The 57521-nt window shown below is 57.1% G+C and carries 51 protein-coding genes and 1 tRNA gene (2 of these 52 cut by a window edge); 30 read left to right on the forward strand and 22 right to left on the reverse strand.

What is annotated here, in order from left to right:
• The 15 genes from G5533_RS11760 to G5533_RS11830 all read left to right on the forward strand — a co-directional run.
• A protein-coding gene (locus tag G5533_RS11760; protein WP_201996467.1) for a hypothetical protein crosses the window boundary here: on the forward strand, window positions 1-275 show its 3' portion. It extends 100 nt beyond the left edge of the window; the window shows 275 of its 375 coding nt (coding positions 101-375); its start codon lies off the left edge, out of view; it ends in the stop codon at window positions 273-275.
• A complete protein-coding gene (locus G5533_RS11765) occupies window positions 262-2070 on the forward strand; it encodes a polysaccharide biosynthesis/export family protein (protein WP_254204258.1) in 1809 nt (602 codons plus the stop codon). The genes G5533_RS11760 and G5533_RS11765 overlap by 14 nt, the downstream gene beginning before the upstream one ends.
• Window positions 2071-2135: 65 nt before the next feature.
• Window positions 2136-2936 (forward strand): ABC transporter permease, encoded by an 801-nt coding sequence (locus G5533_RS11770; RefSeq protein ID WP_421173013.1) that lies wholly within the window; start codon window positions 2136-2138, stop codon window positions 2934-2936.
• 10 nt (window positions 2937-2946) lie between these two features.
• The gene (locus G5533_RS11775; protein ID WP_421259286.1) at window positions 2947-3597 is read left to right on the forward strand and encodes an ABC transporter ATP-binding protein; all 651 of its coding nucleotides are present in this window, start codon (window positions 2947-2949) and stop codon (window positions 3595-3597) included.
• Between the two features lie 15 nt (window positions 3598-3612).
• Entirely contained in the window at window positions 3613-4839 is a 1227-nt protein-coding gene (locus G5533_RS11780; protein ID WP_421221617.1) for a sugar transporter, read from the forward strand.
• 228 nt (window positions 4840-5067) lie between these two features.
• On the forward strand, window positions 5068-6060 hold the full coding sequence (locus G5533_RS11785; RefSeq protein WP_421309674.1) for a CgeB family protein: 993 nt from the start codon (window positions 5068-5070) through the stop codon (window positions 6058-6060).
• A 48-nt stretch (window positions 6061-6108) separates the two neighbouring features.
• Window positions 6109-7284 carry a non-hydrolyzing UDP-N-acetylglucosamine 2-epimerase gene (gene wecB, locus G5533_RS11790; RefSeq protein ID WP_227342487.1) on the forward strand — a complete coding sequence of 392 codons (1176 nt, stop codon included), beginning with the start codon at window positions 6109-6111 and terminating at the stop codon, window positions 7282-7284.
• Window positions 7285-7351: 67 nt separating this feature from the next.
• Window positions 7352-8608, forward strand: coding sequence for a UDP-N-acetyl-D-mannosamine dehydrogenase (gene wecC, locus G5533_RS11795; protein ID WP_421309672.1), 1257 nt, complete (start codon window positions 7352-7354; stop codon window positions 8606-8608).
• 59 nt (window positions 8609-8667) lie between these two features.
• On the forward strand, window positions 8668-11433 hold the full coding sequence (locus tag G5533_RS11800; protein WP_421221609.1) for a glycosyltransferase family protein: 2766 nt from the start codon (window positions 8668-8670) through the stop codon (window positions 11431-11433).
• Complete coding sequence (locus tag G5533_RS11805) at window positions 11434-12240, forward strand: YqiA/YcfP family alpha/beta fold hydrolase (RefSeq protein ID WP_421221607.1); 807 nt, start codon at window positions 11434-11436, stop codon at window positions 12238-12240.
• Between the two features lie 13 nt (window positions 12241-12253).
• Entirely contained in the window at window positions 12254-13123 is an 870-nt protein-coding gene (gene galU / locus G5533_RS11810) for a UTP--glucose-1-phosphate uridylyltransferase GalU (RefSeq protein ID WP_323929499.1), read from the forward strand.
• A gap of 12 nt (window positions 13124-13135) precedes the next feature.
• Complete coding sequence (locus G5533_RS11815; protein WP_421309671.1) at window positions 13136-14206, forward strand: galactosyltransferase-related protein; 1071 nt, start codon at window positions 13136-13138, stop codon at window positions 14204-14206.
• Window positions 14207-14228: 22 nt separating this feature from the next.
• Complete coding sequence (locus G5533_RS11820; RefSeq protein WP_421206578.1) at window positions 14229-16319, forward strand: capsular polysaccharide biosynthesis protein; 2091 nt, start codon at window positions 14229-14231, stop codon at window positions 16317-16319.
• A gap of 7 nt (window positions 16320-16326) precedes the next feature.
• Window positions 16327-17661, forward strand: coding sequence for a capsule biosynthesis protein (locus G5533_RS11825; RefSeq protein ID WP_216953368.1), 1335 nt, complete (start codon window positions 16327-16329; stop codon window positions 17659-17661).
• A 60-nt stretch (window positions 17662-17721) separates the two neighbouring features.
• Window positions 17722-18228 (forward strand): hypothetical protein, encoded by a 507-nt coding sequence (locus tag G5533_RS11830; RefSeq protein ID WP_421206576.1) that lies wholly within the window; start codon window positions 17722-17724, stop codon window positions 18226-18228.
• A gap of 317 nt (window positions 18229-18545) precedes the next feature.
• Here G5533_RS11830 and asnB read toward each other — a convergent pair whose 3' ends face one another.
• The 4 genes from asnB to G5533_RS11850 form a co-directional block, all read right to left on the reverse strand.
• A complete protein-coding gene (asnB, locus tag G5533_RS11835) occupies window positions 18546-20210 on the reverse strand; it encodes an asparagine synthase B (RefSeq protein ID WP_139463991.1) in 1665 nt (554 codons plus the stop codon).
• Window positions 20211-20402: 192 nt separating this feature from the next.
• On the reverse strand, window positions 20403-20771 hold the full coding sequence (locus tag G5533_RS11840) for a cupin domain-containing protein (RefSeq protein WP_441254835.1): 369 nt from the start codon (window positions 20769-20771) through the stop codon (window positions 20403-20405).
• Window positions 20772-20901: 130 nt separating this feature from the next.
• On the reverse strand, window positions 20902-22476 hold the full coding sequence (locus G5533_RS11845) for a cation:proton antiporter family protein (RefSeq protein ID WP_069555033.1): 1575 nt from the start codon (window positions 22474-22476) through the stop codon (window positions 20902-20904).
• A gap of 54 nt (window positions 22477-22530) precedes the next feature.
• A complete protein-coding gene (locus tag G5533_RS11850; RefSeq protein ID WP_005337281.1) occupies window positions 22531-23280 on the reverse strand; it encodes an HAD-IIA family hydrolase in 750 nt (249 codons plus the stop codon).
• Between the two features lie 197 nt (window positions 23281-23477).
• On the opposite strand from G5533_RS11850, the gene G5533_RS11855 reads away from it, so the two are divergent.
• The gene (locus G5533_RS11855) at window positions 23478-24542 is read left to right on the forward strand and encodes an adenosine deaminase (RefSeq protein WP_441254836.1); all 1065 of its coding nucleotides are present in this window, start codon (window positions 23478-23480) and stop codon (window positions 24540-24542) included.
• Between the two features lie 111 nt (window positions 24543-24653).
• Here G5533_RS11855 and G5533_RS11860 read toward each other — a convergent pair whose 3' ends face one another.
• From G5533_RS11860 to G5533_RS11875, 4 genes are all read right to left on the reverse strand, one after another.
• Window positions 24654-25640, reverse strand: coding sequence for an alcohol dehydrogenase catalytic domain-containing protein (locus G5533_RS11860; protein ID WP_441254837.1), 987 nt, complete (start codon window positions 25638-25640; stop codon window positions 24654-24656).
• 146 nt (window positions 25641-25786) lie between these two features.
• Complete coding sequence (locus G5533_RS11865; RefSeq protein WP_441254838.1) at window positions 25787-26908, reverse strand: alkene reductase; 1122 nt, start codon at window positions 26906-26908, stop codon at window positions 25787-25789.
• A 196-nt stretch (window positions 26909-27104) separates the two neighbouring features.
• Window positions 27105-28640, reverse strand: coding sequence for a TerC family protein (locus tag G5533_RS11870; RefSeq protein ID WP_266135625.1), 1536 nt, complete (start codon window positions 28638-28640; stop codon window positions 27105-27107).
• A gap of 301 nt (window positions 28641-28941) precedes the next feature.
• Window positions 28942-29868, reverse strand: coding sequence for a cation diffusion facilitator family transporter (locus tag G5533_RS11875; RefSeq protein WP_266135624.1), 927 nt, complete (start codon window positions 29866-29868; stop codon window positions 28942-28944).
• A 166-nt stretch (window positions 29869-30034) separates the two neighbouring features.
• Between G5533_RS11875 and ydiJ the strand changes: the two genes are divergently transcribed.
• From ydiJ to G5533_RS11895, 4 genes are all read left to right on the forward strand, one after another.
• Window positions 30035-33106, forward strand: coding sequence for a D-2-hydroxyglutarate dehydrogenase YdiJ (gene ydiJ, locus G5533_RS11880; protein ID WP_441254839.1), 3072 nt, complete (start codon window positions 30035-30037; stop codon window positions 33104-33106).
• Window positions 33106-33594, forward strand: a complete 489-nt coding sequence (locus G5533_RS11885) for a hypothetical protein (protein WP_421255215.1) — start codon at window positions 33106-33108, stop codon at window positions 33592-33594. Before ydiJ ends, G5533_RS11885 begins: the two co-directional genes overlap by 1 nt.
• A 168-nt stretch (window positions 33595-33762) precedes the next feature.
• Window positions 33763-34224 (forward strand): hotdog fold thioesterase, encoded by a 462-nt coding sequence (locus tag G5533_RS11890; protein ID WP_227342547.1) that lies wholly within the window; start codon window positions 33763-33765, stop codon window positions 34222-34224.
• A 180-nt stretch (window positions 34225-34404) separates the two neighbouring features.
• Window positions 34405-36300, forward strand: coding sequence for a DEAD/DEAH box helicase (locus tag G5533_RS11895; RefSeq protein ID WP_199258754.1), 1896 nt, complete (start codon window positions 34405-34407; stop codon window positions 36298-36300).
• A 448-nt stretch (window positions 36301-36748) separates the two neighbouring features.
• Here G5533_RS11895 and G5533_RS11900 read toward each other — a convergent pair.
• The 9 genes from G5533_RS11900 to G5533_RS11940 form a co-directional block, all read right to left on the reverse strand.
• Window positions 36749-36836, reverse strand: a tRNA-Ser gene (locus tag G5533_RS11900).
• A 145-nt stretch (window positions 36837-36981) separates the two neighbouring features.
• The gene (locus G5533_RS11905; protein ID WP_005337196.1) at window positions 36982-37599 is read right to left on the reverse strand and encodes a TPM domain-containing protein; all 618 of its coding nucleotides are present in this window, start codon (window positions 37597-37599) and stop codon (window positions 36982-36984) included.
• Between the two features lie 20 nt (window positions 37600-37619).
• A complete protein-coding gene (locus tag G5533_RS11910) occupies window positions 37620-38345 on the reverse strand; it encodes a TPM domain-containing protein (RefSeq protein ID WP_005337195.1) in 726 nt (241 codons plus the stop codon).
• Window positions 38342-38932, reverse strand: coding sequence for a LemA family protein (locus G5533_RS11915; RefSeq protein ID WP_005346564.1), 591 nt, complete (start codon window positions 38930-38932; stop codon window positions 38342-38344). The genes G5533_RS11910 and G5533_RS11915 overlap by 4 nt, the downstream gene beginning before the upstream one ends.
• 85 nt (window positions 38933-39017) lie before the next feature.
• Window positions 39018-39755 (reverse strand): penicillin-insensitive murein endopeptidase, encoded by a 738-nt coding sequence (gene mepA, locus G5533_RS11920; RefSeq protein WP_103251755.1) that lies wholly within the window; start codon window positions 39753-39755, stop codon window positions 39018-39020.
• A complete protein-coding gene (locus tag G5533_RS11925) occupies window positions 39749-40654 on the reverse strand; it encodes an amino acid ABC transporter permease (protein WP_441254840.1) in 906 nt (301 codons plus the stop codon). Before G5533_RS11925 ends, mepA begins: the two co-directional genes overlap by 7 nt.
• Complete coding sequence (locus G5533_RS11930; protein WP_441254841.1) at window positions 40654-41475, reverse strand: transporter substrate-binding domain-containing protein; 822 nt, start codon at window positions 41473-41475, stop codon at window positions 40654-40656. The genes G5533_RS11925 and G5533_RS11930 overlap by 1 nt, the downstream gene beginning before the upstream one ends.
• A 2-nt stretch (window positions 41476-41477) precedes the next feature.
• The gene (locus G5533_RS11935; protein ID WP_139442151.1) at window positions 41478-42275 is read right to left on the reverse strand and encodes an amino acid ABC transporter permease; all 798 of its coding nucleotides are present in this window, start codon (window positions 42273-42275) and stop codon (window positions 41478-41480) included.
• Window positions 42268-43038 carry an amino acid ABC transporter ATP-binding protein gene (locus G5533_RS11940; protein ID WP_441254842.1) on the reverse strand — a complete coding sequence of 257 codons (771 nt, stop codon included), beginning with the start codon at window positions 43036-43038 and terminating at the stop codon, window positions 42268-42270. The genes G5533_RS11935 and G5533_RS11940 overlap by 8 nt, the downstream gene beginning before the upstream one ends.
• A 106-nt stretch (window positions 43039-43144) precedes the next feature.
• Between G5533_RS11940 and G5533_RS11945 the strand changes: the two genes are divergently transcribed.
• Together G5533_RS11945 and G5533_RS11950 are read left to right on the forward strand one after the other, a co-directional pair.
• On the forward strand, window positions 43145-43687 hold the full coding sequence (locus G5533_RS11945; protein WP_058057416.1) for a hypothetical protein: 543 nt from the start codon (window positions 43145-43147) through the stop codon (window positions 43685-43687).
• A 216-nt stretch (window positions 43688-43903) separates the two neighbouring features.
• Window positions 43904-44185, forward strand: a complete 282-nt coding sequence (locus G5533_RS11950) for an RNA recognition motif domain-containing protein (RefSeq protein ID WP_005337180.1) — start codon at window positions 43904-43906, stop codon at window positions 44183-44185.
• A 71-nt stretch (window positions 44186-44256) separates the two neighbouring features.
• Here G5533_RS11950 and G5533_RS11955 read toward each other — a convergent pair whose 3' ends face one another.
• A complete protein-coding gene (locus G5533_RS11955) occupies window positions 44257-45156 on the reverse strand; it encodes an aldo/keto reductase (RefSeq protein WP_202002274.1) in 900 nt (299 codons plus the stop codon).
• Between the two features lie 149 nt (window positions 45157-45305).
• On the opposite strand from G5533_RS11955, the gene G5533_RS11960 reads away from it, so the two are divergent.
• The 3 genes from G5533_RS11960 (at window position 45306) to ltaE (ending at window position 47634) form a co-directional block, all read left to right on the forward strand.
• On the forward strand, window positions 45306-45713 hold the full coding sequence (locus G5533_RS11960; RefSeq protein ID WP_441254843.1) for a helix-turn-helix domain-containing protein: 408 nt from the start codon (window positions 45306-45308) through the stop codon (window positions 45711-45713).
• Window positions 45714-45800: 87 nt separating this feature from the next.
• Entirely contained in the window at window positions 45801-46502 is a 702-nt protein-coding gene (locus tag G5533_RS11965) for a short-chain dehydrogenase (protein WP_421323482.1), read from the forward strand.
• Between the two features lie 112 nt (window positions 46503-46614).
• A complete protein-coding gene (gene ltaE, locus G5533_RS11970) occupies window positions 46615-47634 on the forward strand; it encodes a low-specificity L-threonine aldolase (protein ID WP_441254844.1) in 1020 nt (339 codons plus the stop codon).
• An 89-nt stretch (window positions 47635-47723) separates the two neighbouring features.
• On the opposite strand, the gene G5533_RS11975 is transcribed toward ltaE, so the two are convergent.
• The 3 genes from G5533_RS11975 to G5533_RS11985 are packed head-to-tail and all read right to left on the reverse strand — an operon-like array spanning window position 47724 to window position 50179.
• Window positions 47724-48155 carry a PAS domain-containing protein gene (locus G5533_RS11975; protein WP_005337175.1) on the reverse strand — a complete coding sequence of 144 codons (432 nt, stop codon included), beginning with the start codon at window positions 48153-48155 and terminating at the stop codon, window positions 47724-47726.
• An 8-nt stretch (window positions 48156-48163) separates the two neighbouring features.
• Window positions 48164-49186, reverse strand: a complete 1023-nt coding sequence (locus G5533_RS11980; RefSeq protein ID WP_043823589.1) for a response regulator — start codon at window positions 49184-49186, stop codon at window positions 48164-48166.
• A gap of 54 nt (window positions 49187-49240) precedes the next feature.
• Entirely contained in the window at window positions 49241-50179 is a 939-nt protein-coding gene (locus tag G5533_RS11985) for a LysR family transcriptional regulator (protein ID WP_216978986.1), read from the reverse strand.
• Window positions 50180-51012: 833 nt separating this feature from the next.
• On the opposite strand from G5533_RS11985, the gene G5533_RS11990 reads away from it, so the two are divergent.
• The 5 genes from G5533_RS11990 to G5533_RS12010 all read left to right on the forward strand — a co-directional run bounded on the left by G5533_RS11990 (window position 51013) and on the right by G5533_RS12010 (window position 56976).
• Entirely contained in the window at window positions 51013-52965 is a 1953-nt protein-coding gene (locus G5533_RS11990) for a putative bifunctional diguanylate cyclase/phosphodiesterase (RefSeq protein WP_216978985.1), read from the forward strand.
• A gap of 143 nt (window positions 52966-53108) precedes the next feature.
• Window positions 53109-54674, forward strand: a complete 1566-nt coding sequence (locus tag G5533_RS11995) for an AbgT family transporter (protein WP_216978984.1) — start codon at window positions 53109-53111, stop codon at window positions 54672-54674.
• A gap of 71 nt (window positions 54675-54745) precedes the next feature.
• Entirely contained in the window at window positions 54746-55471 is a 726-nt protein-coding gene (nfsA, locus tag G5533_RS12000; protein WP_216978983.1) for an oxygen-insensitive NADPH nitroreductase, read from the forward strand.
• Window positions 55472-55663: 192 nt separating this feature from the next.
• Window positions 55664-56428 (forward strand): DNA repair protein, encoded by a 765-nt coding sequence (locus tag G5533_RS12005; RefSeq protein WP_216953387.1) that lies wholly within the window; start codon window positions 55664-55666, stop codon window positions 56426-56428.
• The gene (locus tag G5533_RS12010; RefSeq protein WP_031227877.1) at window positions 56422-56976 is read left to right on the forward strand and encodes a VOC family protein; all 555 of its coding nucleotides are present in this window, start codon (window positions 56422-56424) and stop codon (window positions 56974-56976) included. Before G5533_RS12005 ends, G5533_RS12010 begins: the two co-directional genes overlap by 7 nt.
• A gap of 145 nt (window positions 56977-57121) precedes the next feature.
• Here the strand turns inward: G5533_RS12010 and G5533_RS12015 are convergent, their stop codons facing one another.
• On the reverse strand, window positions 57122-57521 hold the 3' end of the coding sequence (locus tag G5533_RS12015; protein ID WP_441254845.1) for an MFS transporter. Its footprint extends 824 nt past the window's final position; 400 of the gene's 1224 nt are visible here — the last part of the coding sequence; the start codon falls outside the window, past its right edge — the gene reads right to left on this strand; it ends in the stop codon at window positions 57122-57124.

Below are 57521 nucleotides of genomic sequence, written 5' to 3' on the forward strand. Positions count from 1 at the left end.
ACCCGTCAGTTGCTACTGAATTGTATGCCATGCCTCCCGATCTGCAGCAGGCGCTGAATACACTGCCACAAGGCGCTGCATTCAGTAGAAACAATGTTACCTATACCCTGGGGCAACGCTATGTTTCGGCTCTGGGTCTTGAGTGCGTTGAGTTGTTGTTTAACAGCATGCAAGGCCATTCGCAAAGGCGCGCGGCATGCAAGACTGAAGAACAATGGTATCTGATACCTCAACTGGAACAGACCTCTGTCAGCAACCTTCTTGCTGAGCAATAAAATGAAGGCACATGTTTTGAACAAAATGAAAATTTATCAGCTCGGCACACTTCTGTTTCTCATCAGTACATCCTGCGCAACCATGGCCATTGCCGCCCCGGATTTAGCGCAAGCAAATGGATCATCATTTGGTTACACCCTTTCAGGAAAGGCTGCTGAAAACACCGGCACCCAGCTTGGTGGTCAAGCAGCACTGAGTGGGCAGGCCAACACAAGTTCAACGACCGGGAGTTTTACCCAACAGAATCGTCAAGGGATGTTGTTACCCGGTGAGGCAGATGTACGTAAATTACTGCCCCTGGCAGAGGCTGGATTACCTCCTCCCTATGGCGCCAATCTGTTTGCCGGTGGCTATGAGACCGAACGCAGCGATGGCTTGAATGACAATTATCTGATAGCGCCAGGGGACAAGCTTAATATCTGGATCTGGGGTGCCGTCAATTTTTCAAATGTAGTGACGGTAGATAATCAGGGCAATATTTTCATCCCTGATGTCGGCCCGATAAATGTCAAGAATGTACCTGCCAGCCAGGTCAATAATCTGGTGACCAGCAGGATTGGCGATGTTTTTACAAATAATGTCAATATCTACGTCAATCTGCTGACAACAACTCCCGTGAGTGTGTTTGTCACTGGCCCGGTAATACGGCCAGGCCAGTATGCGGGTCAATCCTCTGACAGTGTGCTCTATTTTCTAAAGCGGGCTGGGGGGATCGACTCGGAGCGCGGCAGCTATCGCCAAATAAAGGTATTACGCCAGAACCAGGTCATCCAAAAAATCGATCTGTATGAATTCATGCAGCAGGGCAAAATGCCCAAGCTCTCTTTTAAAGATCAGGATGTCATCCTGGTAGAGCCACAGGGCCCGATGATAAATGTCGCGGGCAAGGTTCGTAATCCCTTCCGTTTCGAATTGACTCAGCGTAATACGCTAGGCTCGGAGCTGGTTAACTACGCACTGCCGCTTGCCAAGGTGAGTCATGTCGGGGTGATAGGTGACCGTCCAAGTGGTCCATTCTCCATCTATTTACCTTACAAGGATTTTGCCAGCCTCCAGCTTAAGGATGGTGACAAAGTCTTGTTCAATGATGACATGCATGCACAGGTTTATGATGTGCAGGTCGCAGGTAGCTATATGGGGCCCTCATATTTCACTGTGCGCAAGCAGACCAAGCTGCATGAGCTGCTCAACCATATTCCCATTGACCCACAGCTTGCCGATTACCAATCCATCTACCTGATGCGCAAGAGTGTCGCTGCGCGGCAAAAAGAGATGTTGGAAGAGTCGCTCAACCGGTTGGAGCGCAGTGTGTTTACTGCTCCTGCCAGCTCGGATGGTGAAGCGTCGATCCGTGCCAAAGAGGCAGAACTGGTGATGCGCTTTGTCGAAAAGGCCAGAAAAATCCAGCCTCTTGGCAAGGTTGTGGTCGCAGACAAGGGGATTGTTGCGAACATTCAGCTGGAACAGGGTGACCAGATTGTCATACCGAACAGAACGGACCTGATTCAGGTCGGTGGGGAAGTCTTGATGCCACAGGCTGTGGTCTATAACGCCAATGCGACTCTCGATGACTATGTGGCCTGGGCGGGTGGATTTACCGAGCGTGCGAATGACCAGCGGATTGCCGTGGTTCATGCCAACGGATTGGTGGAGTTTAAAGATAAGGGGAGTGTCCAGCCCGGTGATCAGATTTTGGTGTTGCCCAAGGTTGACAGCAAAACCATGCAATCGGTCAAGGATATTACCCAAATCATTTATCAGATCGCCGTGGCTGCTAACGTAGCAATTAACTAAGCCGCTTCTTGCTGTAAAAAAGCAGACTCGCCAATGGGCGAGTCTGCTATGGGTAAAGCGAACTAATGAATAAACCGATTCTTAATCAAACGCCGCGCACATCCTTGCAGGTGTTGCGAGATGTTGTCTTTGGCCTGCTTATTCGTGAGCTTAAAACCCGCTTTGGTAGTTACCGGTTGGGTTATGCCTGGGCTCTGCTGGATCCGCTGCTAATGATTGGTTTTTTCAGCCTGATTTTTGGCCTGCGGAACCACAGTGGCTTTGGCGGCGCGCCAGCACCACTCTTTATCACCGCCGGGTATTTGCCCTTTATCTTTTTTAAAAATGTGGTGAGTAAACTGCAAACGGCAGTTAGCTCCAATATGGGGCTGTTTTGCTACCGTCAGGTCACCCCATTCTCAACCTTCATCGCGCGCTTTATGCTCGAAACCATGGTGGGGATGATGGTGGGGGGGGTATTGATATTGGGGCTAATCTGGTTTGGTTTTGATGCCATCCCCGCCGACCCGCTGCAGGTGCTCCTTATTTATCTGCTGCTGATGGTATTCTCGTTTTCCCTCGGTATTGTTTTTTGTGTTATCTGCAATTTGGTGCAAGAGGCCGACAAATTCCTCAACCTGCTGATGATGCCATTGATGTTTATCTCTTGTGTCATGTTCCCGCTGGCCACCATTCCGGCTCAATATCGGCACTGGTTTTTATGGAATCCGCTGGTGCATGCCCTCGAGCTTATTCGTAGTGGCTGGATTGCCGGCTATAGCAGCCCATATGTTAGTTGGGAGTATCTGGCTGCTGTCACCCTGATACTGCTCACCTTCGCCATGAGTTGCTATCGGTTAAGCCATCGTCGCTTGATTGCAAGTTAAAGTGATCCACATGATTGTTCTTGATTCTGTTACCAAGTATTACCCGACCAAATTTGGCCGTAACTATGTGCTGCGCGATGTCTCGCTCACCCTGCCTCGGGATCGCAATATCGGCATTCTGGGGGTCAACGGGGCGGGCAAATCGACCCTGCTACGGCTGCTTGGGGGCATGGATATGCCCAACCGAGGCAAAGTGAGCCGGCATTGCCGGGTCTCCTGGCCACTGGCATTGGGGGGAGGTTTTCAGGGCAGCATGACGGGGCGTGAAAATACCCGTTTTGTTTGCCGCATTCATGGGGTGAGCGAGACGGCTGCTGTTGAGGAATGGGTCAAGGAGTTCTCGGAAATAGGTCAGCATTTCGAGCTGCCAATCAAGGGATACTCCAGTGGTATGCGTTCCAAATTTTCCTTTGCGGTTAGCATGGCGTTTGATTTCGATATCTATCTGACTGACGAGATCACCTCGGTGGGGGATGCGCGTTTTAAGCAGAAGTGTATCGATGTATTTAACAAAAAGCGTGAGACAGCCAGCCTGATTATGGTGTCGCACGATATGAAAAACCTTCGTCAGCAGTGTGATATGGGTATTTTATTACGAAATAGCAGATTGGAGGTATTTGACAATATCGACGATGCCATCCGTATTTATCAAAATCTATAATAAGCACAATTAAACATGACACAACCTATCAGAACAGAAAAGCCATCACGCTTCGTGCGGAAGCTTCGCAAACTTGGCAAAGAGCCGAAGCGTTTCTTCATTGATTCCAACGGTTATAAAATTGCCCACAGGTCTTGGCAACAGAGTCTGAAACTGGGCAGCTTTTTGTGGGTTGTAGCCTGCTTTACCATGGCATCGATCTATTTTGGTGGGATTGCTTCAGACCGTTATGTCAGCCGAAGTGACATCATTATCAAGCAGGCAGATCAAATCAAAATGTTGCCCGATGCCCTGTCTATGCTGGGGCTGGGTGGTAGCAATCATCAGGACGTATTGCTGGTACAAGAGTACCTGCGCTCCTGGGATCTGCTGGCCAAGCTGGATCGCGAATTGGCGCTCAAAGCGCACTACCAAAGCCATGATGCCGACTTCTTCTCCCGTTTATCGGGGGAGGCGACCCGCGAAGAGTTTCTTGAATATTACCGTGATCACCTGACCCTGCGTCTTGATGAACTCTCCGGGGTATTAACTATCGAATTGCAGGCTTTTGATCCCGTCTATGGCCAGCAGGTAGTTAACATGATGCTGAAAGAGGCGGAAGGTTTTATCAACAAGCTGGGCCACCAGGTCGCCATGGATCAGCTCGCATTTGTCGAGCAAGAGGTTAACCGGTCCCATCAACGCTTGCAGGCAGAGAAAGCCAAGGTACTGGCGTTTCAAAATAGCCATCAGCTAATCAGTCCGGAATCGACCAGCACTGCACGCCTTGGTGTGGTCAGTGAAATTGAAGCCGAACTGGTGCGCCAGCAGGCAGAACTGAAGCAATTGCGCAGTTATATGAAAGAGAGCGCACCAGGGGTGGTATCGGTGCAAAGTCGTGTTGATGCGTTAAGCAAGCAACTGAAACAGGAAAAGGCGAAATTGACCACCAATGACGCCGGTGCTGGCACTCAGGTGGCACCTGAGGCAATGAACGAAATCACTGCCCAATATATGGATCTGAAAACCCAGGCCACTCTGGCTGCTGATCTCTACAAGACGGGCCTTATCAGTCTGGAGCAAGCCCGCGTTGAGGCATATCGCAAGCTGAAACACCTGCTGGTCGTGACGAAGCCAACCTTGGCGGAAGAAGCCGAATACCCACGCCGCTTGTATAACCTGGTCACAATTGGTGTTCTGCTTTGCCTCTTCTATGGCCTGATTGTTATGGGGCTGGCTACCTTGCGTGAACACCAGGATTGATAAGGTGATGCAAGATAGGTCAGAACTGTATTCTTGGCAGATGAGAATATCATCTGCCAAAGAGATAACGTTGAGGAATGAGGTCTGCCTGTCAGAATATAGCCAAGCGACTATTGTATATAAATTTATTGGTTTTTTGATAAAAACCAGCATGCTATTCATATTCCACGCTATATAGATAATAGGTGGCTATGATTTTCACTTTATTATATGTGTGGATCAATTTCTTTGGGCAATAATAAACGACCATGTATTGCTTTAGTGGCCGACCAGTTTACTACATTCAGTTTGGCTCCAGACGCAGATTTAATTCAAATAACACCGATAGATTGGCAATGGAAGTTAAGATTTTACAAACCTGACTTTTTATTTGTCGAATCAGCCTGGCGTGGTTATAAGGATAGCTGGAAAGGGAAAATAGCCAGTTATGCCAATAGTTCGCCCAATAAACCAGAGCTGCGGAGGGTGCTGGAATTCTGCCACAAGCGGAAAATTACAACAATTTTCTGGAACAAAGAGGATCCGTTTCACTTCGAACGCTTTGCTGATGCTGCCGCGTTGTTTGATGTGGTCTACACCACGGATTCCGGCTCACTGGAGCGCTATCATGCGCTCCCCCATCAGCGTTTTCAGCATGTCGGTGTGCTGATGTTTGCTGCCCAGCCACGCTGGTATCACCCTGCAGAGAAGGGAGTGCGGGGTCAGGAGGTCGCATTTCTGGGGGGCTATTATGGTAACGAGCTGGCTGAGCGAAGCAGGGTTCAGGAGGATATTCTTCTGGCATTGCGAGATAAAAATCTGATTATTTTTGACCGGTTTTGGCAGAAGGGAAATGGCTGCAGCTATCCTGAGCAACTACAACCTTACTGTAAACCTGCGATCACCCAAATGTCAGTTGCCAAGGCATATCAGCAATATCAAATATATTTGAACTTCAATACGATTAGTCAATCTTCAACAATGCTATCCCGTCGGGTGTTTGAATTGGCCGCTGCTGGCTGCCCTATTATCAGCACCCCTTCGATCGCCATGGGTAACATTTTTGGCAAGAGCATTGTCGCAGTGCAGGATGGTGCTGCGGCGCGCGAATGGTGTGAACAATTACAAAATAATGTTCGACTAAGAGACGAATTGGGTCAAAACGCGATGGAAATCGTGCTGGCCCAACACACCTGGCAACACAGGCTGACACAGCTCAACAGTGAACTCAGTCTTTATTAGTTAATTTCGGATAGATAAAACCAATTAGCTCACACGGGAGTGATTATTATGCCAATTAAGGCGCAGCGAGTATTGATCGTTTTTGGTACCAGACCGGAAGCCATCAAGATGGCCCCTATCGTCAAGGCTTTCCAGGCCAATCGCAAGGTTGACGTCAGGGTCTGCGTGACCGGGCAACACCGGGAGATGCTGGATCAGGTTCTCAACCTGTTCGAGATTGAGCCGGAATATGATCTCAACATCATGAAGCCGGGCCAGGATCTGACAGATGTCACGACCGCCATCTTGCAGGGGCTCAAACCCGTTTTTGCCGAGTTCAAACCGGACCGCATTCTGGTGCACGGTGACACGGCTACGTCGTTTGCGGCGACACTGGCTGCCTACTACCACCGTATCGCGGTTGGCCATGTTGAAGCAGGGCTACGCACCGGCAACATCTACTCTCCCTGGCCGGAAGAGGGGATGCGTCGTTTGACTGGTGGCATCGCCGATCAACACTACACCCCGACGATCAGCTCGCTGAAAAACCTCATCATGGAGAACATCGCTCCGGAGACCATCTTCGTCACCGGTAACTCGGTGATCGACGCCCTGATTGAGGTTTCCCAACGCATTGATAAAAACCTTGGCATGAAGGCTGAACTGGCCGCGCGCTTCCCTTTCCTCGACAAGAGCAAGAAGCTGATCCTGGTCACCGGCCATCGCCGCGAAAACCATGGCGATGGCTTTGAGCGGATCTGCAAGGCGCTCTCCGTGCTGGCCCAGCGGGATGATGTGCAAATCGTCTATCCGGTTCATCTCAACCCCAACGTACAAGAGCCGGTCAACCGCAACCTCAAGGGGCTCGACAATGTGCATCTGATCGAGCCGCAAGATTACCTGCCGTTCGTCTATCTGATGAAGCAGAGCTACCTGATCCTGACCGACTCGGGCGGTATTCAGGAAGAGGCGCCCACCCTGGGCAAACCGGTGCTGTGCATGCGAGACACCACAGAGCGTCCTGCTGCAGTCAAGGCCGGAACAGTTCGTCTGGTGGGGACCTGTGACGAGACTATCGTTGCAGAAACCGTTCGCCTGCTGGATGACGAGCTGGCCTACCAGGTGATGAGCCATGCCAACAACCCCTATGGGGATGGCAGAACTAGTCAGCGCATCGTTGAGGCCGTCATCGGCTTGAGCGGCGCCCTCGGCCAGCAGATCGATAGCAGCCTGCAAGTGGCCTGATTTACAGATTACATAACTGTCCTTGGGGGCATATTGCCCCCAGTTTTCCTTTTGAGAGCACAAAATAATGAAATTCGAAACCATCTCCGTCGTTGGTCTGGGTTATATCGGTTTGCCAACAGCAGCAGTCATTGCCAGTAACGGCATTCGGGTTATCGGTGTCGATGTCAACCAGCATGCGGTAGACACCATCAATCAGGGCAAGATCCATATCGTGGAACCGGGCCTGGAAGATCTGGTCAAGCAAGCGGTGCAGGATGGCCACTTGAGCGCACACACCAGCCCGCAGAAGGCGGATGCCTTCCTGATTGCCGTACCGACTCCGTTCAAGGGTGAAGATCACGAACCGGATCTGAAATATATCGAGAGTGCTTCCCGTGCCCTGGCGCCCATGCTGGAGAGAGGCAATCTGGTGGTACTGGAGTCCACTTCTCCGGTGGGGGCCACCGAACAGATGGCCAAATGGCTGGCCGAAGAGCGCAGCGATCTGACCTTCCCGCACACTGTGGCAGAAGGCCAGACCCCTGACATCTTTGTTGCCCACTGCCCGGAGCGTGTGTTGCCCGGTCAGGTGATCCGCGAGCTGGTGGAGAACGATCGCATCATCGGTGGCATGGACAAGGCTAGTACCGAAGCCGCCACTCAGGTCTACAAGATGTTTGTCAAGAAGGGTGAGTGCATCGCCACCGAAGCGCGCACCGCCGAGATGAGCAAGCTGACCGAGAACGCCTTCCGCGACGTCAATATCGCCTTTGCCAACGAGTTGTCACTGATCTGTGACCAGCAGGGCATCAATGTGTGGGAGCTGATCTCCCTTGCCAACCGTCACCCGCGAGTCAATATCTTGCAGCCGGGTTGCGGCGTGGGTGGCCACTGCATCGCAGTCGATCCCTGGTTTATCGTCAACCAGAATCCTGAGACTGCCAAAATCATCCACCAGGCTCGCCTGGTCAACGACTACAAGCCGCACTATGTGGTGGAGCAGGTAGAAAAAGCGGTTGCCGGTCTGAGCAACCCGAAAATTGCCTGTCTGGGTCTGGCTTTCAAACCGGATATCGACGATCTGCGTGAGAGCCCGGCACTGGATATCACCAAGACCCTGGCGAACAACCCGGCATATCAGATCCTGGCAGTTGAGCCCAATATCGAAGCATTGCCGCCGGTACTGGAGAACCGCAATAATGTTAAGCTGGCCTCTTTGTCTGATGCGTTGCAACATGCCGATATGATTGTGATATTGGTAAAACACAAAGAATTCCTTGGTCTCAACCGTAGCGATGCTGCCAAGAACCAATTGCTTGACTTCGTTAACGCAGCTCAATAATCCACTCGTAAACAGTGGCTGGCTTAGTCCGGCCACTGTGTGAAAAAAAGAACTCTGATATGTCAACCCGTCTTGCTAAAAAAAATTCTCGTAAAAATAAGCACTCACCCCATCCGGAAAATAATCAGCTCAATACAGTATTCTCTATCTATGATGAGCACCTTGATTATCTTTATCGACAGTTGGCTCGTAAAACTGACAAGATTGAATGGGTTGAGCAGTCCTATCCCCTGTTATCTTTCAAAAACATCAGTAATATAGAAAGTGCTGATGCATGGCTACTCCCTGCTGATAATGATCGTAACAAGTCAATCTCGGTTGATAAAAATGGCGTAGCAACTCTGACCATGGATCTGGTTGATGGCGACTCATTTTATTTGCAGACAGGCAGTATGAATATTAATGGGTTGCCACTGAACAAAGAGGTATGGCGCATCAGTGGTAGTCATAAATATCAAGTGTTTATTGATGCCCAGTATGGTGAGCTGCGTCCTGATTGTGCCATGTTCCTCATTCAATACGATGAAGAAAAACGTATCGCGCATAAATTCCAGCAAGTCTATAACGGCCTTAATCGGATAGAGTTTGAAACGGTTCCTGACGCACGCTATTTCAGTATTGCCTTGCGTTTCAAAGGTCAAGGAACTCTCAGCATCAAACCACTCAAGATCATTGCGGAAGAGATGCTGCCGGTTAATGCGATTACACTCGAAAATTGCCAATCTCCAGAAGAGATAGCCCGTATATTTGAGCTCAAAGCCAAAGCGTTGACATCTGCCTTTGAGAAACGTATACATGCGCTGCCAGATTCTCCAATGGTTCAAAAAACCAATCTGGAAGCATTAAAAGATAAGCTGGCTACGGCACTTTATGAAAAACAGCAAGTGGAGAAATCTCTGTATTATCGTCTTGGCAAAACATTGGCAGAAGCCAAGCGCAACAAGCTATCAGGGCTTTTGTCACTGCCGCAAAAGCTCATCAAAATTCGGGCGGCCAAGCGCAAGGGGAAATTTGAACATTCGCCCATGGACAGTACCATCAGGCAGCAGTTGCTGGAACAGGTCGGCATCTTCAACGAAGCTCGTCCCAATGACGAGATAACCTGGCCCGCATTCGAACCTCGTGCCCGTCTGCGCAACCAGCATATCAATGTCGTTTCGATCAGCGACAAGTTCACTTACGAGTGTTTCCGCTACGAAGCCAACTTCATTCCGCTGACCAAGAAGAACTGGAAAGCCGAGATCGATGCAGCCAACCCCGTGCTGTTCTTCGTCGAGTCAGCCTGGAATGGTAATGATGGCGAGTGGACCTACACCATGGCCAGCTACAAGAAGCACCTGGGCGATCCGCTGCGCGAAGCCATCAAGTATTGCCAGTCCAAGAACATTCCCGTAGTGTTCTGGAACAAGGAAGATCCGACCAACTACGACGTCTTTATCGATGTGGCAGCTGATTGTGACTACATCTTTACCACCGATGGCGGGATCGTGGACAAGTACAAGGCCCGTGTCGGCCACGATAGGGTTTACCCGTTAGCCTTTGCGGCGCAGCCGGCGATTCACAACCCGATCCGTGACAAGCGCAAGAAGCTGCCTACCTATGAAGCCTGCTTCGCCGGTAGCTGGTACAACAATGGCCATGATACCCGCCGTATTCAGACCGAGATCGTGCTCGATGGGGCCATGCATCGTGAGTTGCACGTCTACGATCGCATGTTGCACGCCACCAAGCATCGCGAGTCTCGTATCTTCCCGGCCAAATATCAGCCGTTTATTGTGGGTTCTCTGAGCTACGACCAGATGGTCACCGCTTATCGCCAGTACAAGTTGTTCCTGAATATCAACACGGTACAAGACTCACCAACCATGTTCTCTCGTCGGGTCTTCGAAATCCTGGCATGTGGGACGCCAGTGGTGTCGACCCACTCCGATGGCATGAAGGCGATGTTGGGCGAACATGTTCACATCGTAAACAACAAGGATGAGGCAAAGAACATTGTTCAGCAGTTGCTGGAATCCGATCTCGACCGTGAACGTCTGGGTCATCAAGCCGCCCGTCACTGCCTGCAGCATCACTCTTATCAGCAACGTTTCGAACAGATCCTGAAGACAATTGGAGTTGAAAGCTCTGTCGATCAGGGCGACAAGGTATCCATCATCATGTGTACCAACCGTCCCAAGAACATCGACATGATGATTGACAACTATCAGCGTCAGACCCATGCCAACAAAGAGCTGTTAATTATCCTCAACAACGATGATTTCGACATCGAAACCGTGAAGAGCAAAGTCCAGGGACTGGCGAATGTTCAGGTACATCAGTTGCCGCAAGACATGACGCTAGGTGATTGCCTCAATCACGGTGTTGCCAATGCATCGGGTGACTATATTGCCAAGATGGATGATGACGATATCTACGGAGCAAACTATCTGGTGGATGCCCTGCTGGCCTTCAACTTCAGCGGTGCCGACGTAGTAGGTAAAGACTCCTATTTCTGCTATGTGGAATCCAAGAACATCATGGCAATCAAACAGCCCGGAAAGGATAATCGCTATTCCGATTTTATTTCGGGCGGCACGCTGGTGATTCGTAGACAGGTCTTTGACAAGGTTAAATTCCATAGCCGCAATCGCGGTGAAGACACCAACTTCCTTAAGGACTGCAAGGAAAATGGCTTCACCATATACTCATCGGATAAATACAATTTTATCCAGATGCGTTATGCCAATACCAGTGCCCATACTTGGACCATCCAAGATGAGGAATACCTGAAGAATTGCCAAGTAATTTGTTCTGAGTTGAAACGAGACTTATCGGGCATCTAAATGGAAATTTTTGAGTTTCACGGCGTCAGTAACTTCACATATGTTGAAGATGGGCATTATGTTATTCATGATACCCACATCACTCATAATGTGTTTATTAAAAAATCGAAGACCAACAGCACACAACTTTATATTTTTGGTCAAGGCGCTGTGGACAAGTCAAAACCCCAGCCAAACTTCCAACGAGTCAGTTGGGTGGATGAGTTAGAAGACAATATAATTATTGCTACTGACCCAACTCTTACTGACAACCAGTTAAGTATTGGCTGGTTTCAATGTTCTATGGAAACGAATTATTTTTACCGCTTCTCCGAACTGGTTAAATTTATCGCAGTAAAGATGAGTCTCGATATTTCGAAGCCGATTCTTTATGGCTCGTCAGCAGGAGGGTTTGCATCATTGATGCTCTCTCCATATTTCAATAGCCCTGTTGTAGTTGTAAACAACCCTCAAACGGATTGGACATTATTTTACGAATCAAAGGTAAAAGATGTACTAGACACAATTTACAATGGAATGAACGTTGATGAGTATCGAAAAAAATTCCCAATGAAATTTAATGCAATTGATGTTTTCAAAGCCACATCAAAAGTGCCAAGCATTATATTCATGCAGAACCTTGATGACATCTTCCATTATGAACGACATTGTGCACCATTTATGCAATGGATGCGCGACCAATATAAAAACAGCAAGCTCACGGAGAGGGGGCTGATTACGTACTTATATCGTAACCCCTCCGAAGGCCACAATCCATGTAGTAAAGAGATAACTTTAAGATACTTGGAGTTAGCCAAGAGTTTATAAATACGGGATTAATATGATTAAGAAAGCCGTTTTTCCTGTCGCGGGTATGGGTACCCGCTTCCTTCCCGCCACCAAGGCATGCCCGAAAGAGATGTTGCCAGTGGTCGACAAGCCGTTGATCCAGTATGCGGTTGAGGAGGCCATTGCCGCCGGTATTACCGACCTGATCTTTGTTACATCCTGGACCAAACGTGCCATCGAAGATCACTTCGATAGCAACTTCGAGCTTGAGTACAAGCTCGAACAAGCAGGTAAGAAGGCGTTGCTCGATACCGTCAAGAACATCATCCCCGCCGGCGTCAACTGCTTCTATGTTCGTCAAACTGAAGCCCTTGGACTGGGCCACGCCGTACTGTGTGCCAAGCAGATCGTTGGTAACGAGCCGTTTGCTGTATTGCTGGCTGACGACATGATCCACTGCGACAAGACTCCCTGCCTCGACACCATGATTGCCCTCGCTGGCGAGAGCCATTGCTCGGTCGTGGCTGTAGAAGCCGTGCCGATGGAAAAAGTCAGCCAGTATGGTGTCATTGCACCACAAGCGGTGAGCGAACGCCTGTATAAACTCAATGGCGTCGTGGAGAAACCGCCCCGTGAGGAGGCGCCATCCAACCTCTCCATCGTTGGCCGATATGTACTGCAGCCACGCATTTTTGAGCTACTTGAGCAGACCCAGCGCGGGGCCGGTGGCGAGATCCAGTTGACCGATGCCATTGCCGATTTGCTCAAGGAGCAAGAGGTCATGGCTTACGAGTTTGACGGTATCCGCTATGACTGCGGCAGCAAACTGGGCCATATGAAAGCCAACATTGAATATGGCCTGCGCCATCCCGAGTTGTCGGACACGCTGCGAGCCTATCTCGAAGAATTGCTGGCACACTGAGCGTAGGACACCATGTCGCGAGATCTCAGTGTTATTACACCGTTCCACTTTCAGCAAAGTGGGCGGGGTAGTCTGGATTCTGCGGTGAAGAGACTGGAGGCATGCCTCCAGTCTCTTCATATCGCAGGCGATCTGGATATTTTGATTCCGACTAACCAGCGCAATCTGCTAGCAGGGCAGCTTGATGCCCGGATCTTGGAAGACTCACAGCCTTTTCCTATCTACTCGCCTGGACTGGCGCGTAGCCATGGTATTGAGCACAGTACCGCACGCACGCTCTTTATCATGGATGCAGACCTCCTTTGCTCACCGCAACTGGCCAAGCAACTTCCTGACCGCTGCCAGCTGTATGCTCATTCAGGGCAACCCTCTTTTGAGATGTACCCCTGCCTCTATCTGACCAAGGAAGAAACGGAGCGCTTTGACGGGGATTTTCAGGGCTGCCTGGAATCCTTTCTGCGCGGGGAGAATCACCGGGTGGAGGGAATCGCCCTGGCCAGTAGTTGCTTGCTGATGAATCGCGAGTGGTTTTTGCAACTGGGGGGCTTTGACGAGCAGTTTGTCGGCCATGGCGGCGAAGATCTCGAACTGATTGACCGGCTCACCCGTCATTATCCCATCGGGCCGAGACCGGATGACTATGCCCTGAATATCAAGGCACAGCATCCGGGGGATTATCAGGGGTTTCGGCGCTATTTCAGTTATTATGCGCTGCCCCATCTGTTTGCCGGCCGGTTTCTGGTTCACCAGTGGCATCCGCGCCCCCTGACTCACCCTTACCACAAACGGCGGGCTAACAATGATCAGTTGCTTGAGCAGATGCTGGCTCGCAGTGAAGCAGAGCGAGGCCCGTTGAAAGGGCCCGTGGTGCCCTGTAACGACCTTGGCGGGGAGCTGCCGGATTTTCGCGAGTGGATGATCCGTTTGCAGGAGGAGGCGGGCTATCCGGTGAGCGAATATCCGGGGCTGTTGCGCTGGCAAGAGGGGGTGCAGCGCAAGCGGCCACTGTGGCGCAAGCTGCGCAAGCTCTACCTCAACCCTCGGGCCTTTTTCAGAGATATGTTTAAGCCCACATCTCGCTGAACTTTTTATCTGAGCAATTTGCATGACTCTATGGACACAATCCAGCGGCATACTGGCCCGCAGCACTCAAATCAGCGCCTGTCTGGGACAACCCTTGGCGCGCTTTGCTTCCCCTGATGCCGTACAGCCGGGGGATGTGCTGGTCGGCTGGGGCCAGAAGGCTAATACCCACCAGATCAAGGAGCAGGCCAAGACCCTGAGTTTGCCCTATTGGCAGCTGGAAGACGGCTTTATCGGTTATATCGGCCACCCCGCCAGGGGGGGCAAGGCGGTCTCATTGATCGCCGATCCGGTGGGGATCTATTACGATGCCCGCCAGCCCAGCCAGCTTGAACAATTGATTGCCACCCCGTGCGAGCCACAGATGTTGGCACGGGCCGAGCGACTGATCGATGAGCTGGTACGCCTCGGGGTCACCAAATACAACTGTTATGCCACTGCCCCCGATCAGTCGATTGCCAGCGGCAGCGTGACCGCCCTCTCTGCCGTCGGGGACTATGGCGGCTTGCCATCAGGGCTTGCCACTCGTCTGCAGCAGAGCGCCAAACCCAGGATCCTGCTGGTCGATCAGGTGGCGGGGGATCTCTCCATTCCGGGGGCGCTGGCCAGTGAAGCTGATTTTGTGGCGATGGTGGAGGCGGCGCGCCGCAATCATCCCGATGCGCGCCTGTTGCTGCGCACCCATCCCGATACTCGCCTTGGCAAGAAGCGCGGGGTGTTGGCCCGTCTGAACCTGGATGATGTGGAGATTGTGGCCGATCACTGCCATCCCCATGCGCTGCTCAATGTGGTGGATGCGGTCTATACGGTGTCATCCCAGCTTGGTTTTGAAGGCCTGTTGCTTGGCAAGCCGGTCTATTGCTTCGGTATGCCGTTTTATGCGGGTTGGGGGCTGACCCATGACAGCAAGCAGTGTGAACGGCGCAACGTAAAAGTGTCGCTCGCCCAGCTGGTCGCGGCAGCCTTGATCCGCTATCCCCGCTATCTCGACCCTGTGCTGGGCCAGCGTTGCGAGGTAGAGGAGGTGGTCGCCATTATTGCCAATCAGCGCCGTCCCGCGCCGCGCTGGCGCAGGCTTTATCTGGTCGGTTTCTCGCTGTGGAAGCGGGCATTTATGCAGGCGTTTTGCCAGCATTTGGCCGATGAGTTGCGCTTTGTGCGCAAGCCACCCAAGCGGTTGACCGGTGACGAGCAGATATTGGTGTGGGGTAGCCGCCACCCCGATCTCGCCTCTGCAATCCGGGTCGAGGATGGTTTTATTCGCTCGAGGGGGCTGGGCTCCAATCTCTGTCGTCCCTCCTCCTTGTCACTGGACCCGGTCGGGATCTATTTCGACAGTCGCACTCCCAGCGGGCTGGAACAGTTGCTCAACTATCAGGAGTTGACAGAGGCGGAGGTCAAGCGCGGGGATGCGCTGCTCGCCTTGCTACGGGAACACAGGGTCAGCAAATACAATGTGGGCGAGCCACAGCACTACACCAGGCCCGATGATGGTCGTGAGCTGGTGCTGGTGGTGGGTCAGGTGGATGGCGATGCCTCCATCCTGACCGGGAGCCCCCATATTCGCAGCAATGAGCAGTTGCTGTGGGCGGTGCGAGCGGCCAAACCCGATGCTCATATTCTCTACAAGCCACACCCTGATGTGGTGGCGGGCAATCGTGGTGGGGCGATTTCTGCGGCTTGTCTGGCGGAGTGTGTCGATAGCCAGGTGCTGGATATTGGGCTCACCAGCCTCTATCCCCATGTGGATGAGCTGCATACCATGACCTCGCTCAGTGGCTTCGAGGCGCTGGTGCAGGGGGTCAAGGTGACGACCTGGGGCCAACCCTTCTACAGTGGCTGGGGGTTGACCACGGATGCCAATCCGCCTGCTCGTCGTCGACGTAGTCTGCCGCTGGCGGCGCTGGTCTATCTGACGCTGGTTGCCTATCCGCTCTATCTCGATTGGCAGACCGGGCTCTGGATAAGTCCGGAGCAGTTGATCCACCAACTGGCGAAGCAGGGACACTCATCGGCCCAAAAAGCGAGCCGCTGGCAACGCTGGCAGCTCAAGCTCGGTTACTTGTTCCAGACGCTCATGCAGCGCCCCTCTCTCTCCCCGTTTTTGAGATAAGTCGTCAATGAAGATTTTGTTACTGCAAGGCCCGCTTGGCCCTTTCTTTCAGACCCTGAGTCGCCAGTTGACCGAGGCGGGACATCAGGTGGTGAAGATCCATTTCAATGGCGGGGATGAGTGCTGGCCCTGTGCCGGAAAAAATCTGCGTTTTCGCGGGAAACCGGAAAGCTGGAACGCCTTTTTCCGCCGGGTGCTCAAGCAGCAGGGTATCGATACGGTGATCTGTTACGGGGACTGCCGTTATTACCATCTGGAGGCTGGCCGTATCTGCAAGTTGAAGCGAGTGCCATTCTGGGCGATGGAGGAGGGCTATCTCAGACCCGATTTCGTCACGCTGGAGCAGGGGGGGGTCAATGCCTTCAGCCCCTGGTATGAGCGGCGCGATCAACTTGCCCAATTGGATTGGCCTGTGCCTTATGACAGCTCGCTCAAGGTGGGCAAGACCTTTGCGGTGCGCGCCTGGTATGCCAGTCGCTACCACATCAACAAGTCGCTGTTCCGTTGGCGTTATCCCCACTTTGTGAATCACCGTCCCTGGAGTCTGGTGCAGGAGGCGATGGGGTGGGTCTGTGGCGCCATGGTGAAATACGGCAACTTGCGCCAGGATCGCGCCCTGCTCAAGGCGTTGCCGCAGCACGCCGGGCGGATCTTCTTTGTGCCACTGCAAGTGACCGAGGATTTTCAGATCCGGGAGCACTCTGACCTGAGCGGGGTGGAGGAGATGGTTGCGCAGGTGATCAACTCCTTTGCGGAGCATGCCAAACCCGAAGATGTGTTGCTGTTCAAGCACCACCCCATGGATCGGGGCTATGTCAGTTATCGTGCCCAGATAAACAGACTCATTGCGGTGCTTGGCCTGGAGGGGAGGGTCTTTTACGGTTATGAACTGCCGCTGCCAACCCTGTATCCCTTGCTCAAAGGGGTGATCACCATCAACAGCACGGTCGGTCTCTCTGCTTTGCTCCATGATGTACCCACCTTCTGCATGGGGCGGGCACTCTATGATATTGACGGTCTGACCACCAAAGGTTCGCTGGCCTCCTTCTGGCACTCGCAGAGCCCGGTATGTGCCGAGACATTCAAACGGGTGCGCCACTCCTTGCTCCATCTGACCCAGCTCAATGCCAGTTTTTACCGTCATCTGAAAATGAGTGCGCTGGCGGTCATGGAAAAAATGAAGCTTTCAGCGCCGAATATGCGTGATGAGCTTGTATCGCCGGAACGCCGTATGAGGGTGAATAATACCATGTGCCTTACATTACCCTGGCTGGCCACTCTCGATGGTATTAGCGACCCGTTTACATCTATCGGTTCAACCGCTCTGATGTTACTCGTTTGATGTCTGCCTATTTTTGATTTAGTGTGTTAGTGAGAGGTAAATAAAACCAGGAAGGTTAACATGAACATTCACGGTTGCTTGTTATCCATTGGACTCTTGGGGTTGCCGACTTTTTCCATGGCAGCTGAACATGATCTTTCACTTATTATTCACGGGGCATCAATACACAGTGATTGTTCGCAGGGATCAGGAAAAAAAAGCAAAACCTGTGACTTTAATGGTTTTAACCCGGGATTGGGATTGGCGTGGGTGTTCTTGGGTGACAACGACACGGGAAAACTTGCGCTGCGCGGCGGGCTTTATCGGGATTCTCTAGAAAATACAGCTGGTTATGCGGGTTTCTCTTATCGGAAAGAGTGGTATCTCACCGAACATGTTTTTGCTGGGGTAGGGGCGCAGGCTGGTTATCTCAACGGTTCGGGTATTGATGGTTTTGCCGCTTTGCCGATAGTGATACTGGGTTACAAGTCAGTTGCATTGGAAGTCGGTTATGCACCCAAGGTTGATTGGGTACCTGGGGGAGACCATGTCGCGGTCACCACCTTCTCATTGCGATGGACGCTGTAATATTAGCGAAATATGATCGCCATTACGCATTGTACTTTGTCATTTTGTCACGTTTTTTTAATACACATTTGTGGTGGATATAATCTGGCAAGCTGTGTGAAATATATTTCAGGCCAGATTTTGACTTGTGAGTCATAAAATGGTGCCCCATTTTATCTGAGCAACAATTATTGTGGATTTATTTCAAGATGAGCTAAGTGGCATATTCATTTATCAATATTGATTGCATCTGGAACATTTAAAAATAAAAAGCCCTTCACCATGGTGAAGGGCTTTTTGCTATCTGGCGTTAGCCGATGGGGTCGCCCCGCTCTGGCTTAGTAGCCCTGCTGGTGCACGTCCATCACGGCGCGGCCTGACGGGTCGGCCATCTCCTTGAACTTGGCATCCCACTCCAGCGCGGTAGGAGTGGAGCAGGCGACCGACTTGCCGTAGGGCACGGTGCGGGCGGCGGCTTCCAGCGGGAAGTGCTCGTCGAAGATGGCGCGGTAGAAGTAGGCCTCCTTGGTGAGCGGGGTGTTGATGGGGAAGCGGAATGCGGCCGCCTCGAACATCTGATCCGTCACTTCCTGCTCCACCATGGCTTTCAGGCTGTCGATCCACGAATAACCCACGCCGTCGGAGAACTGCTCCTTCTGGCGCCACGCCACTTCGTGGGGCAGCAGATCTTCGAACGCTTCGCGCAGGATGTGCTTCTCGATCTTGCCCTTGCCGCACATCTTGTCGGCAGGCTGCAGGCGCATCGCCACGTCCATGAACTCCTTGTCGAGGAAGGGCACGCGACCTTCCACACCCCAGGCGGCCATCGACTTGTTGGCACGCAGGCAGTCATAGAGGTGCAAAGAGGCAAGCTTGCGCACGTTCTCTTCGTGGAACTCTTTGGCATTGGGCGCCTTGTGGAAGTAGAGGTAGCCACCAAACAACTCGTCGGAGCCTTCACCGGAGAGCACCATCTTGATCCCCATCGCTTTGATGTAGCGGGCCATCAGATACATGGGCGTGGAGGCGCGGATGGTGGTGACGTCATAGGTCTCGAGGTGATAGATGACGTCGCGCAGGGCATCCAGACCCTCCTGCACGGTGAAGTGGATCTGGTGGTGGATGGTGCCCAGATGGTCGGCCACCTTGCGGGCGGCGGCGAGATCCGGAGACCCTTCCAGACCGACGGCGAAGGAGTGCAGTTGCGGCCACCAGGCTTCGCTCTTGCCATCGTCCTCGATGCGGCGCGCCGCATAGAGCTTGGTGATGGCGGAGATGACGGAGGAGTCCAGCCCGCCGGAGAGCAGCACGCCATAGGGCACGTCGCACATCAGCTGGCGTTTGACCGCCGCTTCCAGCGCCGCTTTCAGCTCCGCTTTGTCGCTGACGTTATGCTCGACCGCGGCGTACTCCATCCAGTCGCGCTTGTACCACTGTTTGAGCTCGCCATCCTTGCTCCACAGGTAGTGTCCCGGCGGGAAGGTTTCGACGCTCTTGCAGACCGGCACCAGCGCCTTCATCTCGGAGGCGACATAGAAGTTGCCGTGCTCGTCACGGCCGGTATAGAGGGGGATGATCCCCATGTGGTCGCGACCAATCAGGTAGGCATCCTGTTCGGCGTCATAAAGAATGAAGGCAAAGATGCCGTTGAGATCGTCGAGAAACGCCGGGCCCTTCTCCTTGTAAAGGGCCAGCAGCACTTCACAGTCGGATTTGGTCTGGAACTGGAAGTCGACCTTGAGGGTTTTCTCCAGCTCCTTGTGGTTGTAAATCTCGCCGTTGACCGCCAGCACATGGGTGCGCTCGGGGTTGTAGAGCGGCTGGGCGCCATTGCCCGGGTCGACGATGGCCAGACGCTCGTGCACCAGGATGGCTTTGTCGGAGCTGTAGACGCCGGACCAGTCAGGCCCGCGGTGACGCAGTCGCTTGGACATCTCCAGCGCCGATTTGCGCAGGGCTACTGCATCGGACTTGATATCCAGAATGCCGAAAATTGAACACATTGGCGGTAATCCTCTTGATTTTTATATGAGCCCCCCACGTTTGGGCTCGAAATTCCATTTACATTCCTCGTCAGACACAATGCCTAGCGGAAAAACCTTTTGCAAGCGGGAAAACCGCAGAAAATCATGCCGTAAGCGTCAAGCAGATCAACAGGATAAGGGTTGCTGCAACGGGGCCGGGTGACGTGAACGTCAAGCCGAGGTGGGTTCGAAGATGACGTAGACCTTGCGACAGGGGGTAAGGGTCTCCCACTCGCCGACAAAACCTGCCGGAATCACGAATTGATCGCCGGGTTTGAGGGCCAGCTGGCCGCCCAGATTGTCGTGGATCACCACATCCCCCTCCAGCAGTTGGCAATATTCGTGCTCGGTGTAGTGGATGGCCCAGCAGCCAGGCTCGCAAGCCCAGAAGCCGATGTGAAACTGCTGGCTGGGATCGGAGTAGTGGTTCCACACCGTCTGACTCGGGTTGCCCGCTTTAATGCGTTCGGGGGCGGGCATCAGTGGGGTGGGGGTCGCATCGTGGCGATCGAGCAAAATCCAGTCGTTGAGGGTCTTCATGGTGCCTCCTTGGCTTCGGCAGATAGGAACGCGGGGCCATCCCGGCCCCGCGTTTGTTCGTTTTATTAAACGAGGTTGTGCATAACTTAAACGATGCATCCTCACTTGCCAAGGGCCGCAGGCCGACGACTCAGAGCGGCTGCAAGCGGCGGATCACATGGCGGGCAAAGCCGCTGCCCGCCTCGTTGTAGACGTTGAACACCGCATCCACCCCCTGCTCCTGCAGGGAGGCGATATCATCCTCGAAGCGGACGATGGCGGCGATCTTGCCGTTGAATCCATGGCTGCGCAGCTTCTCGATGGCGTAGAGGTTACCCGAGTGATGGGGCATCGCCAGCAGCACCAGATTGACTTGATTGGAGAGCAGCACCTTGTCCCAGAAGTCGGTATCGGTGGCATCCCCCTCGATGACGTTCATCCCCTGGGCTCGCAGGGTGGGTAGCTTCTCGCTGTCGTTCTCCACTCCGAGGATGACGTTGCCGTATTTGTTCTCCAGCTCGAAGTAGGCTCCCTGACCGATCCGCCCCATGCCGAGGATGATCACCTCGGCATCGCCAAGCTCGATGGGCCTGTCTTCCGGATGGAGGTTGCTCGCCTGCAATCCTCGCAGCCAGTGGCCGATGCGATGGTAGATGCGCTCACTCTGAGCATTGAGCGGGGCAGAGATCATAAAGCTGGCCGCCAGCGCCAGCGAGACCGCCACCAGCCACTCGTGGGAGAGCCAGCCCGCCTTGGCGGCGATGGCGGCGACGATCAGGCCAAACTCCGAGAAGTTGGTGAGCGCCAGGGTCGAGAGCAGGGCGGTACGCACCCGCAGGTGTGCGCCGCTGTAGACCAGATAGTAGAGCGCGCTTTTGAGCGGCAGGGCCAGCACCAGCGCCAGCGCCAGCAACATGGTGTCGTGGGTCGGCAGGCCGTTGAGGCCGATGGTGAGAAAGAAGCAGACCAGAAAGAGGTCTTTGAGGTTGAAGAGCGCCTTGGCCAATCCCGCCGCCGCCGGATGAGAGGCGAGCAGCATGCCGATGATGAGGGCCCCGAGATCCGGTTTGAGGCCGACCACTTCAAAACCGGCTGCCCCGACCACCAGCGCCAGAAACACGCCGAACAGCACCTGCAACTCGCCGTGCCCGGCACGCTCCAGCAGCTTGAACAGCAGCGGGCGCAGCAGCGGCAGCCCCAGTACCCAGAGCGCCCAGATGCTGGGCCATTTGCCGCTGGAGAAGGCCAGAAAGGCCACGGCGAACACATCCTGCATCACCAGCACCCCGATGGCGATACGGGCGTAGAGGGCATTCATGTCGCTGCGATCTTCCAGCACCTTGACTGCGAAGACGGTGCTGGAGAAGGAGAGGGCAAAGCCCAGCAGCAGCGCCAGCTTCCAGTCCAGCGACAGGGCAAGCTCGAGCCCCAGTCCCTTGCAGACCAGCAGCACCACGGTAAAGAGCAGGGTGGAGAGCAGCAGATGCAGGCTGGTGGTGCCCCACACATCGCGCCGCATCAGGGTCTTGATATTGAGCTTGAGACCGATGGTGAACAGCAGCAGGGTGACGCCGAGATCGGCTACCTCGCTCAGGGCGGGAGTATTTTCATATCCCATGCCGTTGAGGATAAAACCGGCGGCCAGAAAGCCGAGCAGGGGGGGCAGGCCAATCAGATTGACTACCATGCCGCAGCCAAAGGCCACGGCGATCAGAATGGGTTCCATAACAGATCCTGCAAGGGCAGGAGAGACCTGCCCTGTTTAACGCTTGGGTGGTGATTAGACGATATCGATGTCGACCACGGAGTCGAAGATGTGGTTCGGTCTGAACGGCATGCGGTCGATATCGGCGACCTTGCTCACCCCGGAGAGCACCAGCACCGTCTCGAGACCGGCCTGAAAGCCCGCCAGAATGTCGGTGCGCAGGTTATCGCCGATGATGATGGTGTCGTCGGAGTGGGCCTCCATCCGGTTGAGCGCCGCACGGATGATCCAGGCGCTCGGCTTGCCGACATAGAACGGCTTCTTGCCGGTCATCCGCTCGATGGGGGCGCACAGGGCGCCGCAGGCCGGGTGCATCATGGGGCCGTGGGTATCGGGGTTGGTGGCGATAAAGCGGGCCCCCTGATCGACGAACTTGGCCCCCTGTTGCATCATGGTCCAGTTGTAGTTGCGGGTCTCGCCCACCACCACGAAGTCCGGGTCGATATCGGTGATGGTGAAACCGGCCTTGTAGAGCTCGTGGGTCAGCGCCCCTTCACCGATCACATAGGCCTTCTTGCCATCCTGTCGCTTGAGAAAGTCGGCGGTGCCCATGGCGGAGGTATAGAAGCACTCCTCCGGCACTTCGATCCCGGCGGAGCGGAAGCGGTTTTGCAGATCTTTCTGGGTCTGGGCCGGGTAGTTGGTAAGGAACAGAAGCTTGCTGCCCTGCTCCAGCAGGCGATGGACGAAACGGTCGGCACCGGGGATGAGATCGTTGTTGTGCAGGATGACACCGTCGATATCGCAGATGACGTTCTTCTTCATGAAAACTCCTTGTCAGGGCGCAGGCGAGCCGCCAATCGTTAAGATGTTCAATCATTTATGATTTTTGTGACGCCATTATAAGTCTGTTTGATGACAAGTCTCCCCTGTCTTGCCACTTCGGTGCACAATAAAGCTGTCGTCGGGTCAGTCTGGTGGAGGGGCTGACGCCGGATCACTTTGCTGATGGAGCCGTCGCTATGGACACCCCGATTCCCAAGCCAGTCACAACCGAACACCTCACCGCCGCGCAATTTATCGCCGGACTGCCGAAACTGGAGCTGCACCTGCATATCGAGGGCAGCCTCGAACCCGAGTTGATGTTTGAGCTGGGCCGCCGCAACGGTGTGCCACTGCCCTGGCCCAATGTCGCCAGCGTGCGCGCCGCCTATGACTTTGACTGCCTGCAATCTTTTCTCGACCTCTACTATCGCGGCGCCAGCGTGCTGGTGACCGAGCAGGATTTTTTCGACCTCACCTGGGCCTATCTTGAACGTTGTGCTGCCGACAAGGTGGTGCATGTGGAGATCTTCTTTGACCCGCAGACCCACACCGCCCGCGGTGTCCCTTTTGCTACTGTGCTGGGCGGCATCGAGCGGGCGCTGCAGATCGGAGAGCAGGAGTTTGGCATCAGCTGGCGCCTTATCATGAGCTTTTTGCGCCACCTGAGCGAGGAGGAGGCCTTTGCGACGTTGGAAGAGGCTATGCCCTTCCTGTCACGTATTCACGGCATCGGCCTCGACTCGGGGGAGAGGGGCAATCCGCCGACCAAGTTTGCCCGGGTCTTTGCCAAATGCCGCGAGCTGGGGCTGCCGGTGGTGGCCCATGCCGGTGAAGAGGGGCCTGCCGACTACATCTGGCAGGCGATCAACGAGCTGCAGGTATGCCGCATCGATCACGGGGTGCGCTCGGCCGATGATCCCGAGTTGCTGCGCTATCTGGCGGATACCCGGCTGCCGCTCACCGTCTGTCCCCTCTCCAACACCCGGCTCAAGGTGTTCGGCAATATGGCCCAGCACAATGTGTTGCGACTGCTGGAGCAGGGGCTCTGCGTCACCATCAACTCGGACGATCCCGCCTACTTTGGCGGCTATATGAATGCCAACTTTGCGGCGCTGGCCGATGGCCTTGGCGCGACCATGAGCCAGCTCTGCCGCTTGTCGCTCAATGCGGTGGAGGCGAGCTGGCTCTCTTTGGCCGACAAGGCGCGCCTGACCCGGGAGATCCGCAGTTATGCCGCGACTCACGGGGTGATCCTGCATTGAGTCAGGCGCCAATGAAGTCGAGATGACATGCACTATATAAAGAGAGGCCCGCTATCACTGGCGGGCCTCTTTCGTTTCAATGGTCGGTGTGGTTATCAGGGAAAGTCAGCGTTAAGCCACTCGCACCAGAAACTTCTCGCCCTGTCCTTCGCGCTTGAAACGCTCGAGTAGGGTCGGCAGTGCCTCAAAGTCGCCGACCACCAGTGGCGGCAGGGTCAGCTCGCCACTCGCCATCTGCGCCATCATGGCGACACCGGCGGCCACCAGTCGGCTCCACTGCTTGTCGGTGCCAAAGGCGTGCTGGGCGCCCAGCGCAATCTCGTGCAATGAGTGGCAATGGCTAAAGGCGGGTAGCGGATTGTGCGGGATGCGCCCGAGCACAGTCACCATGTGACCGTAGTAGCCAAGGGCGGGCAGCAGGCTCTCGGCCTGTTGGCTGGAGACCAGATCGATGATCCCCTCAAACGGCTCGTTGCCGTTGGCAGTCTGCAAGGTGGCCAGCCACTCGGGATCCCGATAATCGGCCACCCCCTGCACACCTATCTGTTTGAGCCACTGATGGTGGCGTGGACTGGCGCTGGCAAAGACCCGCGCTCCTTGCTGGATGGCGAGCTGCACCACAAAGCGGCCGACGCTGCTGCCAGCACCGGTGATGAGTAGCGCTTCCCCGTGCAGGCGCGGCAACTTGGCCAGCGCCTGCCAGGCGGTGAGGCCGGGACAGGGCAGGGCGGCGGCCGCCTCGTCACTTAGGGCATCGGGCACCGGCAGCAGGGCGCGGGCCGGTACTCTAGTGTGGCGGGCAAAGCTGCCGTGGTGGCGCAGGTCGGTGTGATAGGCGACCCGGGTGCCGAGACGCAGATGGCTGACGTTGGCGCCGAGGGCCACGATAGTGCCCATGCCATCGACGCCGGGCACCTGACCATCCTGCCAGTTGGAGTGGCCATATTCGATCAGCTTCCAGTCCACCGGATTGAAGGCGATGACCCGGTTTGCGACCAGCACCTCGTCAGGGGCGAGCGGTGCCAGGGGCAGAGCGGCGAGGGTAAGCTGGGTCGGTTCACCGGGGGCATGCCAGCACCAGGCTTGGGTGTGATTCATGATGACTCCTTGTGAAAGCGAGGGGAGAGAACAACGAGATCATTGCAACAGCAAGACAGAGAAACTGCCACTGCTGCGAATGGGCAACAATACGGCAGGCCCCAACCTGTGGAGCCTGCGTTACATAGCCGGTTGGCCATCGGCAATCAGCGGCTGGTGGTTGCGTCCTCGGCCTGATAGACGGGGTAGTCTGTCAGCCCTTTTTCGCCGCCGCCAAACAGGGTGGCCGGATCGTGGGGGGCCAGTGGATAGCCGTGACGCAGACGGTTCGGCAGATCCGGGTTGGCGACGAAGGGGCGGCCAAAGCCAATCATGTCGGCCCAGCCGGCTTCGAGGGCGGCGCGAGCCCGCTCGCCATCATATTTGCCGGCATAGATCAGGGTGTTGGGGAAGGCATCCCGCAGACCCTGCTTGAAGTGCTCCGGCATCAGGGGGGCATCGTCCCAGTCCGCCTCGGCAATGTGCAGGTAGACCACGTTGAGCTGGCCCAGCAGACGAGCGGCCGCCAGATAGGTCTCCTGCGGATTGGCATCGACTGTGCCGTTGAGGGTGGTGAGTGGCGCAAGACGCACCCCGACACGTTCGGCCCCGATTTCGCTACTGACCGCCTCGGTCACCTCTTTGAGGAAACGCAGCCGGTTCTCCAGCGATCCGCCATAACTGTCGGTGCGGGCGTTGGATTCGGAGTCGAGGAACTGGTTGATCAGATAACCGTTGGCGGCGTGCAGCTCGATGCCGTCAAAACCGGCGCTGATGGCGTTGCGGGCCGCCTGACGGAACTGGCCCACCACCGCATCGATATCGGCCTGGGTCATGGCGCGCGGAGTGACGGTCTCGACAAAGCCCGGCGCATCGCTGCCGTTATCGACAAACACCTTGACGCCCACTGCGGGCAGGGCTGAAGCGGAGATGGGCTGGGCGCCGCCGATGTTGTCGGGATGGGTGACCCGGCCCACGTGCCAGAGCTGGGCGAAGATGGTGCCCCCCTTGGCATGCACGGCATCGGTCACCAGTTTCCAGCCAGCGACCTGCTCGGCGCTGTAGATCCCCGGCGTCCAGGCATAGCCCTTGCCCATGGGGTCGATTTGGGTGCCTTCGCTGATGATCAGGCCCGCCTCGGCGCGCTGGGCGTAGTAGCTCGCCATCATGGCGTTGGCCACATCACCGGGCTGACTGGCACGGGAGCGGGTCATGGGGGGCATGACGATGCGGTTGGCAAGGTGCAGCTGGCCGAGGCGCAGCGGGCAGAACAGGTGATCGTGGCTCATCTTGAGTTCCTCATGGTGGAAGTGAGGCCACTTTATGCCGCCATCTTGTTGTGAAAAAGAGGGGTAATTGCACAAGAGAATTGTGCTTGATGCAGCAATCAGTGCAACCCGCCAGGAAAGGAGGCGTTGAGGCATAAAGTTGAAGCATAAAAAAGAGGACCGTCTGGCCCTCTTCTGTTTTCTGCCGGTGGCTGGCTCAAGCCGCGGCGGGCATCACTTTCACCCGCTCGATGCGCCGCTCGCTCACCTCGATCACCTCGAAGTTGAGCTGCTGCAGTTGCAACTGCTGACCCGGGGTGGGCAGGGTGCCGAAGTGGGAGAGCAGCATGCCGGCCAGGGTCACGTACTCGTCGCTTTCGCTCACCAGCCCCTCGTGCTCCAGCACCTGTTCCACATGGTGGATGTTGGTGCTGCCGTTGATCAGCCACCCTTCGCCATCGCGCACGATATCCGGGGTTTCGTCCTCGTCCGGCAACTCGCCGACGATGGCCTCCAGCAGATCGTGGGTGGTGACCAGCCCCTGGATCACGCCAAACTCGTCGGAGACCAGAATAAGGCTCCCCTTGGCTTTGCGCAGCTCCGCCAGCAGCTTAATCACGTTGATGGTCTGCGGCACGATAATGGGGTCGTTCTGCTTGGCCAGTTCGCTCAAGGATTGCCCTTCGTTCAAGGCAAACAGCAGGTCGCGCGCCTTGACCACCCCGATCACCTCGTCCAGATCCCCGTCACAGATAGGGAACAGGCTGTGGGGCTCGCGCTGCAGCAGGGCACGGATTTCGTCGCTGGAGTCGTTGATATCGATCCAGGCCATCTCGGAGCGCGGGGTCATGATGGTGCGAATGGAGCGCTCGGCCAGCGACAGCACGCCGGTCACCATATAGCGCTCCTCCTCGCCAAAGCTGAGCGGTTCGGCAGGTGCGGCATCCAGATCGTCATCCGGTCTGTCCTGATACGCCTTGCTCCCCATCAATTTGAAGATGGCGGCGGTGGTGCGCTCACGCAGGGGCAGCTTGGATTCGTGACGCATGGCGCTGCGCTGGGCCAGCTGGTTGAAAAACTCGATCAGCACCGAGAAGCCGATGGCTGCGTAGAGGTAGCCCTTCGGAATATGGAAGCCAAAGCCCTCCGCCACCAGGCTGAAACCGATCATCAGTAGGAAGCTCAGGCAGAGCACCACCACGGTCGGGTGGGCGTTGACGAAGCGGGTCAGCGGCTTGGAGGCGAGCACCATCACCACCATGGCGATGGTCACGGCGGCCATCATGACGCCAAGGTGTTCCACCATGCCGACGGCGGTGATGATGGAGTCGAGCGAGAAGACCGCATCGAGCACCAGAATTTGGGCGATCACCACGCCGAAGCTGGCGTAGGCGCCGACAGGGCCGTCATCCTGGGGTTTGGCTTCCAGCCGCTCATGCAGCTCGGAGGTAGCCTTGAACAGCAGGAACAGGCCGCCTCCCATCAGGATCAGGTCCCGACCGGAGAAGGGGTGATCCCACAGGTGCAAAATCGGGGTGGTCAGGGTGACCAGCCATGACATGACGCTCAAGAGTCCAAGTCGCATCAGCAGGGCCAGCGACAGGCCGATGATGCGTGCCTTGTCCCGTTGGGCGGGGGGCAGTTTTTTCACCAGGATGGCGATAAAGACCAGGTTGTCGATCCCCAGCACGATTTCCAGAATGATCAGGGTAAACAGACCGATCCAGATATGGGGATCCAGCAGCAATTCCATTGTATGACCTCAATAAAAACAGACAGAGCAGAGAGTGATCACGGCGCACGATGGCCGCAGTAACAGCAAGGCAAAGGTGTTATTCAGAGGCGCTGATGAAGCAGAAAAAGATAGGCTTTGACAGAGAGAGACGAAGGGCAACTTCGGGGATTGTCCATGATGGGCAATAAAACCTCGGGTGAAAAATGAGCCCTGATGATAGCGGCTGGCGCCGATTTGGCAAGAGCCGCGTCAGTGGGCGTAATCGGGGGTTGTGATGCGACAGGGGGAGGCGGCGGTGCCGCGCTCCCCCGTGCGGTCGTTACAACCAGCGCTTTTCGCGGGTGAAACAGACCGACAGCCAGGCATCCCCAAGGCTATCGCCGAGGCGGGACCAGAGCTCCTGGCGCAGGGCATCCTGCCGTTCGACCGGCCACTCCTGGCCCGGTGCCACCAGAATGTTCAATTCCAGATCGAAGCGGCGCCCGCTCTTGGCCAGATGGCTGTAGCACTCGACGCCATGGCGCTGGCGCAGCGCCTCGACTTCGCTCTCGACCAGTTGGGAGACATCCCCTCTGGGGGCAATTTTCAGCACTTCCCGCAGGTTGCGACCGAGCACCTTGATGGGAATGAGGGTGGCACAGAGGGCCAGCAGCGAGACCAGCACCGGGTCTATGTAGCGGTTGTATTGGCCGTAGCCGATGGCATCAAGGCCAATGGCGACCACGAAACCGATAAGCAGGGTGGCGCTGAGCAGGGTATCCACCAGCCACTCCTTGGAGTCGACCCGCACCAGCTCGGAGTCTACCTGTTCGGCAACCTGGGCTTCGATGCGATAGATGATGGCGCAGAAGAAGGTGGAGACGGCGGCATAGATAAGGGCGTGGCCGAGATCGATCTCTCGTCCGCCATCCAGCAGGGTGGTGATGCCGCTATAGAGAGCGCCAAGGCAGAGCAGCAGAATAATGGAGCCGTTGATAACGTTGGTGATGGGCTCGAAGTGGGCGTAGCCATACTGGAAGCGCGCATCGGAAGGACGGGTAACGAGATAGGCGGTAACAAGACCGAGGCCTGTCATGCCCATGCTGAACAGGGTGAAGATACCATCGAGCATGATGGCGTTGGAACCGACGAAGAGGCCGTAGCCGATGCCGAAGATGGCAAAGGTGATACAACCGAACAGCGACAGGGTAAGCGCCTGTTTTTCGGTGGTGACCAGCGTACTGATAACATGGCTGTGGTGAGCCATAAAAGTCCTCCTTTCAAATGGTGAATATTGCCAAGCGCAAGCGGTTTTCTAGCTGATATACTGCCCGCTCACATGTGAGCGGACTGGCCTGACTGCCATTGACAGGCGGCTGGCCAGTCGTTGTCGCCGGCGTGCCGGCATCAAGCAAATAAGGGAACAAGGATTCATGATCCCGAGACTCGATTACCAGGACAGTTTGTCACCCACAACCCTGTCGTTCCTAGAGTTGCTAGGGCGCAGCGCCTTTCGTGGTGATATCGAAAAGTCTTATGCAAGCCGATTAGCGATGGCGACGGATAACAGCGTCTATCAGGTAGTACCTCAGGCGGTTCTCTATCCGCGCAGTGCGGATGACATAGCAGTGATGCTCAAGCTGGTGGCTGAGCCGGCGTTCGCCTCCCTGAGTTTTTTCCCTCGCGGTGGCGGTACCGGCACCAATGGCCAGTCATTGGGCGGCGGCATTATCGTCGATCTCTCCCGTTATATGAACCAGATCATGGAAATTAATCTGGAAGAGGGGTGGGTGCGTGCCCAGGCCGGGGTGGTGAAAGACCAGCTCAACGCCTATCTCAAGCCCCATGGCTACTTCTTCTCGCCGGATCTTTCCACCTCCAACCGCGCCACCTTAGGGGGCATGATCAACACCGACGCCTCGGGGCAGGGGTCCCTCGTTTACGGTAAAACCTCGGATCACGTGCTGGGTCTCAAGGCGGTGCTGGAGAACGGTGACATCATGGCCACCGAGCCGCTGACCGGTGAGCGACTGGCCGACAAGCTGGCGCTGGAGAATCGGGAAGGGGAGATCTATCGCACCCTCTATCGCATCGGCAAGGAGCGTCGCGCCGACATCGAGGCGACCTTCCCCAAGCTCAATCGCTTTCTGACCGGTTACGATCTCAAGCACCTCTATCAACCCGATACCGACACGCTGGATGTGAGTCGGGTGCTGTGCGGCTCGGAAGGATCCTTGGGCTTTATCACCGAGGCCAAACTAAATATCACCCCCATCCCGCGCTACCGTACGCTCGTGAACGTCAAGTACGACAGCTTTCCTTCGGCTCTGCGCAACGCCCCCTTTATGGTGCAGGCGCAAGCGCTGTCGGTGGAGACGGTGGACTCCCGGGTGCTTGGGCTGGCCCGTGCCGACATCATCTGGCATTCGGTGAAAGAACTTATTCAGGATGTGCCCGGCAAGGATCTGCAGGGGCTCAACATCGTCGAGTTTGCCGATACCGACGAGGCAGAACACAAGGCCAAGGTGGCGGAGCTCTGCCGCCGTATCGACGACCTGCTGGCCAAGGGGGAGGCGGGGATCATCGGCTATCAGGTGTGTGACCACCTGCCGAGCATCGAGACCATCTACACCATGCGCAAGAAGTCGGTGGGGCTGCTGGGCAACGCTGAAGGACGCAAGAAGCCGGTCGCCTTCACCGAAGATACCGCCGTGCCGCCAGAGTCACTGGCCGATTTCATCATGGAGTTTCGTGCCCTGCTCGACGCCCACGGCCTCGACTACGGCATGTTTGGCCACGTCGATGCCGGTGTGCTGCACGTGCGCCCGGCGCTCGATTTGTGCGATCCCGAGCAGGAGGTGCTGCTGCGCCGCATCTCCGATCAGGTGGTGGCGCTCACCGCCAAATATGGCGGCCTGATGTGGGGCGAGCACGGCAAGGGCTTTCGCTCCGAATACAGCCCCGCCTTCTTTGGCGAACTGTGGGAAGAGCTGCAGCGGGTCAAGGGGGTATTCGACCCGGGCAACCGCATCAACCCGGGCAAGATCTGTATCCCCTATGGTAGCGGCGCCGAGCTGGTGTCGGTGGATGGCCCCAAACGCGGCAAGTATGATCGCCAGATCCCGCTCGCGGTGCGCACCAGCTACACCCGCGCCATGGATTGCAACGGCAACGGTCTCTGCTTCACCTTCGAGACCGACTCCCCCATGTGCCCCTCGGTCAAGATCAGCCGTGATCGTCGCCACTCCCCCAAGGGGCGGGCGGGCCTGATGCGTGAATGGTTGCGTCAGCTGGCAGAGCAGGGCTTCGACCCGTTGGCGGAAGAGGTGGCGCTGCAATCCGGTGGTGTGCGCTTTAAACAGCTGGTGGACAAGGTGCGCAACAGCTGGGCCAAACAGCGCGGCGAGTATGATTTCTCCCACGAGGTGATGGAGGCGATGGCTGGCTGTCTGGCCTGCAAGGCGTGCACCAGCCAGTGCCCGATCAAGGTGGATGTGCCAGATTTTCGCGCCCGCTTTATGCAGCTTTATCATGGCCGCTACCTGCGCGCCCCCAAGGATTACTTCGTCGGCACGGTGGAGAGCTATGCGCCGTTGCTTGCCAAGGCGCCGAAGCTGGTCAACTTTTTCCTCGAAAAAGAGTGGGCCCAGAAGGCGACCGAGAAGAGCATCGGCATGGTGGATGTGCCGCTGCTCTCAGTGCCGACCCTTGCCGAGAGCCTGCACGATAACCGTGCCCGCTATTTTGATCTGCCGGGACTGGAGCGGATGAGCGTCGAGCAGCGCAAGCAGGTGGTGCTCATCGTGCAGGATCCCTTCACCAGTTATTACGACGCCCCTGTGGTGCGCGACCTGGTGAAACTCGCCAGCAAGCTCGGCTTCCAGCCCTACTTGCTGCCCTTTAAACCCAACGGTAAACCCCAGCATATCAAGGGGTTCCTGCGCGCCTTTGCCCGTACAGCGGCCAACAGCGCCCAGTTCCTCAACAAGGTGGCGGCGCTTGGCATTCCCATGGTGGGGGTGGATCCGGCCATGGTGCTCTGCTATCGCGACGAGTATGCCAAGGCGCTGGGGTCGGCCCGCGGTGATTTTCAGGTGTTGTTGCCGCAGGAGTGGCTGCTCTCGCTGCCAGCAGATCAACTGCCTGCTCGCACTGACAAGACCAAGAGCGAGGAGGGGGGCGAGCCCTGGTATCTCTTTGCCCACTGCACCGAGAAGACCGCCAAGCCCTCCACTCACGGCGACTGGAGCACCCTGTTTGGCCGCTTCGGGGCCAGCTTGCAGCCAGTCTCTGTGGGTTGCTGCGGTATGGCGGGCACCTATGGTCACGACGTCAAACAGGTGGAGAACTCCAAGGGCATTTATGGGTTGAGCTGGGCTGACCCGCTAGCCCGTCTACCCAAAGCGCGCTGTCTGGCGACCGGCTATTCGTGCCGCAGTCAGGTCAAGCGGATGGAGGGGGAAAAGCTCAAACATCCATTGCAAGCCCTGCTGGAGCTGCTCTGATGCTGACGTTTCCCAAGCGGTTTCGGGTGCCGAAGGCCTATCGGCACCCGCGTTTCTTGCTATTACCCGCCACCCCCGCTCAGGCGGTGGTGGAGTTTGTCGCCATGTTGCGCGAGCGTGAGCAGCTCCATCAGCTGTTTCGCCCGAATGATATCTGGCCCTCCGCCAACTTCAGCCTGAGCCAGCACGAAGGGGATCTGGAGTTGCAGCAGTCGGAGTTTCTGGCCAAGCGCTCCTTTGCCTATGGCCTCTGGAGCCCGGATCGGGAGCCGCAATTTTGGGGCGGGGTTTATCTCTACCCCTCGGTGTTGCCTGAGGTAGCGGTGGAGCTCTTCTTCTGGAAGGTGGCCGAGGCGCCAATCACGGATGAGGAGCTGGAGATTCAGCTGCGCGACTGGCTCGCCAACGTTTGGCAGTGGCCAGACCCCCGCTTGCCGGGGCGAGAAGTGCCCTGGGCTGAGTGGCCCGGCGTTACCTACCCCTGGTGACATCCCGCTTAAGGGCATGATTGTGTAACACGCAGTTCCGAGTCGGGGCTGCGTTGTTAACATGTCACCCGGTAACCAACAACTCATATAACCGAACCATTTTGTCGATGGAGGGCGTTTCACTCATATCGGTACGCATTCATCGCTTACATAAGGAGTCTGCTCGCAATGAGCCACGATATTGCGCCCATCTGGCGTAAACCCATGAGTCTGGAGGGGCTCAACGCCACCTCTCGCAACACCCTGATGGCCCATCTCGATATCGTCTACACGGCTTTTGGCTCCGATTGGCTGGAAGCGATCATGCCGGTGGATCACCGTACGCACCAGCCCCTTGGCATGCTGCATGGCGGCGCATCCGTGGTGCTGGCGGAAACCTTGGGATCGATTGCCGCCAATATGGCTGTCGGGCCAGATAGCTACTGTGTGGGGCTGGAGGTGAATGCCAACCATCTGCGAGCCAAGCGGGAAGGGGTGGTGACCGGGCGTTGCACGCCGCTCCATCTGGGAGCAACGACCCAGGTGTGGCAGATTGAAATTCGGGACGAACGTGAGCGTTTATTGTGCACCAGCCGACTGACCATGGCGGTGCTCAAACACAAGCGGGGCAAGGACTCCAGAGAGGAGTGATCTGCAATAACGCACTATGAGTGCAAAATAAGCAAGCCATACTCGCCAGATCCCTCTATAATTGCCAACGTCTTGAGAGGCTTATCACATTTTTCAAGACAGCAGAACAAAGTGGCGCTATAATCGCCGCCTTTTTGCTATTCCGCGGTGTTAGCCGCCTGCCTTAATCTGGAAGAATCTATGTCTGATACCGAACAACTGCCCCTTTTTAGTGAGCTTGGACTGGCCGCGCCTGTATTGAAAGCGCTGCAGGACGTGGGCTATGAGCGCCCGTCACCGATCCAGGCCGCAGCAATTCCCCACCTGATGGCGGGACACGATCTGCTGGGGCAGGCGCAAACCGGTACAGGGAAGACCGCTGCTTTTGCCTTGCCTCTGTTGTCTCGTCTGGAAGCTGGTAACCGCAACACCCAGATCCTGGTGCTGGCGCCTACCCGCGAACTGGCGCTGCAGGTGGCTGAAGCGTGCCAACGCTATGCACACCACATGCCTGATTTCCACGTGCTGCCGATCTACGGTGGTGCCTCCTACGAAACCCAGACCCGCGCCCTGCGTCGTGGTGCCCAGGTTGTCGTCGGTACTCCGGGCCGCGTGATGGATCTGATCCGTCGCAAGAACTTGGATCTCTCCGGCCTGAAAGCTCTGGTACTGGACGAAGCTGATGAAATGCTGCGTATGGGCTTCATCGACGACGTGGACTGGATCATGGAGCAGTGCCCGAGCTCTCGTCAGGTTGCTCTGTTCTCTGCCACCATGCCGGAGCAGATCCGTCGCGTGGCCCAGAAGCACCTGAAGCAGCCCAAAGAGATCAAGATCGCCTCCAAGACTGCTACCGCTACCACTATTCGCCAGCGTTACTGGCAGGTAACCGGTCTGCACAAGCTGGACGCCATGACCCGCCTGCTGGAAGTGGAATCCTACGAAGCCCTGCTGGTATTCGTACGTACCAAGAACGCTGCCGAAGAGCTGGCTGGCAAGCTGGCCGCACGTGGCCACGCCTGTGAAGCGCTGCACGGTGACATCCCGCAGAAGCTGCGTGAGCGTACCGTTGACAAGCTGCGTCAGGGCCAGCTGGACATCCTGATCGCCACCGACGTGGTTGCCCGTGGTCTGGACGTTGAGCGTATCACCCACGTAGTGAACTACGACATTCCGTACGACACCGAATCCTACGTTCACCGTATCGGCCGTACCGGTCGTGCCGGTCGCAAGGGCGAGGCCATCTTGTTCGTGGCTCCGCGCGAGCGCCGCATGCTGCGCGCCATCGAGCACGCAACCCGTCAGGCCATCGAGCCGATGAAGATGCCGAGCACCGAGGACATCAACCAGCATCGTCTGGCCAAGTTCAAAGAGCGCATCCGCGAAACCATGATGGGCGAAGAGCTCGAGATCTACCACAACCTGGTAAACGAGCTGATCGAAGAAGATTCTGCCGATCCGCTGGAGCTGGCTGCCGCACTGGCCAAGCTGGTACAGGGCGACCAACCGCTGCTGCTGGATGACTCCATCCCGGATCCGCTGTTCAACAACAGCAACGATCGTGGTGGCTTCGAGCGTCGTGACTTCAACGATCGCGGCGGTCGTGACTTCGGTGACCGTGGCGATCGTCCGGCCCGTCGCATGCCGTCCCTGGAGCCGCGTCCGCTGAAAGACAACCCGGACGTGGAGATGGAGCGCTACCGTGTCGACGTGGGTGCCCATCACGGCGTCAAGCCGGGCCAGATCGTGGGCGCCATCGCCAACGAAGCGAATATCGAGAGCCGCTTCATCGGCAACATCGACATCGCTGACGACTTCTCCACCGTTGACCTGCCCAAGGGCATTAGCGCCGATGTGCTGGAAGTGATCAAGAAAGCCCGTGTTTGCCAGCGTCCGCTGCAGATCACTCGCTACACCGAGGTGCCGGCCGGTGGCAACACCAGCAGCCGTCCGCCGCGCGGTGATCGTCCGTTCCGTGGCGACCGTCCTTTCAACAAGGATCGCCGTCCGCAGGGTGACCGTCCGTTCAACAAGGATCGCCGCGAAGGTGGTTTCAACAAAGATCGCAAATTCGGTGGCAAGCGCCGCGAAAGCTGATTGCTGATCCCGTTATGAAGAAGGCCGCTCATTGAGCGGCCTTTTTTTGTGCCAGCCTCTCGCGAGGCGGTAAGGTGCTGGTGCGCCGAGGATAACAGGAAAACTGTGCTCAGAGCCTTGTGGTGAGCGCTCAGGCTGCCATAAAGCTGTCATGCTGAGGAGATAGATGACGCCGACGTGGCATGCCTCACCATCGCCCTGAGGGTGGTTTGCTGGGTACCCGTCGCTGAGCGTTAGAAAAGGGGGGCATGCCGGCTAATGACACAACGGCGATGAGCAAGCCCATGCCCAACCAGCTGCTCCATGGGAAGTGCCGGGGAGGTGTTGCTCATACAGGCGATGGTCTGGCGAGAGTGCTCACCTGTTTATGTCGTTGTTGCAGTTGTCGGCACCGATGTTTGTGTTTTCCGGAAAGCAAAAAACCGACCATGAGGTCGGTTTTTTAATTTGGCGGTGAGGGAGGGATTCGAACCCTCGATACGTTGCCGTATACACACTTTCCAGGCGTGCTCCTTCAGCCACTCGGACACCTCACCAAATTTTCGTTCGCTGCGCTGTTGCGCTGGAACGGGGCGTAATTTAGGGGAAAGGGCTGTGTGGGTCAACCTCTTTTCCCCTTATTTTTCATAATCTTTTCCGAATGCCTAACCCTTGTGCAGAATGCCGATTTTTTAAACCGGATCAGGGCTTGTCGAGGATGATCAGACTGTCCGGCAGCTCGTTTTGATCCCGGGTGGCCGGGAAGGCATCGGTCAGAATGGCGCTGACGCGCTCCACGCACTCCAGAAAACCCTGTTCGATCTCCTTGTTGCGCACGCGCGCCACGAAGTCGTCGATGATCTCCTGCCACTGGCCGTTGTCGATATGCTGGGCGATGCCGTCATCCACCAGTATTTCTACATAGTGCTCGGCGGCCGAGACGAAGATCAGCACCCCGAGCCGGTCGCGGGTGCGGTGCAGCCCTTGCTCGACAAATTGCAGGCGAGCCATCAGGGCCGCCCGGTGCTGGCGAACCTTCTTCGGGATGAGCCGCATCTTGATGGGGGTCCAGTGGAACAGCAGGCTCAGCAGCAGCCAGACCGACCACTGCACCAGCAGGATTTCGTACCAGCCGAGCCAGAAGCCGAGCTGGAACACCAGCAGCGGGGTGAGCATCGCCAGCAGCGCCGCCCAGAGGGTGGGAATGTAGCGATAGCCATCGCTGGCCGGGGCCAGCACGGTGACCAGTTCAGCATCAGTCTCTAGCTCCGCTTCGCGCACCTTGGCCTGAAGCGTGTGGAAGAACTGTTTAGAAATCATGATTTGTCTCTTTACTCCTGTTACCAGCCACCGGAGGCTCCGCCGCCGCCAAAACTGCCGCCGCCACCGCTGAATCCGCCGCCGGAGCGACCACCAAAGGAGCCGGCACCCAATCCACCGGCCATGTAGGCCGACCGACGTCGTCCTCCCGGCCCACCGCCGCCACCCCCGCGCAGGTTGTGGAGCACGATCATCGCAATCACCACCAGAATAAACAGCCAGGGGCCGCCACCGTTGTCACTCTTTGGCTGCTCGACCGGCTGATATTCTCCGGCGAGTGCCTTCATGATGCTCTGGCTGCCCGCCATGATCCCGGCCACCATATCGCCGCGCTTGAAGGCGGGCAGGATGCGGCCATGGATAATGTTGGCGGCGATGGCGTCGGGCAGGGCGCCTTCCAATCCATAGCCCACCTCGATGCGAACCTTGCGCTCATCCTGGGCGATCAGCAACAGCACGCCATTGTTTTTGCCTTTCTGGCCGATCCCCCAGTGGCGACCGAGCTGGTAGCCGTACTCCTCGATAGTCTCCCCATCGAGGCTGTCGACAGAGACCACCACCAGCTGGATGCCGCTGCGTTTTTCAAAGGCCGCCAGTTGCTGGGTCAGTTGATGGGCCTGTTTGCGGGACATCAGACTGGCTTCATCCACAACCCGTCCGCTCAGCGTCGGGAAGTCGGGTGCCGCTTGCAGGGCAGTGGCCCAGAGCAGCAGACAGGGAAGAAACCAGCGCAGCATCATCTTCATTGGAAGCTGACCTTGGGCGCCTCATCGGCACCGGGTTTGGCACTGAAACTGGGTTTGGCTTCCAGATCCGAGTAGAGCAGCTTGGACCAGATAACGCCGGGGAAGGTGCGGATCTCGGTATTGAACTGGCGCACCGCCTCGATATAGTCGCGGCGTGCCACCGAGATGCGGTTCTCGGTTCCTTCCAGTTGAGCCTGCAGGGCAAGGAACTGCTGATCCGCTTTCAGCTCGGGGTAGCGTTCTACCACCACCATCAGGCGGGAGAGGGCGCTGGAGAGCTGGTTCTGCGCCGCTTCAAACTCCTTGAGCTGGGCAGGATCGCTCACCTGCACGCTGCCGACCCGGGCACGGGCATCGGTGACCGCCTTGAGGGTCTCCTGCTCATGGCTGGCGTAGCCCTTGACGGTTGCCACCAGATTGGGAATGAGATCGGCGCGGCGCTGATACTGGTTTTCCACCTGTCCCCAGCTCGCCTTGACCTGCTCATCCAGGGTCGGAATGTTGTTCATGCCGCAGCCGGTCAGGCCGAGCAGCAGGGTCAGGGTCAACAGGCTCTGCGTGGTTCTGCGCCAGAGTGATGTGGCCATCTTGTTGTTCTCCTTTGGTATTTCGAGTCGATAGTGCGCCATGGATGGTGTACGACCAAGAGTGCACCACCATACCAGCTTGGGGTCAGTTGCCACAACGCGCAGGTAGCTCAGGTCGCTTGTTGATGCCGGAGACCTTGGGCAGCTGGGGCTTGTCTTTGAGCCAGGAGGCCAGCTCTTCCCCGCAGCCATTGCCGGGCGGAATGGGAGCCTGGGGCTCGCAATCGGGGCTGCCTGCCGGGCAGCGCAGCCGTACGTGGAAGTGGCTGAAGTGGCCCACCCAGGGGCGCAGCTTGGCGACCCAAGGTTCGTTACCAGCCTGTTGGCAGACCGCGGATTTGATCACCGGATTGACGAAGATGCGGGCCACCTCGGGTTTGCTGGCCGCAAGCCGCAGCAGGGTGAGCTGCTGGGGGCCAAAGCGGCCCGGTAACATCTTGTAGCTGGGTTCGTCGATCAGTGCCCACTCCTTGGGGGCATCCTGCTCCCACTTGCTGATGGGGCGGTTGGCCATGCGAAACCAGATATCGGCATCAAGGCCAGTCTGGTGGCTGCGATGGCCGGAGGTAAAGGGGCCGCCACGGGCCATCGCCAGATCGGCGATATAGAGATCCGGCAGCCCGGCCATGCGGGTCTGGTTGGCCAGCGCTTGCAGGTAGTGGATAAGGTCGGGGTGGCCGTAGTAGCGCAGCCGTTTGGTGCGGATCACCTGATAACCCGGCCCTTCGAGGGGCAGGGATACGCCGTTTTTCAGGCAACCGGCGGCATAACCACCGATGGCTTCCGCTTGCAATACAGTCGCCAGCAACAGGGACGTCAGCATGTGCGTGCTCCTTGTCTTGCTTCGAGTCGGCTCAGCAATACGAACAGACTCAAACATATAAATAAATAGGCCGCGGCCACCAGCAGCCAGATCTCGTAGACCAGTCCGCTGGAGTTGGCCATCTCGGTGCCGACGAAGGTGAGCTCCTGCACCGAGATAAGGGAAACGATGGCGGTATCCTTCACCAACGCAATGAGCTGGCCGGTGAGGGGGGGCAACATCAGCAGCATGGCCTGCGGCAGGATCACATGGCGCAGCCGCACCCAGGGGGAGAGTCCGAGGCTCTGCGCCGCCTCCCACTGGCCACGGGGGATGGCGGCAAGCCCGGCACGGACGATCTCGGCGACGAAGGCTGCGCTGATCATGCCGACGCAGAGGGTGCCTGAGATGAGGTTCTCCCAGCGAGCCGGCGGGCCAAACAAAACTTCCAGCCAGGGAGAAATAGAGATGTTGCCGAGCCAGCTTGATAGACCGCTCGCGGGCAACAGTTGGTTGGCGATAAAGAAGTAGAAGATGAAGATAAAGACCAGCGGCGGCAGATTGCGGATGAGCTGGATAAACAGGGTGGCTGGCAGAACCAGAAACGGGCGACGACTGAACGCCGCCACCCCCAGCGTAGTGCCGAGCAGCAGCGCCAGCACCATGCCAAGCAGCGCGATACGCAAGGTGGTGAGCAGACCGCTGAAAAAGTAGGGCAACTCGCCGTGAGGGCCGGGGGTGAACAGCAGGTCGAAGGCTTCATGCCAGCGCCACTGATAGGCCACCCCGATGTGCAGGCGGCTGGCCAGCCAGAGACCAGCCAGCAGCAGGATCAGGGCGATCGCCCCATCCAGCCAGTTGATGTTCCGACATGCCCCACGGATGATGCGCCGGATGGTCTCTTTTAGAGAAATCAGCATCAGGGATTGGCGACCTGCGCTTCCCACGCCAGCGACTTGAACCAGTAGTCATGGCGCGCTTTGAGCCAGCCATCGGCCTGACGGGCGGCGATCCACTCGTTGAACTGCTCAGCCAGGGCATCATCCCCCTTGCGCAGGGCAAAGCCTTCACTCCCTTCTGCCAGCGGTTTGGCAAACGGCATAAAGAGGGCATCCGGGTGGCGCAGCGCCTCTTGCTCGGGTTTCGGGGAAGAGGAGAGGGCGCCGTGGGCGCGGCCGTTCAGCACCTCCTGAAATACCTGTGACTCGTCATCAAACTGGCGCAGGGTGGCCTTGGGGAAGTGTTCTTTTGCCACCTGTACCGGTGAGGCGCCACGGCGTACCGCCAGGATCACCCCGCGCTGGTTGAAGTCCGCCACTGTTTTCTTCTCTTTGGCCAGGGTGCTGGAGGCGGCCAGCTGCACCCCCGAATGGGAGTAGGCCTGGGTGAAGCGCACGCTCTTCTCCCGCTCGGGGGTGATGGTGAGGCCGCCGATGATGACGTCATATTTTTTCGCCAACAGGGAGGGGATGATGCCATCCCAGGCGGTAGGCACGAACTCTACCTGCCAGCCGTTATCTGTGGCGAGGCGACGGGCCACGTCAATCTCAAAACCGATCAGGGCCCCCTGCTTGTCGCGCATCGCCCAGGGGGCGAAGGTGGACATGCCGACCCGCAGGGTACCGCTCTGCTCGATCTGCGCCTGGGTGTCGGAGGGGGCAGTTTCTGCCAGTGCCGGAGTGAGCAGGCTTGCCAGCAGCAGGGCTGCGCCCGACAGGGTGGTCTTGAATGACAGATTCATGGTTAGCGTCCTTGTTGATCCGGATTCAGGTGACGGGCCAGTGCCCGCGAACAGGCTGACAGCGTCAGGGTTAACAGCAAATAGAGGGCGGCCACGGTAAACCACACCTCAAAGGTCAGAAACGTATCGGCAACCAGAGTACGCCCTTCGTTGGTCAGATCGAAGATGGCGATCACACTCACCAGTGCCGAATGTTTGATAAGGGAGACCAGCTCGTTGGTGAGCGGCGGCAAGGTGATGCGCACCAGCTGGGGCAGGATCACCTTGCGCAGGGTGATGGCCCGTGACAAGCCAAGCGACTGGGCTGCCTCCCACTGTCCTTTGGGAATGGCCTGTACACCTGCACGCAGCACTTCGGCGGTGAAGGCCCCCTGATAGAGGGAGAGGCTCAACACGGCGCAGGCAAGGGGGGCCAATCCCAGCATGGGGCCCAGCAAGAAATAGAGAATATAGAGCTGCACCAGCTGGGGCGTGGTGCGCACCAGCGCCAGATAGGCGATGGCGAGCCAGGGGCCGAGCCTGGAGGGAAGCAGCCGCAGGCTAACCACGCACACCCCGACCGCCATCGTGCCCAACAGACTGAGCAGCGCCACCTGCAAAGTGACCAGCAGGCCGTTTAGCAGGGGGCCGGCATAAAAGGTCCCCTCATCCCACTCGCCGAGAAAGGGCAACACCCGCGGCCACTGCCACTCATAGCCCATCTGGCGAGCGCCGCTATAGAGCGCCCAGCCCAGTAGCGCAGAGAGCATCACAGTGCCTGACAACCAGCCGAGCAGGCGGGGGCGATTGAGCCTAGCCATGATAGCTGAGCACCTGTTCGAGGAAGGCCCGGGTGCGCGGGTGACGAGGGGCGTTGAACAGTTGGGCGGGCGGGGCCGACTCGATGATTTTCCCCTCATCCATAAAGAGCACCCGATCCGCCACCTGACGGGCAAAGCCCATCTCGTGAGTGACGCAGATCAGGGTCATCCCCTCGTCAGCCAGCTCGCGGATCACATCGAGCACTTCGCGGATCATCTCGGGGTCGAGGGCGGAGGTGGGCTCGTCAAACAGCATCAGCTCGGGTTGCATGCAGAGGGAGCGGGCGATGGCGACCCGCTGCTGCTGGCCGCCGGAGAGCTGGTGAGGGTACTTGTCGGCCTGCGCCTGAATGCGCACCCGCTCGAGCAGCCCGAGCGCCCGGGCTTTGGCCTCCTCAGGGCGCAACCCCAGGGTATGCACCGGCGCCACCATCAGGTTTTCCAGCACCGTCATATGGGGGAAGAGGTTGAACTGCTGAAACACCATGCCAACCCGACCTTGCAGGCGGCGCAAGTAGGCGGGGGTTACCGGCTCGCCAAACAGGAACAGCTGGCCGTCGTCGATCCCCTCCAGCCCGTTGATGGTGCGGATCAGGGTCGATTTTCCCGAGCCTGACGGGCCACAGATGACCCACTTCTCTCCCCGTTCAATGGTGAGATCGATGTGATGAAGAGCCTGAAAGTCGCCATAGAATTTGTCGACGCCACAAAAGCGCACACAGGGTTGCGAGCTGGTCAAGAAGCGGGTTCCACTGAGAATCATTTACGCCATGGTATTGATTTTATAGGGGGATGACAAAGAAAACCCCCTTGTCAGCATCCTGATGGCTATTCACAATGGCGCCATTTCGTGATGACAGGAGCTTTTCATGCGTATTACATCCTTGCTTGCCGGTTCGCAGGTGCAGCTGTTGATGCCGCCAGCGGTTCGCTATCGCTGCGTCATTTTTCTGCTGTTGCTGGTGAGTTGGGGCGTGGTGGCGGCCTCCTTGTGGGATGGCTGGGGCGCCATGGCGCTGCTCAACTGGGTGGGCGTGGTCTTTGGTGGCATCACCGGGATCATGGTTTCGCTGCCCCGCAGCTGGCAGCCCTGGCGCCTGGCGGAGCTGGGGTGGGACGAACAGCATATCTATCTGCTCAATGGCAACAAGGATGAGGCGCTGGCGCTGCCCCGCAACCAGCTGGTGGCGCTCGAGCGGGAGCGGCGAGTGGGTCACGACGGCCAGTGGCTCGACTTCAGCCTCGATCTGCAGCTGAGTGAAGAGGAGCTGGCGGCGGCCATGGCCTTGCTAGATCTCAAGGCAGGGGAGCTGCATCTGGTGAGCCCGTCTGTCTATCGCTTCGGCTTTAAACGGGCCTGGCACGGTCGCCGGATGCTGGCGCAACGGTTGTCAGATCTGCAATCGGCCTGAGTCGACTATTTTCTCGACAATTCCCGGCAAAGCTCAGATACTGCCAGTGACTCGAATTGATCTTGTCTGCACTGTTAACCCAAGAGATCAATCACTTGACGACAGTGTGGAGAAGGCCACGGCATGAAGCCATGGCAGGTCCGGCATAGGGGTTGTGCCCTTACCGTTATGCTGGGAATTGCATAGAGAAGGCACCTTGAATCGAGAGTGGATGGCATGAAGATTTACGTAGGAAATCTGTCGTACCGGATGACGGCCGACGAACTGAAAACCCTGTTCAGCCAGTTTGGACAGGTCGACAAGGTTGATATCATCATCGACCGCGATACCGGCCAGTCAAAGGGGTTTGGTTTTATTGAAATGCCGGTCAATGGTGATGCCGAAAAGGCCATCGCTGGTCTGCATGGCACAGAAGTCGGTGGCCGTACCATCACCGTCAACCAGGCCAAACCGAAGACAGATGCTCCCCGTGGTCGCCCGCAACAGCGCCACCGCTAAGGTACCTCGGCAATAAAAAAACGGCATGGGTTTCCCCCATGCCGTTTTTGTTTCTGGACGTTTTGCTGTTATCAGGGGACGTCGTAACCGAGCGCCGCCTTGCGGATGCGGAACCACTGCTGGCGGTTAAGCTCGACAGATTCGGCGGCCACGGCGGCAGCAATCCGCTCCCGTTTGCCGGAGCCAATCAATGGCAGCGGCTGGCTTGGCAGCATCATTACCCAGGCGTAGACCACCTGCTCGATAGTTTGGGCGCCCACTTCCTGACGGATCTGCTCCAGTTCGGCACGCAGCGGGGCATAGGCGTCATCGCTGAACAGTCGGCCGCCGCCGAGACATGACCAGGCCATCGGCTTGATGCCAAGCTGCTGGCACTGATCCAGGGTACCATCGAGGGCCCCTTCCTGATGAAGCGGCGAGATCTCCAGCTGGTTGGTGACCAGCGGGAAGGGGAGGCGCGATTGCAGCAGCTCGAACTGACGGGCGGTGAAGTTGGATACCCCGGCGTGCTTGATCTTGCCCGCCTGTTTCAGGGTGATAAAGGCGTCGGCCACTTCATCGGCGTTCATCAGGGGATCCGGGCGGTGGATCAGCAGCAGGTCCAGATGGTCGGTGCCGAGCTTGCGCAGCGAGGCCTCGGCGCTGGCGATGATATGGTCCTTGCCGGTGTTGTAGTGGTTGAGGGCATGCTCCGGCTTGGCGGTGAGGGCGATACCGCACTTGGTGACGATCTCCATCCGGCTGCGCAGGGAAGGCTCGAGGCGCAGGGCGTGACCAAAGGCCTCTTCGCACTGGTAGCCACCATAGATATCGGCGTGATCGATGGTGGTGACCCCCAGATCCAGATGATATTTCATCAGATCGAGCAGAGCGGCCGGAGAGAGCTGCCACTCCATCAGGCGCCAGTAACCCATGATGAGGCGAGAGAAGGTGGGACCTTGCGGATGCAGGGCGACACGGGATACAGACATGGTTGACTCCTTGAAAAACACGATGCGAAAACGATGTGCAACATAGATGACTGCGGGCATCTTGGCCTCATGTGGCTGGCAAAGCAATAATGGGCAGTGGCATGATTCGAACTTTGGTTCTGACCGAAGAGAGTTGGGGAGATAATTGGATGGAAGGATTTGCCGAGCGCTTGCAGAGCCTGATCGGGGAGATGAGCGTGAGCGCCTTTGCCCGCAAGGTGGGGCTCAGTGAAGCGCTGATCCGCAAATATTTGAAGGGGGCCGAGCCTGGCCTGGCGCGGGCCAACCAGATCGCCATGGGGGCCAACTGCTCGCTGGAGTGGCTGGCGACCGGATGCGGTTATCTATACCGTCAAGCGGAAGTGGTGGACAGGGAGGCGCTGGCTGCGGCGCAGCAACTGCTGGGCGAGCAGCAACCCGGGGTGGGGCTGCCCGATGAGGAGGCACTGGTCATCCTGCTCGCCTATTACCAGTTTTTGCGCACCCACAAGAAAGCGGACGGTTTTCTCGACTTGGCGCTGGCGCGGGAGTTTGGCCGCCATCTGGGGGAAGCGTGATGAGGAGCATATTACCCTTTGGTCGTGTCACGGCCGGTTGATTATTCTGATACGCTCTAAGCAAGATAAGTCTCCATGGAATGGGCGATGAGCTACTTGATCCTCGGAAGTGGTGCGCTGGGCTCGGCGCTGGCAAGAGAGCTGATGGCAAGGGGGGAGTCATTCCTGCTGGCCGGGCGCAACTATCCCAAAGGGATCGAGATGGAGGACTTCTTCCCGCTGCCAGATGTCGATGCCATCTCGTTCGATGCCTTGTTTACCCTCTACGATTGCGATCCGCTTCCCACTGTGGTGATCAATACCATCGGCGTGTTGCACGACGTCAGCTTTATGCCGGAGCGGCGGGTCGAAGAGGTGCACCCCAAGTGGCTGTGCGACAGCCTGCTGGCCAATGCCTGGCCAACACTGGCGCTGGCTGCCCGTTTCAGCCGGTTGATGGGCAATGACCATCCGCTGTGGCTCTGCGCCATCTCCGATCTGGCGGGCTCCATCACCGCCAATCTGGAGGGGGGACGTTACAGCTACCGGATGAGCAAGGCGGCCCTCGACATGGGGGTGAAAACCCTGGCCCTTGAGTGGGCGCAACGTTTCCCGCAAGCAGGGGTGGTGGCCGTTGCGCCCGGCTTGATGGACTCCCCGATGAATACCCCCTTTCTGAGCGAGTTGCCCGCGGATCAATTGCAGGATCCTGCCGAGGTGGCGGTGAAACTGCTCAATCTCATCAAGGGGTTATCATTGACTCAATCGGGCCAGCTACTGGATCTCAACGGTCAGCCGCTGCCCTGGTAAATCCCGCCTGCGGGTTCTACGGACGTCTATTGGCTTCACATTCTGCTCATGCGCCCCTTGCCAAGCGAGGGGCGCATGGCTAACGTCACTCTCCTGTTTCAGGAGGGATCTCATGCGCTATATCGATTTACGAAGTGACACCGTCACCCAGCCTACTGACGCCATGCGTCAAGCCATGCTCCACGCCGAAGTGGGTGACGATGTCTATGGTGAAGATCCGGGCGTCAACGCGCTGGAGGCCCATGGGGCCAGATTGCTGGGCAAACAGGCGGCGCTATTTGTGCCATCGGGCACCATGTCCAACCTGCTGGCGGTGATGAGCCACTGTCAGCGCGGTGAGGGGGCCATCCTCGGCAACGCCGCTCACATCTATCGCTATGAAGCGCAGGGGAGTGCCGTGCTGGGCTCCGTAGCCCTGCAACCCTTGCCGATGCAGCGCGATGGCACGCTGGCATTCGATGATATCAGGGCTGCGCTGGCCCCTGATGATGCCCACTTCGTCCAGACTCGCCTGATCTGCCTTGAGAACACCCACAACGGCAAGGTGCTGCCGCTCTCCTATCTGCAGGAGATGGGGGCATTCGTTGCCGAGCGCGGCTTGAAGCTTCATCTCGATGGCGCCCGGCTTTTTAACGCCGCCGTGGCCAGCGAGACCCCGGTCGAGGTGATCGCCGCTCCATTTGATAGCATCTCGATTTGTCTCTCCAAGGGGTTGGGCGCACCGGTGGGCTCGCTGCTGGTGGGCAGACACGACTTCATCGCCCGTGCGCGCCGACTGCGCAAGATGCTGGGGGGCGGCATGCGTCAGGCGGGGATTCTGGCGCAAGCCGGTCTGTTTGCCCTCGAGCAGCACGTGACCCGCCTGGCCGATGATCACCGCCGTGCCAAACGGCTGGCCGAAGGGTTGGCTGCACTGCCGGGCATCGAGCTCGACCTCTCGCTGGTGCAGAGCAATATGGTGTTCCTGCGGCTGCGTGAGGGGGAATCAGCCCCTCTGCTCGCTTTTATGAAGGAGAGGGGGATCCTCTTCTCCGGTTACGGCGAGCTGCGGTTGGTGACCCATCTGCAAATCAACGATGACGATATTGAAGAGGTGATCGACGCCTTCACCGAGTATCTCGGGGCGCGTTGAGACGGCTGGTGAGGTAGAGGTTATACCGAGACCTGTTCATACCGAAATAAAAGAGGGCGCCGCGGCGCCCTCTGTTATTTGCTGCAAGCTCAAGCCTGCCGCTGGCCGCTCATCAGCATGGCCTCATCGGTAGCGTCGTAGATCATCACCGCGATGTGGGTCACCTGACCGCCGAAATCGGCCAGTGGCACCAGCGTCAGGTTCTGGAACATATGGGGGGCCGAGCCGGTAATGGGGCGATAGTTGGAGAAACGTAGCAGATAGGGCTTCTGCTCCCAGGTGCTGAAGGCGCGGTTGTTGAGCTTGAAGACCATGTTGGCCTTGCGCTCGAACCAGGCTCTGTCCACATCGGGGAAGAGCTCGAACAGTACGCCATCGCGCACGTCACTGGCCAGTCGGCCGCTGTGGCTCTCCATAAAGCCGTTCCACACCTGTACCTTGTACTCCTTGTCGAGCACTACCAGGCCTACGTCCAGGTTCTGGACTATGTTCATCAGCCAATGAAATTCACGGATTTCCATAGTCACTCCTAGAGCATGTGCATGATTTTGTTGTTCATGGTGGCGATGGAATCTTCGGTAAACAGCAGCAGCAGATCACACTGCACCGCGTAATCCTGGATCCGGTAGTTGATCTCGATGGCGAGCGTGCGGCGCCAGCGACTCTTGTTGGTGTTGATCAGCTCGTTGATGGGTCTGTGCTGGCCGAGCACCACCGGGTGCCCCTGACTGAAGGGGGTGTCGAGCTGGTTGGCGTAGCCGCGTAGGAAGGCGCCGATCAGCACGTTGGCGGTATCCATCAACAGCTCCAGTTCGGCGGTGCGATCCAGCGTCCCCTGATGGTTCATCAGCTTGGCCAAATCTTTGAAGCTGGAGTCATGGAACAGGATCAGCGCTTCACCGGCGATCCCAGCTCCGATAAACCCCTGACAGACGGCGGAGAGGGTATCTGAATCCGCAGCGGCCGAGAGGGCCATATGCAACTCTGATACTTCCAGCACGTTGACGTTGGGGATGGGCAGTACCACGAAGGCGTTGAGCAGACGAGCCAGCAAGTCGGCGGCCTGACCCATGGAGACGTTGGCCAGCTCCTGATAGACATCGCGGATTTCGGGGGTGATCTTGACGCCTGCATCGGCTACCACTCCGTTTGGCTGCTGCTCGGGGGCGCTTGGTTGACCGCTCGGGGTGGCACTCCAGAAATCATGCTTTTTGAGCAGGGCGAGCAGGGTTTCTGGGGCGGCAGGTTTCTTGATGAAATCGAGCGCCCCTAGCCCCATGACCCGTTGATAGGCCTCTGGTTGGATATCCCCGGAGACCACGATCACCTTGTTGCGTAGACCCTCCCGTTGGAGGGTCTCCAGCACGCCGTAACCGTCCATTTCCGGCATGGTCAGATCGAGAAAGATGAGATCCCCATGGCCCATCAGCACCTGTTCGATCCCTTCAAGGCCATTCGCCGCATAGTGCAAATCGACTTTCCAGTCAGCCGGTAGCGCTCGTGCCAGCTGTTTGCGGGCGAACCCGGAGTCATCACATATCAATACATTCATGGCGTTAGGCAGGCTCTGTTGGCAAGGATTGCTATAAGTGTGGCCCGCTAACAGTCAGATGCAATGTGGGAGGTTGTCACCCTGTGAAAATTGGTTATCCCATTGCCGGTTACGATAGCGTGCGGAGTATTTCTCAACAAATTCAGCGAACATCTTAACACGCAACGGGGCGAATTGGTGCTGGCAACACAACATGTAGAAGGGGCGATTGCCGGTCTGCCAGTCGGTCAGTACCGGTACCAGCTGCTCGTCATGGAGGAAGCTGCTCAGATAGTGCAGCGGGGCGTTGACTATCCCCAGATGACGCCGGGCTGCGCGCACGGCGGCCTGAGTCTGGTTGACGGTCAGTTTGGCGCTGCGTTTGATGCAGATGTTTTGGCCATCCTTGTCGGTCAGTTGCCAGTGCTGGTGTGGCCAGCAGTAGATGAGATCATGTTCTTCCAGCTGGCTGGGGTGGGAGGGGGTTCCCTTCTTGGTCAGATAGAGTGGCGAGGCAAACAGGCCGTACTCGATATGACCGAGACAGATCGCATTGGGCAGCGACTGGGGCAGCTCACCGTTGAAGAACACCAGATCCCGATCATTGTCGAACAGGTGCTGGTGATCATTGGTCTGGGTGATATCGAACTGTACCTCGGGATAGTGCAGCCCGAATTCGGCCAGCATATCGATGAGGATGGTGTTGGAGAGCGCGATCGGCGCGGCTATCCGGATAAGCCCGGTGATGTCTGCTTCTTTACCCCGGATCTCGCTGGTGGCCTGCTCGATTTGTGCAAGCGGTGTGCAGAGACGCTCGTAGTATCTGAGCCCTTCATCGGTAAGACGGAGTTTACGGGTAGAGCGATGTAGCAGGGAGCAACCCAGTTGCTCTTCCAGCTGGGAAATGCGTCGACTGATGGTGCCTGTTGGCATGCCCAGTGCGGCTGCAGCATGGGAGAATCCTCCCTCTTGCACCACCTTGACGAACAGGTAGAACTCTTCGATGTGCTTCATAAACGCTGTTCTGGGTGTAACAAGGGGGCAACCATAAAAAGAGCCTTATCGCTTGGCAAGGGTAATTCAGCGTTTAATTGATCTGGATTCGATTTCTACTGATACCAGTTTAAATTTTCAATTGTTCTCGAATGAGGATTATTTTCTGCGCCACAGTCATTGTTGCGAGATGTCACCCGTTAGCTCAAGAGAGAGAGGCGACATGGTATGACTACAATACGACCCATCCTCAGGAAAAAAGAGGATCGCGCTGGTCAAGAGCAGTTCTTTTTTTCGGCGATGTGAATGTGATGACAGTCGCATATTCATCATGCCGGTCTGGTGAAGGTAGATATTCGGTTTTGAGGTATTTAAGTTCCTTGTTAAGTCGCTATTTGGGGCCGGTTTTGCTCTTTTTTGTCTGTTTATTCAACGCGCTGGTTAATAAATGAAAGTTTTACGAGGGAAATGCCGGCACTTTTTTTAGTTGACTTTTTTGTCAGTAAATAAGTGTTTGTTGTGAATCGTAAAAATGTTTTTTGAAGTATCCAGAGTGCAATTCTTAGTGCTTGTTTTTGCTGGGAAAAAAAGTTAAAAACGAACGAGGGATTTGTTCTGATTGACAGGAGTATTGGCTGAGTCCTTTTTTCTGTGGCTGGATTGGCTCTCCTGTTGTTGATTTCTGAAATCAGTTATCTGCTTTTGGCCATCGCGAGAAATAGTGGCCGAGAGGTGTTGTCACCTTGCATTCTGCATACGGCGGTTTGCCCATTTGTTTTCCGGTTCACCAGTGACCATCCAGCATGAATGATTTTGACCAGATGAATACGCTTGACGAAGGGTTACTGAAGACAATGGATGTTCTGCATACCCCTATCTGGGTATATGACATCGAGCATCACCATATTTTCTGGGCAAACCGCGCAGCACTTCCTCTCTGGGAGGCCACCTCCCTTGACGAGCTCTGTTCCAGGGATTTTTCGGCTGATATGGCCACAGCCATAGCGCTGTTGTTGCAACGCTACCTCGGTGATTTTCAGCAGGGGCGAAGTTACAACGAGTGGTGGACTATCTCCCCAAAGGGGGTCAAGAAGCAGATCTATCTACGCCTCTCCGGCATTCAGCTGGCTGGCCGTCTGATGATGATGACCGAGGCGGTGCTCGACTCCGATACCCTCTATCAGGAGTCCTCGCTGGCAACCGGTGATACCCTGGCCTGCCTGTTCGATAGCAATGGCGCGTTCGAAAGCGGCAACTATCACTTCGAGATGTGTTTCGGTCACCGGATCGCCACGCTCTCCCAGGTTTTTTCCGGTAGTGACGACAGTTTTTACCAGAAGCTCTCCCGACTCGATGAAGTAGTGACCGAAGGGGAGTGCCGAACCCTCAAGGGGATGCGCTGGTTCCAGTATCAGTTCCGCTATATCCAGCAAGGAGCACGGATCCTGCTCACCATGCGCGATATTACCGATCGCAAACTCGAGGAGCTGGAGCATCGCCACCTCGCCTGGCATGACTCCCTGACCGGCCTGCTCAACCGTTATGGCTTGATGAAATCTCTCGAGGCCTATTGCGGGCTGGGGGAGCGTTTCGCGCTGGTATTCATGGATCTGGACAACTTCAAGCTGGTCAACGACAACTACGGCCATAAGGCGGGAGACCGCTTGCTGGAGCGGGTTGCCGGTCGCCTCAAACAGATTTGCCCCCGCGATGTTGAGCTGGCCCGTCTTGGCGGGGACGAGTTTACCGCGTTGGTTCCCTTGGGAAACCAGAGTGAACGAGCCCAGGATGTGGCCGATCAGATGCTCTCCCAGATGACCAAGCCGCTGCAACTGAGCGGTCTGCCGGAGGTAACCATCGGCGGCAGTATCGGCATTGCCATCTATCCCGATGATGCGGACGATGGTGATAACCTCATCACCCGCGCCGATATGGCCATGTATCAGGCCAAGCAGATGGGGCGGCTGCGCTGGCAGCGTTTTACCCCCAGCATGCAGCAGACCCTGCAGCGCAAGCTCAATCTTAAGCAGTTTCTGGCCAAGGCTATCGGTCGTCAGGAGCTGAGCCTCTGTTACCAGCCACAGGTCGATGTCGCCAAACGGCGTCTGATCGGTTACGAGGCGCTGCTGCGTTGGTATAACCCGGTGCTTGGCCATGTCTCGCCAGTGGAATTTATCCCATTGGCCGAAGAGATGGGGCTGATCCGCGAGATCGGCAGCTGGGTGCTCTCTACCGCACTTGCCCAGATGGCCAGTTGGAAGAAGCGCCTCCATCACCGGGTGCCAGTCTCCGTCAACCTCTCCGGTTTCCAGCTCTCGTCGGCACTGCCCGGGCAAGTGCGCCAGCAGCTGGCTCTGCACGGAGTGGATGCTTCCCTGTTGACGCTGGAACTGACCGAAACCGTGCTTATGCTGGATATGAAGGGGTGCCTCGATATTCTCGATGATTTGAGTGAACTGGGGATCAAGATTGCCATCGACGATTTTGGTACCGGCTACTCATCCCTTGCCTATCTCAATCGCCTGCCCATCGATACGATCAAGCTGGATCGCTCTTTCGTGGTCGGCCTCAACCTGCCGGTGATCCGGGCGACCGCCGCCATGGCCACCAATCTGGGGTTGGGGATCATGGCGGAAGGGGTGGAGGAGCCTCACGAACTGGCCGCACTGCAGACCCAGGGGTGCCATGTGTTCCAGGGATATCTGTTCAGCAAGCCGCTGACGGTGGCACAAGTCGAGGCAAGCGGTTTCGTGGTGGAGTGTCAGGTTGGGCGTTATCCACTGTTAGATGCCGTGATGGCAGAGTAACAAGTGTGCGTTAGGCCACAACTTGGAATTTTATTCCGCAATATTTAATCAAAATTAATCATTCTTTTGCGATCGGTCATGAGACGGATTGGCTGGAATTGCTAGCATGCGACCTCGTTTCTAGGGAAAGGAGTATCGCAATAATGAGTCATGCTGCTGTCAATGACCGTCCGGCCAGCCCTCCCAAAGGTTGGCTGAACCGTTTCCTCAATGGCGTCGAGAAAGCCGGGAACAAATTACCCGACCCCGCCATGCTGTTCCTCTACGCCTTGCTGATCGTCTGGGTCGGCTCCTGGGTGTTGTCACAATTCCAGTTTGATCTGGTCAACCCCCGTACCGGGGAGGCGGTAGTGGTCAACAACCTGCTGACCGGTGCCGGTCTGGCCGAGTTTCTCTCCACCATGGTGACCACTTTCACCGGCTTTGCCCCGCTGGGCATCGTGCTGGTGGCCATGCTGGGGGTCGGGGTGGCCGAGCAGTCCGGTTTTATCAATACCGGTCTGAAAAAGTTGCTCAAAGTGACGCCTGCCCGTTTTCTCACTCCCATGCTGATCCTGGTAGCGATCGTCAGCCACACCGCCGCAGATGCGGGTTATGTGCTGGTGATCCCCATCGGTGGCATCATCTTCCACGCTGCCGGACGCCATCCGCTGGCGGGGATCGCCGCTGCCTTTGCCGGTGTCTCCGGCGGTTTTGCCGCCAACTTCCTGCCCTCCGGCGGGGATGCGTTGCTGCAGGGCTTTACCCAGTCCGCCGCTCAGTTGCTCGATCCTGACTATATGGTCAACACCCTTTGCAACATCATCTTTACCGGAGCCTCTTCGCTGCTGATCATCTGCGTCGGCTGGTTCATTACCGAAAAGGTGGTGGAGCCGCGCCTCAAGCATGTGGCGCTTAACGAGGATCTGGAGAGTGCCGACGAGATGGGGCGCTACAGCGCGCAAGAGAGCCGAGCCTTCAACTGGGCCGGGTTTGCCATGCTGGCGGCTATCGTGCTGCTGGCGCTGGCGCTCTCCCCGAACGATTCCCCGCTGCGTGCTGCCGATGGCTCCCTGACCACCTTCGCTGCCCCCGTGATGAAGTCCATAGTGCCGCTCATCTTCCTGCTCTTTATCCTGCCCGGGATTGTCTACGGCTTTGTCGCAGGCAGCTTCAAGAGCGGCAAGGATGTGATCGATGCCATGTCGGCCACCATGAACAAGATGGGCTCCTACATGGTGATGGCTTTCTTCTGCGCGCTCTTCATCAAGGCGTTTGGTGACTCCAATCTGGGCACTCTGCTGGCCCTTTCCGGTGCCGAAGTGCTCCATGCGCTGGCGCTGCCCGGTGAGGTGACTATCGTCGGGATGATCCTGCTCACAGCCAGCGTCAATCTGGTAGTCGGCTCGGCCTCCGCCAAGTGGGCGCTGATCAGCCCGATCCTAGTGCCCATGTTGATGGCGGTGGGGATCTCCCCCGAGCTGACCCAGGCGGCCTATCGGGTCGGGGATTCTGCTTCCAATATCATCACCCCGCTGATGGTCTTCTTCCCGCTGGTGGTGGTCTATTGCCAGCAGTATGTGAAGAGCACCGGGATCGGTACTCTGGTCTCCATGATGCTGCCCTACTCGCTGGCCTTCCTGGTGAGCTGGACGATTTTCCTGCTGCTCTACTGGGCGCTCGGCTTCCCGCTCGGGTTGCAAGCCCCTTACGTCTATCCGGCCCCTTAAGCTGGGTGTGCGAGGGAGCCTTGGGCTCCCTCGTTTTTTTCGCTATGGTGTTACCTCATTTTGGAGGTGCCATGAATCAGACCATCGATCTTATCCTTTCCCATCGCTCCATTCGTCAGTTCACTGCCGAGCCGATCGCCCCGCAGCAGCTGGATGTCATTCTCGCCGCCGCCCAGTCCGCCTCGACCTCGAGCTTTTTGCAGGTGACCAGTATTGTGCGAGTCAGTGAACCCGAGGCGCGTCAGCAGCTGGCCATGCTGGCGGGCAATCAACCCTATGTGGTGCAGGCGGCCGAGTTTCTGGTGTTCTGCGCCGATTACCATCGTCACAGCCAGATCGTGCCCGAGGCCCAGACCGGTTATGCGGAACAGTTGTTGATCGGTGCCATTGACGGCGCCCTGATGGCGCAAAATGCCCTGCTGGCGGCGCAGTCGTTGGGACTGGGCGGGGTCTATATCGGCGGCATTCGCAACCATCCTGCCGAGGTGAGCGAGCTACTGGGCTTGCCCCATCAGGTGATCCCGCTGTTTGGCCTCTGCCTTGGCCACCCTGCCCAGCAGCCGGAGCAGAAACCCCGCCTGCCCAGGGGATTGGTGGTGCATCAGGAGCGCTACCAGCACGAGCTGGATCGCGACCTGCTGGCCCGGTACGATCAGCAGATCGCGGACTACTATCAGGCCCGCAGCAGCAACAACAAACAGCAGACCTGGAGTAGCCAGATCCGCGCCATTCTGGGCAAGGAGTCCCGCCCTTTCATGCTGGGATTCCTGCAATCGCAGGGCTTTAACCTCAAGTAATGGCGCTGATGGGCGATACTATGGGAGTGATGACCACCATGGTCATTTTCCCGTGATCCTGAAATCTTTCCCTGAGACCGGGTATACAGCTTGGCGACAAATCGTGGGCAAGGGGGGATCTACAGGCTACCTTAAGTAGATAAGCTGTTGTAGGATCACGCAATTGGATTGGGACAGGGGTTTGGACATCCTATGATTTTAACTTTGGTATTGCTGTCTATCGGCGCGCTCCTGTTTTTGGTTATCGCCTATAACGTGGTACAGCAATATAAGCAGAAGGCGGAGGCTGAAAAGCGTCACGCCGTTGCCAGACACAAGACGGTAGCCGACGAGACCGAAGAGGTACTGCTGAACGTCAATCTGGTGCCTTTCTCCAAAAACATGGTGTTGCTGTTGCAGCACCGGATCCTTGATGCCTATCGCGCCATCGCCCAGGTGATGCCCAACAACCAGATCAAGCAGCGCATCGCCGATGTGCAGATCCAGATCAAGAACGTGCAGGAAAATTACAGTGCGCAGGATGAGGGGCACTTCAAAACCCCCGAGTCTGATCGTCAGGCGATCCAGATGTTGCAGCTGGTAAAAAAGCTACGTGCCGTACTGCGTGTCGAGCACAACAAGGGCAAAATTGATCCGCAGGGGTTTGCTCAGGAAGATCGTCGTCTCGAGCTGATGCAGCTCAAAATCAACATCTCGAATCTGGTCAAGCGGGCGATGGATGCCCGCATTCAGGGCCAATATGGTACTTGCCGCCAGCTCTATACCAAGGGGTTGTCGGCAATGGCCAGCATTGGCGACAAGGATCCCTATCTGTTGGCTCGTGAAGAGGATATGCGTCAGGGGCTCAAGGAGCTTGAAGAGCTGCAGCAGCAAAACAGCGCGCAGGATCTGCAAAACATCAAGGACAAGGAAGCCGACGAGCTCGATGTCCTGTTTCAACCCAAGAAGAAATGGTAAGCATGTCCCACCCACTCGATTCCACACTGGGGCCAATGGCCCCATTTGTTTCTCAGCTGTTGACCGAACTGGCCGCTGCTGGCGTCACATTTTCCCAGCCAACGGTCGATCACCTCTGTTATCGGGCGGCGACCTTGCAGGAGTACCGCGCGCTGTGTGCTGTATTGGCTGAAGCGGGCTCCTTGCTGGTGGAGGGGATGATCGGCGGTCGCCCGATTGCCACTTATCAGTTGCATCAGCCACTGCTGGCTGGTGAGGTGCAGGTACCCTGTATCGAGCTGGCGGCGCCGAAACCGGGGCGCATCCATCAGGCAGGACTGGAACATATCGAGCTGGTGGTTACTTCACTGCAGGATCTGGTAGCGCGCTATCCCGAGCAGCCATTCAAAACCGGCAATATGCAGGATACCCGCAACCCCGATATCGGCCTGATGTTGCCCTCCGGTCAGATCAAGTTTCACTTACGCTCGCTGGCTGAGGTGATCGCCGAAGAGGTGGCGACCGGTGCTGTGGTCGCGGTGCCTGCGGATTATTTCGATCAGGAGTGATCCTGCGCTCAATGCGGTGCGAGCCTGACAGGCTCTTGAATAACGCAGCAAAAGGGGTCACCGGTGTGACCCCTTTTGCTATCTGGCGGTGCTGGGTTGCGAGAGCGCTATCTGCTCGTGGGTGACCCTGTTTGCGCTGAGCCCGTTACCCGTGTCGGTGGGGTTGCTGGGCGGGCAGTGGCGATTGGCTTCGCTGCTTGAGACGGCCGAGCCAGAGGCTCAAGCCTGCCGTCAGGATGAGGACCAGTTCAATTCCCATGACCAGACCGCCCAGCTCGCCTTGCTCCCAGAAGGGGTGCAGGTAAAGTCCCCCCAGACTCGCCCCCAGATAGTAGGCCACCAGATAGAGGGAGGAGGCGAGGGCCCGGTTGTGTTCGACATGATGACCCACCCAGGCACTGGCACAGGCGTGAGCCAGGAAAAAACCGAAGCTGGAGACCAGCAAGCCGCTCAGGATCCCGAGCAGGCTAGCCTGCAGCAGCCACAGACTGCCGATAGCCATCAGCGCGATCCCGACCAGCAGCATGCGTTGTGCCCCCCAGCGA

It is taken from the genome of Aeromonas sp. A600620 (assembly GCF_029479985.1).
Taxonomy (GTDB): Bacteria; Pseudomonadota; Gammaproteobacteria; order Enterobacterales; family Aeromonadaceae; genus Aeromonas; species Aeromonas veronii_A.

Excerpts from the sequence above, each read along its gene's own strand:
- G5533_RS11770 (WP_421173013.1), top strand. The coding sequence starts at position 2,136 with ATGAATAAACCGATTCTTAATCAAACGCCGCGCACATCCTTGCAGGTG.
- G5533_RS11775 (WP_421259286.1), top strand. The coding sequence starts at position 2,947 with ATGATTGTTCTTGATTCTGTTACCAAGTATTACCCGACCAAATTTGGC.
- G5533_RS11780 (WP_421221617.1), top strand. The coding sequence starts at position 3,613 with ATGACACAACCTATCAGAACAGAAAAGCCATCACGCTTCGTGCGGAAG.
- wecB (WP_227342487.1), top strand. The coding sequence starts at position 6,109 with ATGCCAATTAAGGCGCAGCGAGTATTGATCGTTTTTGGTACCAGACCG.
- wecC (WP_421309672.1), top strand. The coding sequence starts at position 7,352 with ATGAAATTCGAAACCATCTCCGTCGTTGGTCTGGGTTATATCGGTTTG.
- G5533_RS11800 (WP_421221609.1), top strand. The coding sequence starts at position 8,668 with ATGTCAACCCGTCTTGCTAAAAAAAATTCTCGTAAAAATAAGCACTCA.
- G5533_RS11805 (WP_421221607.1), top strand. The coding sequence starts at position 11,434 with ATGGAAATTTTTGAGTTTCACGGCGTCAGTAACTTCACATATGTTGAA.
- galU (WP_323929499.1), top strand. The coding sequence starts at position 12,254 with ATGATTAAGAAAGCCGTTTTTCCTGTCGCGGGTATGGGTACCCGCTTC.
- G5533_RS11815 (WP_421309671.1), top strand. The coding sequence starts at position 13,136 with ATGTCGCGAGATCTCAGTGTTATTACACCGTTCCACTTTCAGCAAAGT.
- G5533_RS11820 (WP_421206578.1), top strand. The coding sequence starts at position 14,229 with ATGACTCTATGGACACAATCCAGCGGCATACTGGCCCGCAGCACTCAA.
- G5533_RS11825 (WP_216953368.1), top strand. The coding sequence starts at position 16,327 with ATGAAGATTTTGTTACTGCAAGGCCCGCTTGGCCCTTTCTTTCAGACC.
- G5533_RS11830 (WP_421206576.1), top strand. The coding sequence starts at position 17,722 with ATGAACATTCACGGTTGCTTGTTATCCATTGGACTCTTGGGGTTGCCG.
- asnB (WP_139463991.1), bottom strand. The coding sequence starts at position 20,210 with ATGTGTTCAATTTTCGGCATTCTGGATATCAAGTCCGATGCAGTAGCC.
- G5533_RS11840 (WP_441254835.1), bottom strand. The coding sequence starts at position 20,771 with ATGAAGACCCTCAACGACTGGATTTTGCTCGATCGCCACGATGCGACC.
- G5533_RS11845 (WP_069555033.1), bottom strand. The coding sequence starts at position 22,476 with ATGGAACCCATTCTGATCGCCGTGGCCTTTGGCTGCGGCATGGTAGTC.
- G5533_RS11850 (WP_005337281.1), bottom strand. The coding sequence starts at position 23,280 with ATGAAGAAGAACGTCATCTGCGATATCGACGGTGTCATCCTGCACAAC.
- G5533_RS11855 (WP_441254836.1), top strand. The coding sequence starts at position 23,478 with ATGGACACCCCGATTCCCAAGCCAGTCACAACCGAACACCTCACCGCC.
- G5533_RS11860 (WP_441254837.1), bottom strand. The coding sequence starts at position 25,640 with ATGAATCACACCCAAGCCTGGTGCTGGCATGCCCCCGGTGAACCGACC.
- G5533_RS11865 (WP_441254838.1), bottom strand. The coding sequence starts at position 26,908 with ATGAGCCACGATCACCTGTTCTGCCCGCTGCGCCTCGGCCAGCTGCAC.
- G5533_RS11870 (WP_266135625.1), bottom strand. The coding sequence starts at position 28,640 with ATGGAATTGCTGCTGGATCCCCATATCTGGATCGGTCTGTTTACCCTG.
- G5533_RS11875 (WP_266135624.1), bottom strand. The coding sequence starts at position 29,868 with ATGGCTCACCACAGCCATGTTATCAGTACGCTGGTCACCACCGAAAAA.
- ydiJ (WP_441254839.1), top strand. The coding sequence starts at position 30,035 with ATGATCCCGAGACTCGATTACCAGGACAGTTTGTCACCCACAACCCTG.
- G5533_RS11885 (WP_421255215.1), top strand. The coding sequence starts at position 33,106 with ATGCTGACGTTTCCCAAGCGGTTTCGGGTGCCGAAGGCCTATCGGCAC.
- G5533_RS11890 (WP_227342547.1), top strand. The coding sequence starts at position 33,763 with ATGAGCCACGATATTGCGCCCATCTGGCGTAAACCCATGAGTCTGGAG.
- G5533_RS11895 (WP_199258754.1), top strand. The coding sequence starts at position 34,405 with ATGTCTGATACCGAACAACTGCCCCTTTTTAGTGAGCTTGGACTGGCC.
- G5533_RS11905 (WP_005337196.1), bottom strand. The coding sequence starts at position 37,599 with ATGATTTCTAAACAGTTCTTCCACACGCTTCAGGCCAAGGTGCGCGAA.
- G5533_RS11910 (WP_005337195.1), bottom strand. The coding sequence starts at position 38,345 with ATGAAGATGATGCTGCGCTGGTTTCTTCCCTGTCTGCTGCTCTGGGCC.
- G5533_RS11915 (WP_005346564.1), bottom strand. The coding sequence starts at position 38,932 with ATGGCCACATCACTCTGGCGCAGAACCACGCAGAGCCTGTTGACCCTG.
- mepA (WP_103251755.1), bottom strand. The coding sequence starts at position 39,755 with ATGCTGACGTCCCTGTTGCTGGCGACTGTATTGCAAGCGGAAGCCATC.
- G5533_RS11925 (WP_441254840.1), bottom strand. The coding sequence starts at position 40,654 with ATGCTGATTTCTCTAAAAGAGACCATCCGGCGCATCATCCGTGGGGCA.
- G5533_RS11930 (WP_441254841.1), bottom strand. The coding sequence starts at position 41,475 with ATGAATCTGTCATTCAAGACCACCCTGTCGGGCGCAGCCCTGCTGCTG.
- G5533_RS11935 (WP_139442151.1), bottom strand. The coding sequence starts at position 42,275 with ATGGCTAGGCTCAATCGCCCCCGCCTGCTCGGCTGGTTGTCAGGCACT.
- G5533_RS11940 (WP_441254842.1), bottom strand. The coding sequence starts at position 43,038 with ATGATTCTCAGTGGAACCCGCTTCTTGACCAGCTCGCAACCCTGTGTG.
- G5533_RS11945 (WP_058057416.1), top strand. The coding sequence starts at position 43,145 with ATGCGTATTACATCCTTGCTTGCCGGTTCGCAGGTGCAGCTGTTGATG.
- G5533_RS11950 (WP_005337180.1), top strand. The coding sequence starts at position 43,904 with ATGAAGATTTACGTAGGAAATCTGTCGTACCGGATGACGGCCGACGAA.
- G5533_RS11955 (WP_202002274.1), bottom strand. The coding sequence starts at position 45,156 with ATGTCTGTATCCCGTGTCGCCCTGCATCCGCAAGGTCCCACCTTCTCT.
- G5533_RS11960 (WP_441254843.1), top strand. The coding sequence starts at position 45,306 with ATGGAAGGATTTGCCGAGCGCTTGCAGAGCCTGATCGGGGAGATGAGC.
- G5533_RS11965 (WP_421323482.1), top strand. The coding sequence starts at position 45,801 with ATGAGCTACTTGATCCTCGGAAGTGGTGCGCTGGGCTCGGCGCTGGCA.
- ltaE (WP_441254844.1), top strand. The coding sequence starts at position 46,615 with ATGCGCTATATCGATTTACGAAGTGACACCGTCACCCAGCCTACTGAC.
- G5533_RS11975 (WP_005337175.1), bottom strand. The coding sequence starts at position 48,155 with ATGGAAATCCGTGAATTTCATTGGCTGATGAACATAGTCCAGAACCTG.
- G5533_RS11980 (WP_043823589.1), bottom strand. The coding sequence starts at position 49,186 with ATGAATGTATTGATATGTGATGACTCCGGGTTCGCCCGCAAACAGCTG.
- G5533_RS11985 (WP_216978986.1), bottom strand. The coding sequence starts at position 50,179 with ATGAAGCACATCGAAGAGTTCTACCTGTTCGTCAAGGTGGTGCAAGAG.
- G5533_RS11990 (WP_216978985.1), top strand. The coding sequence starts at position 51,013 with ATGGATGTTCTGCATACCCCTATCTGGGTATATGACATCGAGCATCAC.
- G5533_RS11995 (WP_216978984.1), top strand. The coding sequence starts at position 53,109 with ATGAGTCATGCTGCTGTCAATGACCGTCCGGCCAGCCCTCCCAAAGGT.
- nfsA (WP_216978983.1), top strand. The coding sequence starts at position 54,746 with ATGAATCAGACCATCGATCTTATCCTTTCCCATCGCTCCATTCGTCAG.
- G5533_RS12005 (WP_216953387.1), top strand. The coding sequence starts at position 55,664 with ATGATTTTAACTTTGGTATTGCTGTCTATCGGCGCGCTCCTGTTTTTG.
- G5533_RS12010 (WP_031227877.1), top strand. The coding sequence starts at position 56,422 with ATGGTAAGCATGTCCCACCCACTCGATTCCACACTGGGGCCAATGGCC.